The organism is Shinella sp. SUS2, assembly GCF_001262505.1.
GTDB lineage: Bacteria > Pseudomonadota > Alphaproteobacteria > Rhizobiales > Rhizobiaceae > Shinella.
On the sequence record NZ_KQ410748.1, the window covers coordinates 1 to 45043 of the forward strand.

The window sequence follows — 45043 nt, forward strand, 5'->3', positions numbered from 1 at the left end:
GGGGTTGTTTTGGGGCTTCAAACGCAAAAAGCCCTCCGCGAAGGGAGGGCTTTTAGATTTGGTTGCGGGGGCAGGATCTAATCTTCACTTGCGCCCCGAGCAAGTAAAGATGGTTGCGGGGACCGGAGTCGATCATAACTTGCGATCGACGCCGGTAAAGATGGTTGCGGGAGCATGCACCCATCTTCACTTGCTGTTCAGGACCGCGGCATAAGTGCCGATCCTTGCCAAGGTTGGGGTCGAGCGTTCGAATCGCTTCACCCGATCCAGTTTTCACCAAGAAACTCAAATACTTAAGAAGTGCCCTACGGGACGCTTCTTGCTGACAGCTTCGATGACGGCGCGTTGTCAGCAGATCGTAAGCGCTGACCCTGCCACTAAGCTGTCATCCAGCGGCGATTAGAGCCTCGGCCGTTTCGCGAGGAAGGAATTTTCGGATATTGTGGCGTAATGCTTCTGCCCCACGATCTGGATGGGGACATAAGCCAGTGTCGCCACGACGCAATTTTTGCTGACATCTATAAAAATTGGCGTTGCAATCTCGGGACAAGCCGAAGGTCAGAATTTGGACCGACTGCAAGGCCAATAGAGCGTACTGGAAAGATGAAATGGAAGCTGACAATGAAGCCCAATTGAATTCTTACCGACAGCCGGGCATCAAACATCGCGCTTCTCTTTCCATCGAGGGACGCACGGATGCCGGGCAAGCAGTGGACTTCCAATATCTCATCATAGGGCCTCTGTCCGCTCAGGGCTCGAGATCAGATCGGAATGCCAAGGTCCTGAACGTTATCGTTCGTTCCCGAACTGCTGCGAACGGACAGCCATACCACCGTCAGGCGATCGCTATTTAGCTGTTTATCAAATTGTGTAATTGTGTAATCGTATTGCATCAACCCGACGGGCGTGTGACAAACTCCGTCATGACGCTTTCGAGACCATGACTTCAATGAACGACGTATCGACCAGTATTTCCTCTCCCGCTTTGCGAATGGGCGACGCCGCCCCGGATTTTGAAGCCCGATCCACCCAGGGCCCGGTTCGGCTTTCCGACTTCAAGGGCCGGTGGCTGGTCTTCTTCTCGCACCCGGCCGATTTCACGCCCGTCTGCACGACGGAGTTCGTTGCACTCGCTAAGGCGCATGACCGGTTCGCGGCTCTCGACTGTGCGCTGTTGGGACTATCGGTCGACAGTCTCTATGCGCATCTCGCCTGGAGCCGCGCCATCCGCGAGCTGTTCTCGGTCGACATTCCCTTCCCAGTCATCGAAGATCCCTCGATGCTCGTAGGCCGAGCCTACGGCATGATCGACGAAGCGTCTGAAGACAGCGCTGGCGTTCGGGCGAGCTATTTCATCAACCCAGAAGGCGTGATCCGGGCGATCACCCATTACCCTCTGACGATCGGGCGTTCGGTCGACGAGATGGTGCGGATGGTGGCGGCCTTGCAAGCCACCTATTCGGGCGAGAAGCTGGCGCCGGCCGACTGGCAGCCGGGCCAGCCACTGCTTCATCCCGCCGACGAAAAGGCTCAGGATGAAGCCGACTGGTTCTGTCGGAGGGATGGATGAAGACGCTCTGGCAATCGCGGGCGCAAGCGGATATCGCGGCCGACAAGCTTCGCAGGTTCGCTCAGCCGCAAAGATTGATGATCTTGTCCCTTCTGCTCGAAGGTGAAAAATCGGTCACCGAAATCGATATGGCGAGCGGGATCGGCCAGCCAGCACTCAGCCAGCAGCTCGCCGAACTCCGCAAGGCAGAACTCGTGACAACGCGCCGGCAGGCGAAGCAGGTTTATTACAGCCTCGCCGATGACACCGTCGTCTTGTGTGTGCGCAGCATCGAGGCGGTGTTCGGCGCCGGCGATCCTGAACAGGCGCTCTTGAGCATGGTCAAACCGGACGTCCGGCCGGAGCGAAGCGGGATCGTGCGGGGCGCGGCCAACTTCGTGCGAATACGTTGACCGGAAGGCATGCCTTAAACCACTCTTAAGTGTGCAGGCGGGGCACTCTCTCCGAGCATTGAATTGCCGCAGGAGCGCGTCACAACGGCAGAAAGGATACGCTACGATATCGCGCTTCTACAGGTCAATGAGATGCACAGCTACCCCGTGAGTTGATCGCAGGCTTCAAGAGCCTGGGCCGCGTACATGACCGACGGCCCCGCGCCCATATAGACGGCCATGGCCAAGGTCTCGCTGATCTGCTCACGGCTCGCGCCGGCTTTGACGGCACCTTCGGCATGATAGGCTATACAAGGCTGACACCGCGTCGCGACGCCAATGGCGAGTGCAATCAACTCCTTCGTCGTCTGGTCGAGCGCTTCGCCGCCATGGGCGGCCCGTGACATGTCGCTGAAGGCTTTCATAACATTGGGCGCATCCTGCCGGAGGGACTTTACGCCGCCATTCATATTCTCGATGAGTTTTTTCCAGTCTTCGATCATGGTCATCTCCTGTGTTCAAACATATTGCTGCGCGGCTCCAAACCGTTGGAAGCCGCGAAAGTACGAAATGGACTCAAGTCGTGAAGGCGCCAGCGCTGCGATAGAGCACGTAGGCCGCGACGACAAAGATCAGGCCCGCAAAGATACGATTCAGCGTGTTCTTGCCCGTCGACAGGCGATTGGCGAGCATCATGCCAGCAACGCCGCCGGCGAGCCCTCCTGCGATGAACTCGAAGGCAACGGGCCAATCGACGAGGCCGGAAGCGGCATAGTTGAGCGCCGTGGCGAGCCCGAAGCTACCGACCGCCAAAAGTGAAGAGCCGATCGCATTGATTATCGGCATGCCGGTTGCCAGAATGAGCGCGGGTACGATCAGGAAGCCGCCGCCGATCCCGAAGAAGCCAGATGCCGATCCGGCGACAAATGCGACGGCGGCCGTGGCGAGGCAGGTGCGCAGATCCGCAGGACGTTCCGGAGCGCTTCCTGGCTCACGCGGACGCAGCATGAGGATGCCGACGAGGACCATCAGCAGGCCAAACAAGAAAAGCAGCCGCTGACCGTCGACGAGTTTGCCGAGGGTCGAGCCGGCGAGCGCGCCGAGCGTACCGATGCCTGCGAAGATGATCGCACAGCGCCAGCGGACATTGCCGCTCTTCGCATGGCCGATGAGATTGGCGAAGGCGTTGACGGATACGGCGAGCGCGCTGGTTCCTATGGCAATATGCGGTTGGGTTACTCCGACCACGTAGAGCAGCAAAGGCGTCGCCAGGATCGAGCCACCACCCCCGACGAGACCGAGGGAGAAGCCGACGAGGCCGCCCGAAGCGAATGCCGGGCCGAGATTGGCAAGCATGGCTCACACCTTCCCGGCCAGAAATCGATCATGGGTGACCATTCCGATGAACATGGCGACGGCGAAGATCACTGCGGGCAGCAGACCAAGCGAGAGGGATGCGATTGCAGGACCGGGGCAGAAGCCGGCCAACCCCCAGCCGACGCCGAAGATCGATGAACCGATGATGAGCGGGCGGTCGATGCGGGTCTTGGTCGGCAGATGAAGCTGATCGTCGAACAGAGGCTTTTTGATCGCGAAGGCCATCCTGTAGCCGATGAAGGCGACGACGACGCCGGCGCCGAGAACGAAGATCAGGCTCGGGTCCCATGCACCGGTGACGTCGAGGAAAGCTTTTACCTTTGCGGGATTGAGGAGGCCGGAGATCGCGAGGCCGAGGCCGAACAGAAGACCGGCGGCAAGGCTCATCAGGATGCGCATGGCCGCTGTCATAGCCAGCCTCCGAGCCGCATGACGAGCACGGTCAGGATCGCGGTCGCAAGGAAGGTCAGCACCGCCGTGAAGGACCGGGGAGACAGTCGTGCCAGTCCCGAGATGCCATGTCCGGAGGTGCAGCCGGAACCCATGCGCGTGCCGACGCCGACAAGCAGGCCGGCGACGATCAGCAACGGCCAGGACGCTGTCACGACCACCTGTGGCGCAGTGCCGAAGATGACGAGATAGGTCAGCGGACCGAGAAGAAGGCCGGCGACGAAGGCGATGTCATGACCCAAGCGCTCGCCACGATGGCCGAACAACCCGGCGACGATGCCGCTGATCCCGGCGATGCGGCCGTTGAGCAGCATGAGAAGACTGGCCGACAAGCCGATCAGCACGCCGCCGGCCAGGGGAGCGAAATAGGCGTCCATCACCAGACTGCCCCCTCGAGCACGTCCAGCGGGATCTTCAGGTAGCGCTTGCCGTTACCCTCTGGCTCGGGAAGCCGGCCGCCGTTGATGTTCACCTGCAGCGCATGCAGGATGAGCTTGGGCATCGGCAGGGTCGCGTCGCGCTCCTCGCGTAATTTGACGAAGCTTTCCTCCGTCTGGCCGGCGATATGCGGATTGGAGCGCTTCTGCTTGCCAATGGTGCTTTGCCACAACGGCTCGCGCCCACCGGGCTGATAGTCGTGGCCGGTGAAGACGCGGGTTTCGTCAGGAAGGGCGAGTATGTCCTGAATCGACTTCCAGAGCACTTTTGCGCTGCCGCCCGGGAAATCGGCGCGTGCAGTTCCGGAGTCCGGCATGAACAGCGTGTCATGGACGAAAGCGGCGTCGCCGATGACATAGGTGACCGAAGCAAGCGTGTGCCCTGGCGAGAACATCACTCTCGCCTCGGTCGTGCCGACCTTGAATGTGTCGCCTTCGGTGAAGAGCCGATCCCATTGGCTGCCGTCAGCCGGGAAGTCAGGCCAGTTGTAGAACGCCTTCCAGAGCTTCTGCACATCGACGACGTGCGCGCCGATCGCTGTCGGAGCTCCGGTCTTGTCCTTGAGGTAGCGGGCCGCGGAAAAGTGGTCGGCGTGCGGATGGGTGTCGAGGACCCACTCGACGGTAAGGCCCTTCTCCGCAATGTAGGCGAGAATCGTATCGGCCTGCTCGGTGCTGGTCGATCCTGACTTCTCGTCATAATCGAGCACCGGATCGATGATGGCGCATTTCTTCGTCGCGGGATCGTTGACGACATATTGAATGCTGCCGGTGCGCTTCTCGTAGAAGCCCTTGATCTCTGGCTTGCCGGTGTGTCGATGCGCGGCCAGCCAGTCGCGGGCATTGTCGGGCGCAATGCCGATCTCGCCGGCGACGGCAATCAATTCGTCGTCGCTGAGGCCCACGACGTCGGCGTCACCGGCCAGAACCCACATGTAGAAGGACCGGGCCCCGGATCGGCAGTGCGCAAGCACCGGACCGGCCGACACAACGATCGCCTCTGCGAAGCGTCGGACGTCTTCGGGCCGCATGTTGCTGCTCGTCACCGGGATGAAGACATAGTCGAGACCTGCCGCTCTCGCGGCGGCTTCCTCTGCCGCTGTCCCCGGCTGCGAAGCCTCTTCACCATCCGGCCGGTTGTTGATGATCGTCTTGAAACCGCGCCGGGCGAGCTCAACGAACTCTTCGGGTTGAAGCTGCCCTATGACGGAAACCTTCTCTGTGACCGGTATCGGTTTCATCGGGCGGCTCCTTGACACCTGCAAATACGAATTACACACTTACATAAAACCAGATATGTAATTCTGCAAGTGGGAGGAGCGCCTTGAATGGCCGTTCAGGATGTCCGAGCAGTTCAGGTGTCGGAGTTGAGGCGCGGGATCATTATCGTTGGTGAAGGGGCAGCAGCCGTCACGGCTGGGGCCGCGCTAAAACGACACGATGGAAGTCGATATCGACGCCAACGTAGTTGCCGGCATATCTGTGGCCGAACCTTTTTCGCGAGCTAAGTATCACTCCGCCTCTTCCGGCATCGCCCAGGAGCGGAACACCGATGCGTCCCTCACATCCGCCTTCGCGGCGCTTCTGTCTTGCCGGCGCTGGATGGTTTGCGAGGATGCATCATTTGGACGCACGAGCCTCTTTTTCGGCTTCCTGACTTCAACAATAAATTGGCCGGATTTGTCACTCTTCTTCGAAGATTTGGAACTGAACATCATCACATCTCCTCTTTTTGCGTCACTTGTTCGATATTTGCGTCGTCTTACGTGCGTATCGCGCCCATTGCCGACCCTTCCCTATCGCTGCCAGGCGATCCTTGTATCTTCCAGAGGCAGGAGGGCGAGCGGGTGGTGGGGGACGATGCGCGGCGTGAAGTCGGAGACCGGTCGGTTCGGGGGAATGGGGGCGCGGTATCGATAAGAGCTCTGACCCGAATCCTGTCCCGTCATCACCGCGGCGAACGCCTTTTCTCCCGCCGCCGGTTCGGCGTAGAGTTCCACTCTGACCATCTCCGGCGGCAGTTCGCCGAGATACACTTCAACGGAGAAAAAGCGGCTGTCTTCAGCCTCTTGCGTATTCACGGCACCGAAGCGGACATGCGGCCAGAGCCTGTCGAGGTCCTGTTTCCATCGCGCCAGTTCGCGCGCGACCTTGCCGCCTTCCGCCGTGCGCGCCTCATAGGCCACGGCGGCCGGAAGATAGAATTTCTCCGCATATTCCCGGACCGTGCGATTTGTCGAAAACCGTGGCGCGAGGCGGGCCATGCTTTCACGGATACGCTCGATCCAGCGAGTGGGAATGCCATCCTGATTGCGGTCGTAGAATTCGGGAACGATGACGTCCTCCAGGAGCGAATAGAGTGCATCCGCTTCCGCCTCGTCAACAGCCGGATCGTCTCCGTGCTCTTCGCCGTCGCCTATGGCCCACCCAACCTCGGGTTCATAGGCCTCCGCCCACCAGCCATCGAGTTCCGACAGATTGAGCCCGCCGTTGGCAAGGATTTTCATGCCGCTGGTGCCGCTGGCTTCCCAGGGCCGGCGCGGTGTGTTGATCCACACATCGACCCCTTGAACGAGCCATTCGGCCTGGCGCATGTTGTAGTCGCGCAGGAAGATGAGCCGGGATGCCAGCTCCGGCCGCTTGGCGAATTCGTTCCAGGCCTTGATCAACGCCTGGCCTTCGGCATCCTGGGGATGCGCCTTGCCGGCCAGCACGAGCTGGACCGGGTGCCGGGCATCGGTCAGGATGCGGGCCAGCCTGTCGGGATCGCGCAGCAGAAGAGCAGGACGTTTGTAGGTTGCGAAGCGGCGCGCAAATCCGAGGGTAAGAGCATGCGGATCGAAGATCCCACGGGCGGCGTCGAGCCCACCGCCGATCTCCGCGTCTTCCACGCGCTGGCGCAGATATTGCTTGCGAACCTGATCGCAAAGGTTTTGCCTCGATTCATTGCGCATTCGCCAGATTTGCTGGACGTCGAGCTTGAGGATGCCGGTTTCCAGCCCGGTCAGATCGCCACGCCAGCGATCCTTGCCGGCGGCTTCGGTCCACAGGGCGTCGGACTGAACCGAGTCCCATGTCGGAACATGTATGCCGTTCGTTACATGCCCGATGGGCACGTCGTCGGTCGGCCAACCAGGGAAGAGAGGTTGAAACAGCGACCGGCTGACCTTTCCGTGGAGCGCACTGACGGCGTTCACTGCGCCGCTCGCACGGATCGCGAGGTAAGCCATGTTGAACGGCTCAAGATCATCGTTGCGATCCCTCCTGCCGAGGGCCAGAAAGTCGGCGATGGCGATGCCGAGATGATTTTCGGCATAGGACCGGAAGTATTTTGTGATCAGTTCAGGAGCGAAGCGGTCGAAACCGGCTGCAACGGCGGTATGAGTGGTGAAAATATTGCCGACCCGTGTTGCTGCCAGAGCCTCGGCAAAAGATACGTCATGGTCGACCCGGAAGCAGCGGATGCGCTCCAGAGCAGCGAAGGCCGCATGCCCTTCATTCAAATGGCAGACCTGCGGTTCGAGCCCGAGTGTGCGGAGAAGCTGCCAACCGGCCATTCCCAATATCATTTCCTGCATCAGGCGTGTCTCGGTGCCGCCGCCATAAAGCTCGCTGGTGATGCATCGATACGTCGCGGGATTTGCGGGATCGTTCATGTCCAGCAGGTAAAGCTTCAGCCGTCCGATCTGGACTTCCCAGGTTCTGATCCAGAGCTTGCATCCGGGAAGGTCGATTTGCAGTCGCAACCATTCGCCATCGGCGGAACGCAACGGCTGGATTGGGAGCTGATCCGGCTCGTTGACCGGGTAGAGGGCTTCCTGGCTACCGTCCCGCCCTATCGATTGGCGGAAGTAGCCTTGTGAATAAAGCAAGCCCACCCCGACGACCGGCACGCCGAGATCGCTGGCGGTTTTCAGCTGATCTCCCGCCACGTTGCCCAGCCCGCCCGAATAGATCGGCAGGGCTTCGGTCAGCATGAACTCCAGGCTGAAATAGGCTGCGGTTTTCAGCGGCGAGGCTGGGTGTGCTTGTTGGAACCATCTCGATTCGTTTGCAGCCTCCCGCTTCTCCTTCAGCAATGCTTCGATAGTTTGCCTGAAATCGGACTGAGCAAGCAGAGCCCTTGTTTTGGAGCGCGAGACGGTGTGGAGAACACCCCATGGATTGCCCGTGGTTTCCCACGTTTCGGCATCGAGCTCCCTCCACAGCCGGTCGGAGGCGCGGTTCCAGGACCAATGCAGGTCGAGCGCCAGCTCCGGAAGGGCGAGCAACCCGCTTGTCTCTTCCGGCTGCCCGTCCATGCACTCCTCCGAAACTAGAAAAACTGAAAGCGAACTCTTGTGCGAATCTCAATATCCGTCCGTCTTAAAGCACCTTGAACTCTATAGATGGCTTTGTCATCAGTCGTTGACTAAAATCAATCAGAAAGCGCGGAGGGGATCGCGAGGGTAGCCACATGACGGCAGTCGCGTCCGTGGAAGGCCGAAATGTTCGGCGATCGCCGCTCATCTACGCGCTCATGGGCGAAGACATCCTCGAACAGTGATTCTTCCTATCACTGGGCACGAAATACTTGTTCCGCTCCCACTGGTCGCCGCCAAGCGCATCACCACTGACAAAGATTCATATCGTTGGGCGCTTGGGGCCAGGGCTCCGCGACAGAAGTTATCATCGGCCGATGATTCCTGTTGTCATCGATTGATGATTAATCTAAATTGCCGTCAAATAAGGATGTTGGCAATTTCCTGTGAAGACCTTTCCAACACCAGCTTGGCCGGGTTCCGATTTAGATTCTGTCACATCGATGACTTGCTCGAAGGGGCAGGCTAGCTCCCTTTTCCAATCGACCGGTGGGCGGTGGCGCAGATATTCCGAGAAAGTGGAGGCGCATGACCGGATATTGGCCTGCCTGATCCGTTACAACCGCAGTAACAATCCAAACACTTGAGGAAGAAGATCAGATGTCGGACATTGATGAGAACTGGATTCGCAATCGCGCACATGAGCTATGGGAAGCGGAAGGGTGCCCGAACGGAAAAGAACTCGACCACTGGTTTCAAGCCATGGATGAATATCTGTCTTTGGTCAAAACAGATGGAGAGAGCTCGCCCAGTGCCCCTGTCCCGGTTCAGGATACCGGTAGTGGGGAGGCGGCCGTCAAGAGACAGTCCAGATCGCCAGGAAAAACGCCGGAATAGGAAAACGGCTTCTTGAGGCGTGCACGCAGGCAGTCGGCGAACGGAGCCGCCCTTTCATCCAGACAGGTGATCGTGAGGTCTGCGCCGACAGCACGGACTGCCGTCGCGCAGCCGACAGCAATGGCATCTCATTTGCTGGCAGACGACGAGCCCACGTTTCCCGCACAAATCGAAGACCGCCTCCATATCTCACCTACTCAGGAAGCGCATAGCATCGGTGGCTCTGCTCCTCGTTCGTCGCAATGATGATCACCGGGATCTGGCTCGCGGCGCTTGTTACAATCGACTATTGATGGCGTTCGCGGCGGGATCGGCACCCGAACCTGGCAAGCTTTCCGACAGCGCGATTTTCAGTTTCTCCTCCTGTTCTGGCGAAAGGGAGGTCTTGAGCACCCGGCCCCGCAAACCTTCAAACTCGGCCAGGACCTTCTCAGGCTGAACCTTCCGTACAAGAACGAACAGCGCAGAGGAATTGTTTGGAATGGTCTCACCCAGCGACCTGATGAAGGCATCATCGATCCCGTAGTCGGCAAGCGACCCGGACAGGGCGCCGAGACCGGCCCCGGTCAGGCCGCCGATTGCGATGCCGGCAAGAGGATTGAGGAACAGCAGGCCGACCAGGCCGCCCCACAGCGTACCCGACAGGAGACCTGATGTAGCGCCGAGAGCTGTCAGGTTGATGCTCTGCTTGAGATGGACCTTCCCGTCGCCGTCACGAACGACGATCACGGCGTCTTCCAGATCGACCAGATATTCCTTCTTCAGCGCAACGAGTTTGAGAAGCACCTTGTCGGCTTCATCAACCGTGTCAAAACCGATGACAACGAGATCGGACATTATTTTCTACTCCTCTGGTATAGCCTCTTGTTTGAATGTCGCCTTGAGCTCGAGTATCGGGCGAACTCGATCATGCCTGGTGGCAAGACTTATCGTGAAAGGAAGATCGGAACCTTCGGACTGGCTAACAGCGTGCGTGTAGCACTGCCGAAGACGAACTCGGTGATCCGCGATTGCCCATAGGCGCCCATCACAACCATCTCCGCCCTGAGGTCTTCCGCGTGGGCCAGAATAAGCTCGCCGGCATTGCCGCCTTCCAGGTGGTCGAGCGTCACTTTTATGCCGTGGCGCGCAAGATGAAGAGAGATATCGCTGCCGGGGTCTTCTCCCAAAAGCCGCGCGACCTTGGGCTCGGGAACAACGACGACGTGCACGGCTCGAGCGGCAGCAAGGAAAGGCATGGAATCGGCGACGGCGCGGGCCGCTTCCCGGCTGGCATTCCAGCCAATGACGATGGTTTCGGGCAAACCGGTCTTTTGCCACGAAGGAGGCAGAAGGATCGACGGACGCCCGGATGCGAAGATGATATCTTCCGAAACCGTGAGAGCCGTTTCCGCGCGAGCGGGTTCCCGTCCGGTTCCGACTATCGCCAGAGAGGCATGACGAGCATGCAGCATCAGCGCCTCACCCGTTTCGCCGGAACATATCCTCAGTTCACACTGGACACCGGTTGCAGCCGTCACCTCCGCCAGGAGTGCGCGCAGCCGCTCGTTGGCCTCGTGCCTGCGTGCTTCGTAGGCGGCGAGCATGCTTTCAATCGCAGCCCCTCGGGCAAAGCCATGCGAGGGATTGGAGATTAAATCTTCTGGTACGAAAGCAACGATCACGTGCGCGTCCCATGAGCGCGCGAGATCTACAGCATAGTCGATATGGATCCGGCAGATCGAAACATCCGCCGTATCGATATAAACCACAATATCTTTTGGCCTATTCATTCCATCCTCATGCCGCCGGAAACAGAGCTAAACTAACGATCATCCCCCATGAGTCAACAACTGATGATCAATGGCGCTGTGAAAGCCGCCTGCATGGCGCTCAGATGCTGCTGAAGGCGGTCCATCGCAGACCCTTTGCCGATATCAGTCTCGAACCATCGTCAACCCGCCGTGCGTTTATAAGGCCACTTCCAGTCACGGATTTCCGGCATGTCCTCGCCGTGTTCATGCACATAGGCTTTATGTGCGGCGAGCCGCTCCCTCAGGCTTGCCACGAGGTCCGCAGCCTTGTCTTTCAGCGCCGGCAGGCGTTCGATTGCCTCTATCGCCAGATGGAAGCGATCGAGTTCGTTCATGACAGCCATATCGAAGGGCGTCGTCGTCGTGCCTTCCTCGATGAATCCCCGCACATGGACGTTGGGGTGATTGGTGCGTTTGTAGACCAGCCTGTGAATGAGATACGGGTAGCCGTGATAGGCGAACACCACCGGCCGGTCGCGTGTGAATATGCTATCGAACGCGTCGTCCGAAATGCCGTGCGGGTGGTGCCGGGGCGATTGCAGCGCCATCAGATCGACGACGTTGACCACGCGGATGCGCAGGTGCGGCAGGAGCTGGCGCAATATGTCGACGGCGGCGAGCGTCTCCATCGTCGGAACGTCACCGGCGCAGGCCATCACGATATCCGGGTCGAGCCCCTCTTCCGTGCCGGCCCAGTCCCATATGCCGAGCCCTGCCTCGCAATGTTGCTCTGCCTCCTCCATGGTCAGCCATTGCGGCGCAGGCTGCTTGCCCGCCACGATGACGTTCACGCGATCCCAGGTCTTCAGGCAATGGTCACCGACCCACAGGAGCGTATTGGCGTCGGGCGGTAGATAGATGCGGACGATCTCAGCGCTCTTGTTGGCGACCAGATCGACAAAACCGGGATCCTGGTGGGAAAAGCCGTTGTGATCCTGACGCCAGACGTGAGAGGTAAGCAGGTAGGTGAGAGACGAGATCGGCTTGCGCCATTCGAGATCGCGCGAAACCTTCAGCCATTTGGCGTGCTGGCTGAACATTGAATCGACGATGTGAATGAAGGCTTCGTAGCAGGAAAAGAAGCCGTGCCTGCCGGTGAGCAGGTAGCCTTCGAGCCATCCCTGGCAGAGATGCTCGCTCAGTACCTCCATCACCCGACCGTCGGGTGACAGATGATCGTCGCTCTCCAATGTTTCGGCCATCCACACCCTGTCGGTGGCTTCGAACACGCTCTGGAGCCTGTTGGAAGCGGTCTCGTCCGGCCCGAAGACGCGAAAATTCCGCTCACTTTCGTTGAGACGCAGAACGTCCCTCAAATAGTCGCCGAGAACCTTGGTCGCCTGTGCTTCAGCAGCACCCGGGCTCGATACCGGCACCGCATATTGCCGAAAGTCTGGTGTATGCAGTTCCTTACGCAGCAAGCCGCCATTGGCATTCGGATTGGCGCCCATGCGGCGCACACCCTGTGGCGCGAGGGCTTTCAGGTCCGGCTTGAGCGCTCCGTTCTCGTCGAAGAGATCAGCCGGATCGTAGCTTCTGAGCCAGTCTTCGAGAATTGTGCGGTGGCCCTCGTCCTCCCGGCAGTTTGCGACCGGGACCTGGTGGGACCGCCAGTGATTTTCGACCATCTTGCCGTCGACGACTTTCGGCCCGGTCCAGCCCTTCGGGCTGCGCAGGATGATCATCGGCCAGCGCGGCCGCTCTGCTGACACCAGGGCCTGCTTGCGGATTTCAGTCAGCCGGTCGAAGACGGTGTCGAGTGCTTCCGCCATCTGGCGGTGCATATCGGCAGGCTCGCTGCCCTCGACGAAAAGCGGCTCATAACCGTAACCGATGAAGAGGTGCTCGAGTTCGGCATCGGACAGCCGGGCAAGCACGGTTGGATTGGCGATCTTGTAGCCGTTGAGGTGCAGGATCGGCAGCACCGCGCCATCGCGCGCCGGATTGATGAACTTGTTCGAATGCCACGCCGCCGCGATCGGACCGGTTTCGGCCTCGCCATCGCCCACCACGCAAGCCACGACCAGATCGGGGTTGTCCAGCGCCGCGCCATAGGCATGCGCGACGGCGTATCCGAGTTCGCCACCTTCATGGATGGAACCCGGCGTTTCAGGCGCGACATGGCTTGGAATGCCGCCCGGAAACGAGAACTGCCGGAACAACCGTTTCATGCCCGTCCCGTCCTGGCCGACGTCAGGATAAATCTCGGAATAGGTGCCTTCCAGCCATGTATTGGCCACCATGCCCGGGCCGCCATGGCCAGGCCCGCAGATGTAGAGGATATTCTCGTCGCGCTCGGTGATGATCCTGTTGAGATGCGCGTAGATGAAGTTCAGGCCCGGTGTCGTGCCCCAGTGACCGAGAAGCCTGGGTTTGACGTGTTCAGGCTTTAGAGGCTCTTTCAGCAACGGATTGTCGAGGAGATAAATCTGGCCGACGGACAGGTAGTTGGCCGCTCGCCAATACCGGTCGATCAGTGAAAGATGTCCGGTATCAAGCGCCATATTTGCCTCCTGGTGTGAACTTTTTCTCCGTGCATTCTTCCTTTAACGGCGGCAAAGTTGCGGGTCAACACTTGATGACTAAAGCCATATGGCCGCTGGTCCAGTTTCTAGTTTGAAGATTGCAAACGGGTTCGGCGATTCATGTCAAAACCTCAGTAGGCGATCTGGCCGTCAATAAGTGCAGCCGGTTTTCCAGAAAATTCCTGCCGCAACATCTTGCGTGCCTCGGGGCTGACCACCGACATTGGCGCCGCGACGACGGTCCTGGCTGCGGATCCGGCCAGATTGACCGTGCCGATTGCGGCAAGACCGACATGATCGGCCAGCGTCACCTGACCACCCTCCAGGGACTGGCCGGCGAGACGTTTGCCGAGGAGCGATATGATCTCAGGACTGTCGGCAAAGGCGTTGTGACCGAGCGCGTCGTTGGACGCTGCGGTGCTGGTGTCGATCACCGTGATCCCAAGCTGCTTGAGCATGCCGGCATAAGGGGTGGTGTCGACGCTGCCGACCCGGCTGACACCCCCTGAGATCCGCTGCGACACCTGCAAGGCCCGGTCGCGGGTTGAGGCGAAGATCGTGAACTGCGGGCGCTTAGGTCCCATCTCGATCAACTGGCGCCGGAAGACATCGACATCGATATCCGGCGACGCCAGCACCACGTTGCGGACTTTCTCCGGGATCGTTTTCTCTCGCATGGCAACTCCGCGCAGAGCCTCCGTCGTCAACCAGCTTCCCATGGAATGGGCAAGGATGGTGATGTCGCCGACGTCAGGGCTGGAAGACGCCTGAATAATGAGATCCTCAAGCGCCTTGCGCGAATAATTGGTGCTTTCCTTGTCGTAGATATAGCCGAAGACGCTGGCGCGGGAGGGCCAGGTGAACAGGATGGGGGCAGCGTCAGTTCCCGCATCATGGGCGATTTGCGCGAACCGGAAGACGGCATCGGCATAGGTGTTGTTGAAGCCGTGCACGAAGATGATCACCTGCCGCTTCGCGTTCCGGTTCTTGCGAAACCAGCCGAGCGCCTGCTGTTCGGAGGCAACTTTCTCGACTTTCAGCACGGCAAACTCTTTCCCGGGATCCGCAGGCACGCGCTTTGGCCATTGGACCTCTCCGACCCTCCTCCTTGCGTCCGGCGGTATGGAGACGGTTAGGTTGTTGAGCGAGATCGCCGTGCCGCGCTCGCCGGAATAGAGCTGGCCGGGATCGTCGGCGGGCTTTCGGGTGGTCGCGACCAGCATGTCGACACGGCTTGTATCGTTGCTCGCCAAAGCAATGGGCTGAAGGACATTTTCAGGGCGTCCCGCGCAGCCCGCGAGCAATGACAGCACAAGCGGGAGCGCCAGGACGCGTCGCCAGGCAAAAGCGTTGAGGGGGCGGGCTTGGCGCACATCGAGGGCATCCAACTGCAAAGGTCGCCGCGGCGGCGCGAATTCACTTGCTTTCAACATCACGCGGTATCCTGAACCAGGTCACATAGAGGGCGGGAAGGAAGAGCAAGGTCAGGACAGTTCCGACGACGATGCCGCCCATCATGGCGTAGGCCATCGGTCCCCAGAACACCTCATGCGAGATCGGGATCAACGCCAGGGTGGCCGCGGCGGCCGTCAGCATGATCGGTCGCATGCGGTGTTCGGTCGCCTCGACGACGGCTTTCCAGGGCGGCGTTCCGGCTTTGCGCAAGTCTTCGATCTGGACGATCAGGATCACCGAGTTGCGGATCAGAATGCCGATCAAGGCGAGAACGCCGAGGATCGCGACGAAGCCAAGCGGCGCACGACTCAGCACCAGGGCACCGACCACCCCGATCAAGGCAAGTGGTGCGACCGAGAACACCAGGAACAGCCGATGGAAGCTTTGAAGCTGGGTCATCAGCAGCGTGGTCATGACGAAGATCATGATCGGGATCACCTTGATGATCGGCGCCTGGGATTTGGCGCTTTCCTCCACCGTCCCGCCAACCGCGACATCATATCCCGGCGGCAAAGAGGCCTTGAGCTCGTCGATCTTCGACTCGAGTTGATTGACGACCGTCGCAGGCTGGCTGCTGTCGTTGATGCCGGCCTTGATGGTGATCGTGGGGATGCGGTTACGCCGCCAGATCGTCGGTTGTTCGAGATCGTAGTCGAAGCGGGCGACTGACGAGAGCGGGATGGCCTTGCCGCTGCTTGTGGGAAGCTGCAGGTCGACGAGGCCGTCGATCGAGGCGCGCTCGGCCGCCTGGGCTCGGCCGACGACATTGATCAGGTAGATCGCGTCGCGCACCTGGGTCACGGTCGCGCCCTGGACGACGCCGTTGAGAGCGGTTGCGATGTCCTCGGACGAGACGCCGAGCTGCCGCGTCTTGTCCTGGAGAACATCGACCTTGACGACGCGCGCGGGCTCGTTCCAGTCGAAGACGAGCCCGGTCAATGATGGATGCGACATGACGATGCCCGCCGTCTTCTGGGCGAGGTCGCGGACTTTCTGGATGTCCGGACCGGAGATGCGGTACTGGACGGGTCGTCCAACCGGCGGTCCGATGTCCAGGACCTTCACGAAAGCGTCAGTCCCCGGGAAAGTCTTCTGAAGATAGGCCTGTAGGTCGACTTTCAGACGATCGCGAGCTTCAAGCCCTTTCGTGACGATGACCATCTGGCCGAAGGTCGGATCGTCAGGCTGGACGTCAAAGGTCAGGACAAAGCGCGGCGCTCCACGACCGACAAAGCTCGACCAGTGGTCTATGTCAGTGTTCCCGACAAGCTTTTCGCGCTCGAAGAGGGCCATCTGCCGATTTGTTTCAGCAATGGAACTGTTCTGCGGCAGGTTCCAGTCGACAATCAGCTCCGGACGATCCGACGTCGGAAAGAATTGCTGCTGGACAAGCGACATGCCGGCGACGGACAGGCCGAATGCGGCGATCGTCACGATGATGGTGGTCCAGCGGAACCGAAGGCAGAGCTGAAGCAGCCAGGAGAAGACGGCGCCGAAGCGGCTCTTGTGCTCGGCGTGTTTCTTCATCGTCTTCGGCAGGATCGTCACGCCGAGTAGCGGCGTGAACAGAACGGCGACGATCCAGGACACGGTCAGCGAAACCGCAAGTACGACGAAGAGCGTGAACGTGAACTCGCCGGCATTGCTGTTGTTGAAGCCGATCGGCAGAAAGCCCGCGACGGTGACGAGCGTGCCGGTGAGCATCGGGAAGGCGGTCGAGGTGTAGACGTAGGTTGCGGCTTTTCGCAATGTGTCGCCGGCCTCGAGGCGGGCAACCATCATCTCGACGGCGATCATCGCGTCGTCGACCAGAAGACCGAGAGCGATAATGAGGGCGCCGAGCGAAATGCGTTGCAGCGAAATGCCGGAATACTGCATCACCATGAAGGTGATGGCGAGCACGAGCGGAATGGAGATCGCAACCACCAGCCCGGCGCGCAGGCCAAGACTGATGAAGCTGATGGCGAGCACGATCGCCACAGCCTCGAACAGCGCCTTGGTGAAGCCGGAAACCGCCTGGTCGACCACCGCGGGCTGATCGGACACATGGTCGACGGACACTCCAAGAGGCAGGTCCCCAACGATATGGTTCATCATCGTGTCGAGTGCCGCTCCGAATTCCAGCAGGTTGCCGCCGGCTTTCATGCCGATCGCCAGCCCGATCGCCGGCTTGCCGTTGAAGCGGAACAATGAGGATGGAGGATCGATATAGCCGCGCGTGACGGTTGCGACATCGGTCAGCGGAAAGAAGCGGTCGTTGATGCGCAGATTGATAGCGCGCAGGCTCTCCTCGGAGATGAAACGTCCGCCGACGCGCAATGCAACCCGTTCCGGCCCCGCCTGGACGATACCGGACTGTGTGACGGCGTTTTGTTCCCTGAGTGTCTCGACGATGTCTGATTGATTGATGCCGAGGGCTGCGATCTTGCGCGGGGAGAATTCGAGATAGATCACTTCATCCTGCGCACCGATGATGTCGACCTTGCCGACATTGGGCACGGCGAGTACGCTGGTGCGGGCGTCCTCGACCAGATCGCGCAATTGCCTCTGGTTCAGGTTTTCGGCGGTAAAGGCGAAGATGTTTCCGTAGACGTCGCCGAACTGGTCGTTAAAAAACGGTCCGACGACACCGGCGGGAAATTGCTGCTGGATATCGCCGATCATGTTGCGAACGCGCTGCCAGGTGGGCTGAACGTCCCTCGCTTTTGTGGTCGGAAGCAAGTCGACGAAGATCGTCGTCCTGCCAGCGGTCGTGAGACTGCGCGTCCTGTCGAGGCTGTCGAGTTCCTGGAGTTTCTTTTCGATGCGGTCGCTGACCTGCTCTGCAACCTCTTCGGCCGACGCGCCGGGCCATTGCGCCTGGATCACCATCGTCTTGATGGTGAAGGAGGGGTCCTCTTCCCGTCCCAGGCTGAGATAGGCGTACATGCCGGCGATCGAAAAGGCGATCATGAAGTACCAGACGAAGGAGCGGTGTTCGAGCGCCCAGTCGGAGAGATTGAAGTTCTTCAAGGGCGCATCTCCTGTCCAAGTCTGGTTTTCTGTCCCTCCTGAAGTTGGTCGCCACCGGCGACAACGACCTTTTCCCCGGTATCGAGTCCCCTATTGACCCTGACCTGGGAGCTGCCCGCTTCGCTTGCCTCGATCCCGACCGGTCGACGTGAGACGGTGAGCGTAGCGTCATCAATGACCCACACGTCCGCGGCGCCATCCCTGAAGGTGATCGCCGAGCGGGGAAGGACGATTGCGCTGTCGCTGGCCCCGTTGGAGAAGGCGGCGGTGACCACCGAGCCGAAGCGGAAAACGGCGGGAGCCTCATCCACGGCAATCTTCACCCTGTGGGTGCGGGTTTCGGCATCGGCTTGCGGGGCGATCTCGCGGATAGATCCGGAGGTACGCAGCCGCCCGTCGAGCTGGAGCGCCACATCGACGCGGTTTGCCGAGCGGATCTGCGCGAGCTGCCCCTCGGACACGTCGATCACGACATCGCGCTGATCGAGACGCGCAAGCTTCAGGACTGCCTGCCCGGCCGTCGTCGTCTGTCCGACTTCCACGGAGGTCGAGGTGATGACGCCGTCGAACTCGGCCTTCAGCTCCGCGTAGCCAAGCTGTTCCCTCGCCTTGGCGAGGTTCGCTTCGGCTTTCGTCATGTTTGCCTGCGCCGATTTCAAGCCCTGCTCGGCAAGTTCGAGATCGGCGGAGCTTGCACTGTTGGTGGAGACGAGCACGCGCTTGCGCCGCTCGGTGATCGTCGCGTTCTCGAGTTGCGCGCTGGCGTTGCGCAGTTCGGCCTGGGCACCGGTGACGGCAAGCTGCAGCGCAAGCGGATCGATCAGTGCGAGCACGTCTCCCTTTTTGACGACGTCGCCTGCCTCGACCTTTCTCGCAATGACGCGGCCCAGTGTGCGGAAAGCGAGTTCGGTCTCGACGCGCGGCTGCGTGACGCCGGCGAAGCTCAAGGTGCCGGCCCGTTCCGGCGTGGCCGTCATCCAGATCACCGGTCTTGGCACAACATACTGTGGGGCATCGGAACGGGATATTGCAGGCGACAGGATCGCCACTGCGCCAAGAAGGACAATTGTTGCAAGAGGCCGCTTCATCGATTGGCCTCCCAGGCGACTGTCTGACCCGGCCGCAGGAACTTTCCGCCTTCGGCGACGACGAGTTCGCTCGCAGAAACACCTTCGGCGATCGAGAATTCACGGGTCCGGTAGTCCGCAACGGTGACCCGCCGCAACTCGACCGCGCGGGTCTGAGCATTGACGATCCAGACGGCGGGCTTGCCATCGGTGGACGTCATCGCGCTCCAGGGCAAGGTGATGGCTGCGACAGACGGCGTTCGGAAGCGGCCGACGACGGGCGTTCCCAGCGACCAGGCAACATCGGGCGCAAGCGCCATCTTGACCCGGATCGTTCCGGTGGTGGTGTCGATGACAGGGGCGATCTCGCGAAGTGCTGCGGTGACGCCGCCGTCGGGATCGGAAACAGGCGCGATCGTCGCCTTGTCGGCTGGTTGGCCGGACAGGAAAAAGGCCTCGAAGACATCGAACCACGCATCGCGCGGCCCGTCATGGGCGAGCGTGAAGGCAGGCTGTGCGGCGGACACAACCTGGCCGACTTCGATGTTACGGGCGATGATGATCCCGTCCGCGTCGGCTTTGAGCTCGGTGTGGGAGAGTGCGTCCTGCACGATTGCCAGCGATGCTTGGGCAGATTCCAATGTGCCCTGAGCCGTCGCCAGTTCTTCCTTCGCCTGATCGTAGGTCGCCTGGGCGATGGCGCGCGATTCCACGAGCGCTGCATAACGCTGGTAGGCGAGCGTCTTTTGATTGAGTGTCGCCTGTGCCGCCACGAGGCCGGCTTGCGCCGACGTGACGTCGGCCCTTTGCTCCGTGTCGTCGATGCGCGCCAGCACATCTCCGGCACGGACACGGGAGCCGACATCTGCCCGCCTCTCCACCACCTTCCCGGCTGCCCTGAAGGCAAGATCCGTCTGGATGCGGGCGCGCACCTCGCCGGTGACGTCAGCGCCGCGCTGCTGCTCAAGCACGGCGGCTTTAATCACCCGGATAGATTGGGGGGAAGGCTCTGCCGTCCTGGCACCATCGTCGCAGGCGACGAGCAACATGCCGGTCAGGCAGATACCGAACAGTCTGGTCAGGCCGATCAATCGGCGCCGGGTTTCAGGGCAGATCGTAACTGTGCGTTCCTGCGTCTTCAAATAAGCTCCGGTCAGAACGTGGTCTCCTGTCAAAGTCTGGGATGCTCCGGACCGGCCTGGAACGGCAGAAGCCGATCCGCCAGGCAGGTCGTGGCGCGTTCTGCGCGTGCCCGCGGTCATCCGGGGAAGCGGATCGAGCTTCCATTGTCGCTATCGCGTTGCGCCGGCGAGCTCCTTGTCCAGCTTGTCGGCTGCCGAGCGCACGCCCGCCTTTGCCGCGTCGAGCGGCCCGAAATTGGCGGTGATGTCGAGCGCGTTGGCGCTCCTGTTGGCGACATGGGCATAGAGCAAAGTGCCGGTCTGGGCGTCCTCGATCTCGACGGCGTAGGAGACCCAGCCTGAGAATGTGCCGCGCCCGCCGGTCGCCTGCGCGCCCGCATTGACGACAAGGCCGACTGGCAGAACATGCGAGACCGTGGACAGAACCGGTGTGCTTGCTTCCGCTCCTGTCAAGGTCAGCCTGGCGCGCAGCGTACCCGGGCCCGGCTGCGTGGCGATTTGAAGCCGGCGACCGAGCACCCTGGAAAACTCCTGATGCATGTAGACGGCGAGCGCTTGACGATCGGCAGCCGACATCTTGCCGAACTGCGCATCCGGACCGGCGTAGATTTCCGTGGGTGGAACGATGACGCGACCATAGGCTGCGAAGTTCACATCCGGCCGGCGATAGGCATAGGGTTTGCTCTTGTCCGAGGTCGGACGCAAAAGTGCTGAGGAGGACAACGCAACCGAGGGCGGCGGCGTGGTTGCGCAGCCCGAGATGACGGCGATGGCCGCGAAAGCCACCAGACCGCGCATCCGGAAAGTCGGACCCGTTGGCCGGCCGCCGCAGCCGCGTCCGATAGAATGGTCGTTCCCTGTCATCGGTAACCTCTTCTTTCGGTTCAGTTGTTGCCCGACGGCACGACGTGCCGTTTCAATGGTTGGCCCTGGCCGAGCGCAAAGGTTTCCTCCTACGGCCTGGCTTGATGGCTGGGTTGCACGCGAGCTGACGCCTGACGCTGACAGGCGCAGCCTTGGCGAGCCCTCCGGCCTCGCCTCAGCCATTCAACGGTCGATGATGCCGCGCCGGACTTCGAGGCCGCCGCCCGGATAGCGGCCGATGGCGCCACCGGCGCAACGGTCCGGACCGCAGATTCCACGTGCGGCCGCGCCGCCGCCGTAAGGGCCGCGAACGACGGCCGAACCGCCGCATGCGGCTCCAACGCAGCCACCTCGGCCAGCACCACCATAACCTGGGCCACCATAAGCAGCGCCGCGTCGATAATAGGTGTTCCAGTTTCCATGCCACGGCTGGTTGGCGTAGTGGTTGTTCCAGTAGGCCTGGTTGAACGCAACAACGGTCAGGCCGATCATCGGAATGATCGCCGGCGACAGTGTCACGCTCTGACCTTGGTAACGGATGCTGATATAATTTGAGGAAACCCATCCTCGTGCGCCCGCCCAGGAGACATCGCACCAGGGTCCTGAATCAAGGCATCCGTAGATGGCCAGAGCGGCGTTAGGCGGCATGGTGATGACCACGGGATACCACGTTCCCGGGCCTGCTCGCAGATTGACGTTTGCGACTGTCGCGCCGATTGTTGCTGCATGAGCGGTAACAGGAGCCACGGCGAGCGGAACCGCCGGAAGCAACATCAGAAGAAGGGTGCGGACAGACAAGGCCCGGCGCAAGGCAGTAAAAGCATTGGAATTGAACATCGATAGACCTCCCGATGTACGGCCTGAAGCCGGACGTCAGATCCTAGAATTGTCATCAGTTGATGACTACTCTAGCGGAAGATCATCGCAATGATTGTACCGATCGGGACAATCTCGCCGAGATTTATGCGCCAGTCGCGATGATCTCCCCGCGCCTGCCGCGACCGGACAGCTGCGGCGTTGCCTCCGCAGAACATATCAGGGCCGCGAGCGCCTGCGGTCGAAGGATCCGGATCTCGCGGTAACCTCGCTGGATGACGCCGTCTGCCTCGAGCCTTGCCAGATGGGCGTTGACGATTTTCCGGGCAAGACCGCAAAGCTCGGCAAGATCGGACTGGCTCACCGATGCGACGCCGTTCGCGGCGACCTGATCGAGACGATAGGCAATGCGGCCGATCGGTGGAGAGACCAGAAGATGTGCCGCCAGTCGCACGAGCATGCCCAGCTGCTGCCGGTGCAGGTCATTGAGCGCCTGCGTGGTTTGAGGAAACCGTGCCGCCAATTGCTCAAGCGCGCTGTTGGAAAACAGGAGGAGCGTGGTCTGTCGGGCGGCGCGCGCCGTTGCCAGGCGCGAGGTTAATCCGCTGTTTGTCGTGAGACCGAATATCGCCGGCGGCGGAACGATCGCCAGAAGAGCATCATGCCCGCCCGCCAGGGGTGCCTCGAGCCTCAAGGCCCCCTCGAGCACGGCGCAAAGTCCGTTGATTTCGTCACCCTGCCCATAGATCCATTGACCGGGCGCCAGTGCGATCCGCCGTCCGGCGCGGCAGAACTCGCGCTGCCATTCGAGAGGCTTCGATGCGAACCAGCCATTTGCGGAGAGAATGCTGGCTGCATGTTGAGTTCGATGGCAGTGCGACAGGGGCTGCTCACCGCCATCGTCTGGTTTTTGCGTCGAAGGGTGCATCGCCACGAGCCTCAATCCCTAGCGCAGGAACTGTCTGAACCGACGCAGCGAGAAGGCGAACAGCACGACCCCGATGATCAGCAACGCCACGAACTGCGGCCAGACGACATCGAGGCCGGCTCCGCGAAACAGGATCGCTTGCGCAAGGATGACAAAGTGGGTGTCGGGTGCGGCGAGCATGATGTCCTGGATGATCTGCGGCATGCTCTCCCGCGGCGTGACACCACCCGACAGGACACGCAAAGGCAGAAGGGTGAGCATCAGCAGAAGACCGAACTGCGGCATCGATCCGGCAATGGTGGCCAGGAAGATCCCCAATGACGTTGTTGCGAAAAGCTGCAGCACGGTGCCCGCGAAAAACAGGATAAGCGACCCTTGAATGGGCACCTTGAGCAGGCCCTGCACGATGAAGACGAGCGAAACTGTCGAGGCGACCAGCACCACCAGTCCCATCGACCAGATCTTGCTGATCATGATCTCTGTCGGGGTGATCGGCATGACGAGCAGGTGCTCGATCGTGCCGTGCTCGCGCTCGCGGATCAGCGCCGCACCCGTCAGTACGATCGACAGCATGGTGATCGACGAGATCACGTTGTTGATCGCCCCGAACCAGCCCTTGTCGAGCGAGGGATTGAAGCGGGAGCGCAGCGCCAGATCGACCGGAACGGCCGTGTTTCCCCGGTAGCGGTTCAGGTACTCGCTCACTTCGCCAGAAACGATCGACTGGACGTAACCGCCGCCGCTGAACGCCTGGGTCATGCGAGTGGCATCGACGTTGAGCTGGATCGTCGGCGCCTTGCCGGCGAGCAGGTCGCGCTGGAAGTTCGGCGGAATGTCGAGGGCGAAGGTGTCGAGGCCGCTGTCCATACGGCGGTCCATCTCATGCTGCGAGATGATCTTCGGGATCGAGAAGTAAGGCGGATAGAATGCCGTCAGGATGCGCGAGGAGACCGGCGACTGATCCTCGTCGACCACGGCGATGGCCGCGTTGTTGAGCGTCTCCGGCATCGCTGTCGATGCCGTGTAGATCGACAGCGTGAAGGCGTAGATGATCAGGACGGCAAGCATCGGATCGCGGGCAAGTCCGCGCAGTTCCTTGACGCCGAGTTGGATGATGTTGGCAAGACGCATCGATCAGGCCGCCTGTTTCTTGAGGAAGGCCACGGTCATCCCGGTCAGGACCGGAATGGCGATCAGGAGAGGAATGAAGGAGGCGGCAAGATCGTTGAAGCCGAGCGCCTTGGAAAACGTACCGCGCGCGATCGTCACGAAATAGGTCGCGGGATAGATCTGGCCGATATAGGCGCCCATGCCCTGGAGCGAGGAAACCGGATCGATGATGCCCGAATACTGAACCGCCGGGATGAGCGTGATGAGGGCCGTCCCGAAGATGGCGGCGATCTGGCTGCTGATGAAGCTCGATATCAGGAGCCCTATGCCCGTGGCGGTGACGACGTAAAGCAGGGCAGCCGCCGCGAGCGTCAGGAAGCTTCCCGTCAGCGGCACCCCGAACACGAACACCGCGAATGCTGTCAGCATGGCGAAGTTCAGCATTGCAAGGGCGACGTAAGGGAGTTGCTTGCCGATAATGAACTCGAAGCGCGTTACCGGCGTCACGTAGAAATTGACGATGGATCCGAGCTCCTTCTCGCGCACGACGCTCAAAACGGCGAGCATGGACGGGATCAGCATCAGGAGAAGCGGGATGACGGCCGGCACCATGGCGATCAGGCTGTCGACGCCGGGATTGTAGCGATATCGGAGCGCGATCTGGAACTGTCCGATCGTCGCCGCGTCGCCATAGAGTTCGCGCGCCTTCTGGGCAAGCCAGGTCTGGTGCATGCCCTGCACGTAGCCGCGGACGGTCTCGGCGCGCGACGGCGAGGCGCCGTTGATCCAGGCGCCGATCTCCACCCTGGTGCCGCGCGAGACGTCGCGTCCAAAGCCGGGTGGAATTTCCAGCGCCAGGCTGAGCTCGCCATTGCTCATGCGCCGGTCGAGGTCATTGTAGTCGGTGATCGGCGCCTTTTCGGTGAAGTAGCGGGAACCGGCGATCTGCAGCGTGTAGTCACGGCTGATCGTCGTATCGTCGCGGTCGAGCACGGCAAAGGACAGGTTCTCGACATCCATGTTGATGCCATAGCCGATGACGAACATCAGGATGACGCTGCCGAGAATGGCAAGCGTCGCGCGGATCGGATCGCGGCGCAGTTCCAGCGATTCGCGCTGGGTGTAGGCGAGCATTCGGCGTGGATCGAAAGCGCGACGGGCGGCGGATGGAGTTGAGGGGGGCGCCTTTGCTCCATCCGCCTCTTCACGCTGCGTGGGTCGGGGGGACGCAGGTGGAGACTGTTTTCCGATCGCTTCTTCCAGATAGGTGATGAAGGCTTCCTCGAGACTGGCTGCCGATTTCTGCTCGACGATCCTTCTCGGCGTATCGCTGACCAGCACCTTGCCGGCATGCATCAGCGAAATGCGGTCGCAAAGCTCGGCTTCGTTCATGAAATGGGTGGAGACGAAGATGGTGACGCCGTCATTGCGCGACAGGTCGGAGAGAATCTGCCAGAAGCCGTCGCGCGCGACCGGATCGACACCGGAGGTCGGCTCGTCGAGGATCAGGATGTCGGGGGCGTGGATCATCGCCACGGCGAGCGACAATCTCTGCCGGATACCCAGTGGCAGCGCGTCAGGCAATGCGTCCATGATCGCGTTGAGATCGAACCGCGCCGCCATGTCGGCGATGCGCGCCGGGATCGTGTCCGGCGGCAGGTTGAACAGGCGGGCATGCAGGTCGAGGTTCTGGCGAACCGTAAGCTCGGAGTAGAGCGAGAAGGCCTGGCTCATATAGCCGACCTTTCGCCGCACCTCGATATCGTTCGGATCGACCTCATGCCCGAACAGCTTCGCCGTTCCTTCACTTGCCGCCAGGAGGCCGGTCAGCATTTTCATGGTGGTGGTCTTGCCGCAGCCATTCGAGCCGAGGAACCCAAAAATCTCGCCACGCGGAATCTGGAAGCTGACACTGTCGACGGCCGTGAAGTCGCCGAAGCGCATGGTCAGATGCTGGGCCTCGATCGCAAACTCCGTTTCTCCCTTATCGGGCCTCGGCGGTATGACGACCTCATGGTGACCCTGCCGCTTTTCTTGCGGCAGAAGAGCGACGAAGGCGGCGTCGAGATTGGCGGCTCCGGTGCGCGACAGCAGTTCGGCGGGCGTTCCTGTCGCAAGCACCTGCCCGGCATCCATCGCAACGAGCCAGTCGAAGCGCTCGGCTTCTTCCATCTAGGCGGTCGCGACGATCACGCTCATTCCCGGGCGTTCGCCCCTTATATCGTCGATCAGTTCCCAGAACTGCCGGCGCGACAGAGGATCGACGCCCGTCGTTGGTTCGTCGAGGATGAGAAGATCGGGATCGTGGATCAGCGCGCAGCACAGACCGACCTTCTGCTTCATGCCGCCCGAAAGTTTCCCCGCGGGGCGGTCTGGAAAGGGAGCAAGGCCCGTGCGCTCGAGCAGATCGTTGATGCGGCGCTGGCGCTCCTGCCTGTCCTGGCCGAACAGGCGGCCGAAAAAATCGATGTTTTCGAATACCGAAAGCGTTGGATAGAGGTTCTTGCCAAGCCCCTGCGGCATGTAGGCGATCCGCGGGCAGGTCTGATTGCGATGCTTCGTGTCGGCAATGTCGCCGCCCAGAACCTCGACCCGCCCCTGCTGGACCGCGCGGGCACCGGCGATCAGGCTGAGGAGGCTCGACTTGCCAACGCCATCGGGACCGATCAGGCCGACCATGATGCCGGGCGGAATATCGAGGCTCACATCGTCAAGCGCTCTCGTCTTGCCATAGGACAATCCGACACGCGCCAGGCTCGCGACCGGTGCGGCCCGTGTGTTGTCGTTCGAGCCATCGGGCGCTTTCGTCATTGCACAAGCGCCCTCGTCAGGTGTTCCGGCCACTCGGCATCAGGATCGACACGAACATAAGCCATGCCCGGAAGTCCGGTCTTGACCTGCTGGATGTATTTGCGAAGCAGGTCCGGCGAGACTTTCGCCTTGACCCTGAACATCAGCTTCTGCCGCTCTTCCTCCGTCTCCACGGTCTTAGGGGTAAACTGGGCGACATCGGCAACGAAGCTGACACTGGCTGGAATAACGACCTGCGGCGCCGCGTCGAGGACGAGCCGCACTTCGGAACCGATCGCAATGCGCCCGGCCTGGGCGGTCGGGAGAAAGAAGGTCATGTAGACGTCGCTGAGGTCGACGATGTTCAGGACGCGCCCACCCGGAGACAGGACCTCTCCGGGCTGCGCGACCCGGTACTGCACGCGCCCCTCGCGCGGTGACCGCAGCGTGGTGTCGTTGATATCGGCAGTTATGCTTTCGATTGCCGCCTTGGCAGCGACAACGGCGGCCTCGGCATCGATGATTTGCGCCTTTGCCGCGCCGATGGCCGCGTCCGAAGCGGAATGCGACGCCCTCGCAGCGGCAACGGCCGCACGCGTCCGTTGAGCGGTCGCCCGGTCATCATCGAGGACCTGCTGCGAGGTGGTGTTGGTCCTGATCAACTGTTCCGTGCGGGCAAGTTTTCGGTCCGCGGCGTCCAGCTCGGCCTCGCGCTGACCGATCACGGCGGCGGCGGCTTCTTTTTCTGCCTCGCGCTGGGCAAGCAGGCTCCTGGCCGTATCGATGCTGATGACCGCGCGCTGCAGCGACGCTTCGGCCTGCCGGCGTTGCGCCACAAGCTGGTCGGTGTCCATCTGCGCCAGAACCTGTCCTGCCGTGACGAGTACGCCTTCGTCGGCGAAGATGTCCTTGATCCGACCGGCCGTCCTTGCGGAAATGTCGATTTCCGTCGCCTCGATCCGGCCGTTGCCGGCGACGATCCCGGCCGGCAGCCCCGAACCGTCATACATCCGCCAACCATAATAGCCGCCGGCGATCACGCCGGCTGCCAAAACCGCCAGGATCCATTTTCTCGCTGACTTCACCATTGCGTCCACCCCGCGGTTTTTCGGTTGCAAAAAAGTATCTGAAGTTGGGTGGGCGCCGATTTGCGACGTCGCGAGACGTTGTCCGCCATGAAGTCCTGCCGTGTGTATAAAGAGGGGCGTGGCCGATCACGACTGCCCCGTCGTTGAAAGAATTTATGCTGCGGGCGATCTGCAATCAGGGCCTATATCCCCTCCTGCCCCTTCATCCCCCGCGCGAGTGTCCGGCCCCCTCGCACCACGCGCTCTGCGCAGCGATCGCGCGCTCCGGATCATGCCTCGGGTTTGAGATCAGCCATGCCCCGTTCGAAGATGCGCCTGCCCTCATCCGCCCATCCGGCCAGGACCTTGCGGACGTGATCGCCGTGAGCGGCCATCATCTCGGCGGGCTGGTCGATGGTCGATAACTGGTGCAGATAATCTGCCTGCTGCTGGAGCAGCCGCGCCGTAGCATCGAGGCCTGCGCGATACAGCCCGGAATAGAATTTGACGGGCACCGACGAGGCCGCCTTCACGAAATCGAATGAATTCATTCCCAAACCAGACCCGGTTGAATTGGAAGAAGACGTCTCCTTGCCAGCATCCATAGCCACGTGCTCCGATGATTTCTTTGCCAGATGCAACAACAGGGCTGCATGTCGAAGCACAAGCGTTGCGGCCGCATATCATCAAACGATGACCTTTTTGTCAACAAGTGATGACGCAATTGGCAGTATCCACCAGCAGCCCGCTTCGACATAGCCAAGCAGGTCTGGATCGAAGATTGCAACGACAAGCGATCGAAGGCCGCCGCATGCCCCGTGCTGGCGCGGCGTCCCAACAAAGAGTCAGCCGACAAAAGCCGAGATGATCAGCGCGTTGACGATGTCGATGAAGAAGCCGCAAACGAGCGGAACGATGATGAACGCCCGGTGGGCGGCCCCGTGCTGCTGCGTGACAGCCGTCATGTTTGCGATCGCGGTGGCCGTCGATCCAAGCGTGATGCCGCCGAAACCGGCCGATATGACGGCCGCTTCGTAGTCGCGGCCCATGAGGCGAAACACGACGGTGATGGTGAACAGCACGGTCAGGGCGATCTGGATCGCAAGCGCTGCGGTGATGAAGACAAGGACGCCGTCGAGCTGCCACAGTTGCAGTCCCATCAGCGCCATCGTCAGGAACAGGCCGAGCGCCAGATCGGACACCAGCGCCAGCCCATCCTCGACGCCTGGCCAGATCCGCCGCACCGTTGCACCGACGGCGAGCGGCATAAGATTGCGGATCAGGATGCCTGCGGCCAGGCAACTGACGAAGGTCGGGACGGTCAAGCCGCTCAGTGCGACCAGCTTCTCGATACCGAACCCGAGCATGAGCGCGACGTTCAGCGCCAGGATGGCCCAGAGGACGCAGAAATAATCCAGCCTGGTCTGCGCCTGCTCGAACGGCGCGCCGATGTCGGAGTCGCCATCCTGGTTGCCGGCGATCCGGTGGCGCTTCATCAGGTAGGCGGCGATCGGCCCGCCGATAATGCAGGCGGCGATGAGCCCGACGGTGTTGGCGGCAATCCCGAGCTCCAGCGCGTTCTCGATCCCGAGCCGCTGCGTGAAAATCGGCGCCCAGGCGAGCGTGGTTCCGATGCCTCCCGTCAGCGAGATCGATCCGACCATCAGACCGGCTTTCGGCTCGAGCCCGAACAGGGACGCAAGCGACAGGCCCGCGAAATTCTGCAACAGCATGAAGACGATGGCGAGCGCAAGCAGGACCGCCAGCGGCTTGCCTCCGGCCAGAAGGCTCCGCACATCAGCCTTGAGGCCAATGCCGGCAAAGAACAGCAGCAGCAGAAAGTCGCGCATGCCCAGTTCGAAGACGATCTTCTCGCCGGTAAAGGCAAAAACAAGTGCGACGGCTGCCGTGCAAAGCAGGCCGCCGACAACCGGCTCCGGGATCGCATAGCGGCGCAGGACCACGGCGTTCATGGTGACGATTTTGCCGGCGAGAAGCAGGATCACTGCGATCGTGAAGGACAAAAAGGCGTCGACCTGCATCGATCACCATCCGGCTCGCCACGAAAGATCGAGGCCCGCGCCGCCCCTGTCGGTCATGCCGCGCAAATGGCTAGCCCTCGAAATCGAGCACGACACGGCCCTGGATGTCACCCTTGTGCATTCGGGCGAACACGTCATTGATATTGTCGAGGGTTTCTGTCTCGACCGTCGCCTTGACCTTGCCTTGGCCGGCAAAATCGAGCGCCTCCTGCAGGTCGAGCCGGGTGCCGACGATGGAGCCGCGGATCGTGACGCCGTTGAGCACCGTGTCGAAGATCGACAGCGGAAAATCGCCGGGCGGAAGGCCGTTGAGCGACAAGGTGCCGCCGCGCCCGACCATGCCAAGCGCCTGCTCGAATGCCTTGGGCGACACGGCGGTGACGAGGACGCCCTGGGCCCCGCCGATTTCCTTGCGAACGAAAGCGACAGCGTCTTCGCTGCGTGCATTGACGGCAAGCGATGCCCCCAGGCGCTTGGCCAGATCGAGCTTGGCGTCATCGACATCGACGGCCAGCACATTGAGACCCATGGCCCTTGCATACTGGACGGCGAGGTGTCCAAGCCCGCCAATACCGGAGATGACGACCCAGTCACCCGGTTTCGTGTCGGTGACTTTCAGACCCTTGTAGACAGTGACGCCGGCGCAAAGGATCGGCGCGATATCGACGAAGGAGACATTGTCCGGCAGGTGACCGACATAGTCGGGGTCGGCGATGACATATTCCGCGAAGCTTCCATTCACCGAATAGCCGGTGTTCTGTTGTTCCTCGCAGAGCGTCTCCCACCCGCCCAGGCAATGCCGGCAATGGCCGCAGGCGCTGTAAAGCCATGGCACGCCGACCCGGTCACCTTCCCTGACATGCTTTACGCCTGACCCGACCGCAACGACATGGCCCACGCCTTCGTGTCCTGGGATGAAAGGTGGCTTCGGCTTGACCGGCCAATCCCCTTCGGCCGCATGCAGGTCGGTGTGGCAGACGCCGGCGGCGGCGACCTTGACGAGAATCTGACCGACGCCAGGCGTCGGCACCGCCGTTTCCTCGATGACGAGCGGTTTTCCAAACTCCCGGACCACCGCAGCCTTCATTGTCCTGTTCATGCTGTTCTCCTTCACCATGGATACGCCGGGCGCCGTCAATCGAGTGCCGCGCTGTCGAAATTCGTATGGCGCCGGGCACTCGACCTGCGATCGTGACGGAAAGACGATCGAACCGCACGGCATCCTTGTTTTGTCGTTACCGCCCCTATACAGCCGGGCCGCTTGGCCTGAGTGGCGATACCCTCAACAATTCTTCGCCGGAGAGTTGGCGGGGCAGCATTCGCCAGACAATCCAAAGGAGCAACCTTAGTCATCAATCGTTGACTGATGTATTCTATGAAGCTAAACCTGACAACCAGTCAAGAGGCCGCTAGGAGAAACAATGCCCAATCGAGTGATCAGCCCGGACGCCAGCGACACGACGCGCGACCGCATCCTGAAGGCCGCCATCCTTCGCTTTTTGACCCATTCCTATGACGATACCGGCCTTCGCGACATCGCCGCCGATGTCGGGGTGGACATGGCCTATGTCCATCGCTCCTTCGGATCCAAGGAGAAGCTGTTCTACGAAGCGGTAAAAGAGAGCGGCAAGCCCGAGCAACTCTTCGCCGAGGACGACGGCTGCCTGCCCTCCATTCTGGCGAAGCAGATCCTGTCACGGAAGGGCCCCAACGAGATTGGCGCACTCGATATCGTGGTCCAGTCGTTCGGCAGCCAGGCAGCCTCGCGCGTGCTCAACGAATTCCTGGAGGAGGATTTCGTTGCACCCCTGATCGGCAAGCTCCCGTCGGTACCGAGAAGGCGTGCCGCGCTGGTCGCAGCATTTCTGGCGGGTGTCGGTATTCTCAAGGACGTGATCAAAGCCGAGCCCCTGCTGGAAGGCGAGCGCAATGCTCTGGAAGAGGATGTCAAGCAGGTGATCGCCACGCTGCTCGAGGTCGAGGTACGGGACTGCGACTCTCCTCGCGAACATGTCCCGCACGAGACGCGCCGCTGATGGCGGGAACGGTGCAGAGCGGGCTTAGCGCGGCCACTTCCCCAGCTGGCGGCCATGATCTCGATGCCCGCATGGAAGCATATCGTGCCCTGGACCGGTTGCGCGAGGCCTGTACCGCCCGATTGACGGCCGGACTGTCGCCAGCGGCGCTCACGCTCGCCTTGTTCGACTGGTCGCTGCATATGTGGTCCGCCCCCGGAAAACGCCTGGAGCTGGCCGAGACGGCCATTCGGCAGGGAGCGCGCCTTTCGGCCTATCTCGGCGCCGTCGGTCTTCACGGCCAAGCACCGGCGTGCATCGAGCCGCTCGCCTCGGACTATCGCTTCAAGGCCGAGGGCTGGGACAGTCAGCCGTTTGCTACCTATGTCCAGGCCTTCCTTCTCGCGCAGCAATGGTGGTCCGACGCGACGCACGACGTGCCGGGGGTAACACCCCATCACGAGGAGGTCGTTTCGTTTGCGGCCCGCCAATTGCTGGACATGGCCTCGCCATCGAACAGCCCGTTCACCAATCCCGAGGTGATCGAGCGGACGATCCAGAGCGCAGGCTCGAATTTCGTCTCGGGCTTCCAGAACTGGATGGAGGATGCCACCCGGCTCGCCAACGCTCAGCCCCCGATTGGCGCCGACGCCTTTCTTCCCGGCCGCGACGTCGCCCTCACACCTGGAAAGGTGGTCTATCGCAATCACCTGATCGAGCTGCTTCAATATTCTCCTGCGACCGGGACGGTGTTCGCCGAGCCGGTGCTGATCGTGCCTGCCTGGATCATGAAATTCTACATTCTCGATCTTTCGGCCCACAACTCGCTCGTCCGCTATCTCGTAGAGCGGGGACACACGGTCTTCTGTGTCTCCTGGCGCAATCCGACGGAGGCCGACCGCGACCTTTCGCTCGACGACTACCGGCGACTGGGCGTGATGGCGGCACTGGATGCGATCGCAGCGATCGTGCCCGGCCGCAAGGTGAATGCAGCCGGCTATTGTCTGGGAGGCACGCTGCTTTCCATCGCCGCCGCCGCAATGGCCCGTGTGGGCGACGACCGGCTTTCGACCGTCACCCTCCTGGCAGCCCAAACGGATTTCACCGAGCCCGGAGAACTGGCGCTCTTCATCGATCCCAGCCAGATGCACTTCCTCGAGAGCATGATGTGGAACCGGGGCTATCTGTCGTCAGACCAGATGTCCGGAGCCTTCCAGATCCTGCGCAGCAACGATCTCGTCTGGTCGCGTCTCGTGCGCGACTATCTCATGGGCGAGCGCACTCCGATGACCGATCTCATGGCGTGGAACGCGGATTCAACCTGCATGCCGTACCGCATGCATACGCAATACCTTCAACGGCTCTATCTCGATAACGAACTCGCCACCGGCCGCTTCATGGTCGATGGCCGCCCGGCAGCACTCCAGAACATCCGCGTGCCCCTGTTCGTTGTCGGCACCGAGCGCGATCATGTCGCTCCGTGGCGATCGGTCCACAAGATCCACCAGATCACCGATACCGACGTCACATTCGTATTGACCAGCGGCGGACACAATGCCGGCATCGTCAGCGAACCCGGTCATCGCGGCCGGCGCTACAGCGTCGCCTTGAAGCGGACAGCCGATCTCTGCCTCGGCGCGGACGAATGGGTTGCCGCCGCGACCAGAAAAGACGGATCCTGGTGGGAGGAATGGCAAGGTTGGCTCGAGGCGCACTCCCTGTCTGAACGCATTCCCGCGCCTGAGATGGGCGCGCCCGACGCGGGATTTCCGCCGATCTGTGATGCCCCCGGCACCTATGTTTTGCAGAAGTGAGGTCACCGTGGTTCCCAGCATGCTCCGGAATCGAACATTTGACGAATTGCAGCTCGGCGACACGGCCTCTCTGGTCAGGGTCGCAAGCGGCGACAAAAGCGAGAGTGACACGCCGGTGGCAACGGGCGATGTCGATCTGTCGCCCGACAACGCTGCCGAGGCGGCGAGCATGTTCAATCGCGCCGTCACGAATGGTGCATGGGCCGGCACCCTGGTTTCCGAAGTACTGGGTTCGCACCTACCCGGGCCTGGGACAACCTATCTCGGACAGGAGTTCCGGTTCCTGAAGCCGGTCCTGTCTGGCGACACGATCACCGCGACGGTTCGCGTCACCAGGAAACTGCCGGCGAACCGCGGCGTCGTTCTCGACACGACATGCTCGAACCAAAAAGGCGAGCAAATCCTTACCGGCACCGCGACCGTGATCGCGCCGGCACGATCCATTGAATGGCCGGCCACCCACCCGTGCGCGTCTCCAACGGCACGCAGCGACCGATACGACGCCTTCGTCCGGCAGGCCCGTGAACTGCCGATGGTACGCGCGGCGATCGTGCATCCTTGCTCACCGGAGGCAATCCTTGCCGCCGTCGAAGTCCGCGAAAAAGGATTGTTCGAACCGCTCCTTGTCGGGCCAGAGGCGAAGATCCGGGCCGCGGCGGCCGCGGCCGCGATCGACCTCGACCTCGACGGGATAGCAATCGAACAGGCGCCCCATAGCCATGCAGCCGCGGCGCGTGCGGTGGAACTGGCGGTTTCCGGCGAGGTGGCCGTCCTTGTCAAAGGCAGCCTTCACACCGACGAGTTGCTGGGCGCGATCGTCGCGCCTGGATCCCTGCTCAAGACGGAGCGCCGCATCAGCCATGTCTTTGCACTGGACGTGCCTGCCTACGGAAAACCGTTGATCGTTACCGACGCGGCGATCAACATCCAGCCGACGCTCGACCACAAGCGTGATATCTGCCAGAACGCGGTCGATCTGTTGCGAACACTCGGCGTCGACAAACCACGCGTCGCAGTGCTCGCCGCCGTCGAAACTGTCAACGCCAAGATGCCGGCAACCCTCGATGCGGCCGCCCTGACCGTGATGGCGGCGCGCGGCCAGATTGCCGGCGCGCTCGTCGACGGGCCGCTCGCATTCGACAACGCGATCAGCATCGCTGCCGCGCGCATCAAAGGCATCGTCTCCGACGTTGCCGGCGAGGCCGACATCCTGCTTGTCCCGGACCTTGAGGCAGGAAACATGCTTGCCAAGCAGCTTATCTATTTTGCCGGAGCAACGGCGGCCGGGATCGTGCTGGGCGCGCGCGTACCGATCGTGCTCACCAGTCGCTCCGACCCGTTATCCGCGCGGATCGCTTCGGCAGCTCTGGCAAAGCTTCTCGTGTGCCGCGGCAAACAATCCATGCCGGGGACGGCGGCATGAGCGGTCGACTTCTGATCACCTTCAACGCCGGTTCGTCGACCGTCAAGATCGGCCTGTTCGCCGTGGAAGGCCGGCCTCCCAAGCCAATCGGAAAGGGCGTCATCGACTTTCGCACCACGCCGCTGCGTTTCCAGCTTCTGGAAGGTGAGCAGCATGTCGACGTCGAGCTCAAGGCACAGGTGGGCGAGGAACTGGATGAGGTGCTCGGCGACGCGTTCACGCATCTGGCAGAGCGCTACAGGCTCGACGACCTAATCGGGATCGGCCACCGCGTGGTGCATGGCGGCGACGTGTTCTCGGGCCCGGTGCTCATCGATGACCGTTCGCTACATCAGATGGAGGCGCTCGTTGCGTTGGCCCCGCTGCATCAGCCGCAGGCTCTTCGTTTGATCCGCGCCGTCGCAAGGCTGCGGCCGGACCTTCGCCAGACAGCATCCTTCGACACGAGCTTTCATCGCACCAATGACGATCTGGTGCGCCGCTTCGCACTGCCCCGCGGACTCCACGAGCGCGGGATCAAACGCTACGGGTTTCACGGGCTGTCTTACGCATACATCGCCAGCGAACTCGCCCGCAACTGGCCGCAACTGGCCGGCGGCAAGATCGTCGCTGCCCATCTCGGCTCGGGCGCCAGTCTTTGCGCCATGCAAGGCGGCCAAAGCGTCGATACCAGCATGGGGTTTTCGACGCTGGACGGCGTGCCGATGGCGACACGGTGCGGCGCGCTGGATGCGGGCGTGCTTCTGCATTTGCTATCGCAGGAAAGGATGCCGGTCGCCGATCTGGAGGACATGCTCTACCACCGCTCCGGACTGCTCGGCGTTTCGGGCATCAGCCCCGACAGCCGCGACCTTCTCGCCAGCGAGGCGCCAGAGGCAAAGGAGGCGCTGGAGCTCTTCACACTGCGCATAGCCGGAGAAGCTGCGCGTCTGGCCGCGACGATGGGAGGTCTCGACGCGATGGTGTTCACGGCCGGCGTCGGCGAACATCAGCCAGCGATCAGGGCCGACATCTGCAGCCGGCTGATGTGGCTGGGCATCGATCTCGATCCCGCCGCGAACGCCACCAATCATGCGATCATAACAAGCGCCGCGAGCCGGATCCCTGTGATCATCATTCCGACGGACGAGGAGCAGGTGATTGCTTCCGAGGCTTTGCCCGGCTTGATGCCGTAGACAGGCGGAAGTCTGCGATTTCTGGACTGGGTTGTCGTCGGCGATGCACGTGACGCGCCCACGACAGCCGTTGCGCGATGACGTCCGTGCTGCCGGCGAGAGCCTCGTGATCATCCATCTGGATGACTGGGTCGCGCCGCTCGTCCGGCCGACTGCCCCGGGGCGTCACAGCCCACAGCGGACCAGATGAAGGCGTCGCGTTGGTTTCCCGCTGAACAACACTTGATCAAGTAATGGCCTTGGTTTCGTAGGGTGTCGATATCTCAAGCTTGCCCACCGAGGATCTCCAGGCCACCACGCCTGACGCTTGGGAAGCCCCTGACGTGCCGCTTATGAAGCGTGCTGGCTTGGCGCCGCCGTAAAGACGTTAGTTGCTATTGACAAACTCCTGCATGCCCACTTAATTTCAGAATCAGTCATCATATGATGACATAGATGTCACCAAAGATGACAAAGAGTATAATGGACCGTAGCTAAACACGATTTCAAATTATATTGAAATCAACGGATGTAAGCGCTTTGTAAAATGAAATTAAGCCGGATGTGATCTGTCACTTCGATCTAATAATACTGAATATCACCAAATTTTGAGGGCATCTAGGGCGCTCGTGAAGGCGCGGCTAGCTTGCTCGACCACTCACCGCAGCAACTTTCGCTCGGCTTTTGCAGCGGCCCAGTTACGCCCGTAGGGGCCATCCACGAAGTAAAGGAAAGTGAAAATGACTACCGATGCCGTGCCCCTGAAACTCTATAAGGCCAACGCAGAACTACAAATCCAGATCGGCCGCCTCCTGCAGGAGGGTGGCCATCGCTGGCTCGATGTCGCGTCCCAAGCGAGTGACGAAGCCATCGCCGAATCCAAGTCGGAGATCGAAAACCTGCGTAACGCCGAGAACTGGCAAAACCTTGCCACCCTTCCGGGTGAAACTTTCTGGCGCGTGCTCCAGCAACGGGCCGGCGACACGCAAGAGTTGACGAAGATCGCCATCAAAAACCAGACGGAGTTCACGAACGGTCTGCGTGAAGCCATTGAGGGCTGGCAGAGGGCGGTCAGCGAAGCCGTCGGCGGCGCCACGTCAGGGCAGCCGATCCAGGACATCTTCAAGCAATGGGGTGCCTTGTTCCCGATCCCCGGCGGGAAAAATGCGCCGAAAGGCGGAAAGGCGGCTTGATCCATGACGCCTATACAGAAGACGGCCCTGGTTACGGGCGGGATGGGAGGTTTGGGCGAGGCAATCGCCCGGGCTCTCCATGATGCCGGAATCAGGGTGCTGGTGACACACGCGCGCGACGAGGGTTCGGCCAAGGAGTGGCTCGCTGCGGAGCGGGACAAGGGCTACAGTTTCACGTCCTATGACGTTAATGTGGCCGACTTCAAATCATGCCAGCGCATGGCGGAGCGAATAAACGCCGAGGGTCACCAGATCGATATCCTCGTCAACAATGCCGGCATCACCCGTGACGCCACTCTGCGCAAGCTCGACAGGGAAAACTGGGACGCTGTCCTACGCGTCAATCTCGATTCCGTTTTCAATGTGACCAAACACTTGATCGATGGCATGACGGATCGCGGCTGGGGCCGGATCATCAACATCTCGTCGATCAACGGCATAAAAGGGCAGTTCGGGCAAACCAACTACTCTGCGGCCAAGGCTGGCATGCATGGGTTCAGTAAGGCCCTGGCTCAGGAAGTTGCGAGGAAGGGCGTGACCGTGAATACGGTGTCGCCCGGCTATCTCGCGACCGCCATGGTGACTGCGGTTCCCGAAGATACCCTTGCCAGGATCGTCGCCGGCATTCCTGTTGGGCGCCTCGGGCAGCCTGACGAGATCGCCGCTCTCGTCGCCTTCATCGCCAGTGACGCCGCGGCGTTCATGACCGGCAGCAACATATCGATGAACGGCGGTCAACATATGCACTGACCGCTCGGCGCGCGCGGGACACAGGTCCGGCGTCGTCTCTCGCGTGCCTTTTTCAAGGGAGATTTGATGACAAGAGAAATAGCCATACTGGCCGCGACCCGAACCGCGATCGGAAGTTTCCAGGGTGGGCTGTCAGGCCTTCCAGCCTCCGCTCTCGGTGCAATCCTGATCAGGAAGGTCCTCGAAACCACTGCCATCTCGCCCGAAGAGATCGATGAGGTTGTTCTTGGCCAGGTCGTCACCGCCGGCAGCGGACAGAACCCGGCACGCCAGGCGGCGATCGGGGGTGGGCTCCCCCATGCTGTGCCAGCTCTCACTGTCAACAAGGTATGCGGTTCAGGTCTCAAGGCAGTGCATCTTGCTGCACAGGCTATTACCTGCGGCGATGCCGATCTGGTGCTGGCCGGAGGACAGGAGAACATGTCCCTCGCCCCTTACATTCTTGCGAAGGCGCGCACGGGCCTGCGTCTCGGCCACGCCCAGCTCGAGGACAGCCTGATCCGCGATGGTCTCTGGGACGCGTTCAACGACTATCACATGGGCATCACGGCGGAGAACCTGGCGGAACGCTATGGGCTGACACGCGAGGAACAGGACGCTTTCGCCGCCACCTCACAGAAGAAGGCCGCCGATGCTGTCGCCTTCGGCCGCTTTCGTGACGAGATAACACCCGTCGATGTTCCGCAGCGCAAAGGCGGCTCCGTCAGTTTCGACACCGACGAGCAGCCGCGCGCCGACACGACCTGCGAGGCCCTCGCGAAGCTGAAGCCGGCCTTCAAGAAGGACGGGACCGTCACGGCCGGCAACGCGTCGACGATCAACGACGGAGCCGCCCTGCTTCTGCTTGCAAGCGCGGACAAGGCAAAGAGCCTGGGTTTGCCCGTGCTCGCATGGATCAAGGCCTATGCCAGCGCCGGCGTCGATCCGGCCTTCATGGGCATCGGCCCGGTCGGCGCGACCCAGCGTACCCTTCGACGGGCCGGCTGGAACCTCACCGATCTCGATCTCATCGAGGCCAACGAAGCGTTCGCGGCCCAGGCACTCGCGGTCAACCGCGAGCTCGGATGGGATACGTCGAAAGTCAACGTCAACGGCGGCGCCATCGCACTTGGTCATCCGATCGGATCGTCAGGCGCGCGGATCCTCGTCACCCTCATCCACGAAATGCGACGCCGTCATGCCAGCAAAGGTTTGGCGACACTGTGCATCGGAGGCGGTCAGGGCGTCGCGCTGGCGCTTGAAGCAGACTGAGGGCTAACAGCAACTCTCATACATGACGGGTAACTGCGTCAGGAGGACACCATGACCCAAACCACGATCAAAAAACGGCAATGGTCCGAACTCCTCGCGGACCCGTGGGCGCTGGCCGAAGCCGGGATGGCCTACGGTGCCGACGCCTGGCAGCGTACGATCCTTTTTGCCGACATCGAGCGTGAAGTCGGTGATCAATATCGCCAGAAGCTACGCGAGGGCAGCCCTGGTGTCCTCAACTTCACCAGTGAGCCGATTCTGTCAGGCCTCGATCTGCCGCGGCCGACCAACTACCGGCTGGTTCGCATCACACCACCGGACGGAAACGTGGTCGACGAAACCAGGCGCCCGTTCGTCGTGATCGATCCCAGAGCCGGCCATGGGCCGGGCATCGGCGGCTTCAAGCCGGACAGCGAGATCGGTGCCGCGCTGAAGGCGGGACACCCTTGCTATTTTGTGGGCTTCCTCCCGGATCCGGTCCCTGGACAAACCGTCGAAGACGTCATGCGGTGTTTCGCGGCCTTCGTCGAGCATGTCGCGCAGCTCCATCCTGGCAGTGAGGGCAAGCCTGCGGTGATCGGGAACTGCCAGGCAGGTTGGCAATTGCTGATGGCCGCCTCCGTCTGGCCGGAGCTGTTCGGTCCACTCATCGTCGCGGGCACACCGCTGTCCTACTGGGCCGGTGACAACCCGATGCGATACGCCGGAGGGCTACTCGGTGGCAGCTGGCTGACGGCCCTGACCAGTGACATGGGAGCAGGCCGCTTCGACGGCGCGTGGCTCGTTCAGAACTTCGAAAATCTCGATCCGGCTAATACGTTATGGGTAAAGCAGTACAACGTTTATGCGAAGGTGGACACTGAGCGGGAACGCTATGTCGGCTTCGAGAAATACTGGGGCGGGTACGTTTTCCTGAACGATGTCGAGATGCAATACATCGTCGACAATCTGTTTATCGGAAACAAGCTCTCCACCGCGCAGTTGCTGACATCCGATGGGCTTCGAGTGGACTTGCGTAACATCCGCTCGCCGATCATCGTGTTCTGCTCCTATGGCGACAACATCTCACCGCCACCGCAGGCGCTCGGATGGATCACGGACCTCTACGACAGTGACGAGGATGTTCTCAGCAACGATCAGACGATCGTGTACACCACACACGACAGTATTGGCCATCTCGGCATCTTCGTCTCCAGCAGCGTCGGCCAGAAGGAGCACCGCAAGTTTGCCAGCTTGATCGATCAGATCGATCTCTTTCCGGCAGGCATCTATCGTGCGACCGTCAGCGCTACGCCCGAGAACGCCCCCGACGTCACGGATCCTTATCTGATGTCGGTCAGGCGCAGCAGTGTCGGGGAGGTTCGTGAGATCGTTCGCCCGGATCCTGAATCGGATCGCCGCTTCGCTGCCGCCGCTCGCGTTTCGGAAATCAATCTCGCTCTCTATCGCAATACCCTCCAGCCTTGGGTACGCGCGTTTGCGACATCGTATTCCGCACGGTGGCTGCAGGCGTTGCATCCCTTGCGAATGTCGTTCGAATCCTGGTCCAGCGATCACCCCCTCGGCGCGGAAGTGCGTGAGCTTGCCGCCGAAATCGGAGACAAGAGACAGCCAGTTCCGTCCGACAATCCCTTCTTGCAGATGCAGAAGGACTTCTCCGATGCACTTGTGCATTTTCTGGATCGCTATCGCGACCACAGGGACGAAATTTACGCGCTTTCATTCGGCCTCATGTTCGGCTCTCCCTGGCTAAAAGCGCTCGCAGGACAATCACTTGCAGATGATCGCCCCGCGAGGTCGCACCCCGGGGGAACACCCGAACACCGCAGGACGGTCCAGGCGTCGATGGCTGGGCTGGAGGCGAAGGTCGAGCAGGGAGGGTTGCTGGAGGCATCGCTCCGCGCGCTTTTCCATGTGCTGAAACATCGTGGTGGCGTCGATGAACGTCTCTACCATCGTGCCGCCCGCCTTTGGGACGATCCGGAGATGCCAGGACCCAGGCAAGCTGACTTTCGCGTTCTTGTCCGCGAACAGGCGCTTTTGCTCTCCCATATGGGAGATGAAGCGATCAAGGCGATCCCAGCTTTGCTTGAAGGATCTGATGCCGAGCATATCGAAAAGGCGGCCCTCGCCATAGGCGAACTTGTCCGCCTGGATGATGAAGCCTTGCCTGAAGCCGCCGCAAACGCGCTGGCCTATGTCACAGGCTTCTTCGAGCAGGCCGCTTTGCACGCGAGAACGACGGCGCAACGCGAGGCGTCACCGGATTCCACCTCGACCGAAGAACCGAGCGCGCCGCCCGAAAATCAAACAGACGGTTCTGAGCCTGCTTCTGACAATTCGGCAGCACGCAGGACGCCAAATCCTCGGGGTCGTGCACGCAAGCGCCAAAACTGAAGCCGGTTGCCGCCTCATTCGAGATAACGCCGTTTACCCTATGCGCCACCCGGACACCGTGGCGTCGATGAAGTGATCGTCATGAAAGAACAAGAAGAATCGCAGAGCCGCAACATAGATGAGGACGTTCATGCGGCATGGTCGCAGATATGGTCGTCGATCTCGCCCGAATCTCCCTTGCTGGCGTGGATGGACTGGGCAAGCCATCTCGCGACAAGTCCTGGCAAGCGGGCCGATCTGTCTCGCCTGGCTTTCGAGCAAATGGAGCAGATCCATGCGCTGCTGAACGCGGGACTGTCGTCGGAACACGACGATGGCCTTGCCTCGAAGTTTCCGCCGCTTACCGATCGCCGCTTCAGCGATCCAGCCTGGGCGCAGTGGCCGTTTAACGTCCTCGGGCAATCGTTTCAGATGCAGACGAGATGGTGGGAGGAAGCTACCCGCGACGTATGGGGTGTCGATTCCCATCATCAACGCCTCGTCGCTTTCGGCGCCAAACAGTGGATCGAAATGCTGTCGCCGACCAATCTCGCGACGCTCAATCCAGAGGTGATCAAAAAAAGCATCGACGAGGAGGGAGCGAACCTTGCTCGCGGGCTGTCGCATTTTTTTGACGACGTTGCCCGGCGCATGTCCAACCTGCCCCCGGCCGGTGCTGAGAATTTCGTCGTCGGAGAACAGGTCGCCACCACTCCTGGCAAAGTCGTGTTCAGGAACCGGCTGATCGAACTGATCCAGTATGCGCCGACCACTGACCAGGTCCACCCTGAACCGATCCTGATCGTTCCGGCCTGGATCATGAAATACTACATCCTCGATCTATCGCCCCACAATTCCCTGATCCGTTATCTCGTCGATCAAGGGTTCACCGTGTTCTGTATTTCCTGGAAGAACCCGGACGCCGATGATCGCGACATGGGGATGGCGGAGTATATCGAGCTCGGGTTTCAGGCCGCGTTTAATACCGTCACGGCGATCACGGCGGCGAGCAAGGTTCACGCCGCAGGCTATTGCCTCGGTGGCACTCTGCTTTCGATCGTCGCTGCGGCCATGGCGCGAGACAACGACGATCGTCTTGCCTCCGTCACGCTGCTTGCCGCCCAGACGGATTTTACCGAACCTGGCGAGCTGGGCTTGTTCATCAACGAAAGTCAGATCGCTCTGCTGGAAGCGCAGATGGCCGAAGTCGGCTACCTGCATGCCGAGCAGATGAACGCGGCTTTCCAGATGCTGCGCTCATACGACCTGTTCTGGTCACGCATCATAAACGAGTATTTCCTCGGCGAACGACGGCCGATGAACGACCTGATGGCCTGGAATGCGGATGGAACACGGCTCCCGGCAAAGATGCATTCGGAATATCTGCGACGGCTCTATCTTCAGAATGATCTCTCTTCCGGTCGCTATCAGGTTGGAGAGCACCCGGTTTCGCTCGGCGATGTGCGTGTCCCGATCTTCTGCGTGGGAACGACGACGGACCATGTCGCTCCCTGGCGTTCAGTCTACAAACTGCATCTCCTCATCCCCACCGAGATCACCTTTGCACTGACAAACGGCGGCCACAATGCCGGTATCGTCAGCGAGCCTGGGCGTCCGCGCCGCCACTATCAGATCATGAAACGCGTGCCGGGCGACGCCTATGTCTCGCCGGACGAATGGGTCCGGCTTGCACCAACCCGCCAAGGCTCCTGGTGGCCGGAATGGACGGCATGGCTTGCGAGCTATTCGGGCGACCGGGTGATGCCCCCTCGGCTCGGCGGGACAAGCAACATCGAGACGCCGGCCGCTGACGCTCCTGGAGAGTATGTGAAAGCATCCTGATCGTTTCCTTCGATCAGAGAAGCGAAGAACAGATGAGGCGTTCGGTAGCTCGGAAGCCTGGAACTAGCACTACTTTGGAAGATTTTTAGGCGATGCGGGTTTTGGGATTCCCGCGATGCGATCTGCGTGATTCATGGGTTTAACAGGAGTTATGTTTGCAAAGTATGCAGGCTGCCGATTTTGGCGCGCGAAGATCCTTCAAGGATAAACTGGTCGTTTGCCTGCGGCTGGCATATGGCATGCATGTTTTCATCTTAAACTATGCACTCATCTCGAAGGAGGTAGGAAAGCCTTCTGCCCGACCGCTAGAACGCTGGGAGTCGCGGTGAGTGCTCGGTCTTGATCGCCATTCCGAAATCCAGCTTCGTCAGCTTCATTATGTGATCGCGGCAGCCGAACACGGCAGCTTCCGGCAGGCGGCGATAGCGGTTGGTGTGCAGGAATCGGCAATCAGCCGACGCATCCGCGATCTGGAAGACGAGGCTGGCGCGGCGCTGTTCATCCGCTATCAGCGTGGTGTCTTGTTAACCGAAGCCGGTAGAAATTTCGTGAAACGAGCGCGACGGGTCATCAATGAACTCGATCTAGCCGTAAAAGAGGTTCGGGCAGCAGGCAGGGTTGAGGTGGGCGTGCTGCGGATTGGGATATTCACGTCGCTCGCGTCAGGATTCATCGCCGAACTTCTCGAGCGATATCGCGCACAGCATGCTGGCGTCCGCACAAAGTTTGTCGAGGGCGCACCCGCTGTTCACATCGCCGCCGTCCGGCTGCACGAGATCGATATCGCCTTCCTTACCGGCTATCCAAGAGCGATGGGATGTGAAGTGACGAGGCTCTGGTACGAGCATGTCTTTGTAGTCTTGCCGGAGACACACGAGCTGGCCGCGAAGCAGCGGATCGAATGGGCCGACTTGCGCGGCCAACACTTCATCGTGAGCGAGGCGGATCCAGGCCCAGAAATTTATGACTATCTCTTTAAGCACCTATCGGAGCTAGGTCATGCTCCAAGCGTCGAGCGCTGCCCCGTCTACAACAGGGATACACTGATCCGAATGGTGGCTTTGGGCGCGGGCATCACGCTGACCAGCGAGGCGACGACGGGGGCGAAGTTTCCCGGCGTAACCTATCGGCTGCTTGTCAACGGCGGAGTAAAAACCGGCCACGGGGCGGAGCAACAGTCGGCCACGGTGGCGCCGGCCTGAGACCGCCGG

At 61.1% G+C, this 45043-nt stretch carries 36 protein-coding genes and 1 pseudogene; 13 read left to right on the forward strand and 24 right to left on the reverse strand.

Going from position 1 to position 45043, the window contains the following annotated elements; translation table 11 throughout:
• Nucleotides 1–949: 949 nt before the first annotated feature.
• Nucleotides 950–1570 (forward strand): peroxiredoxin, encoded by a 621-nt coding sequence (locus AKG11_RS28575; RefSeq protein ID WP_050746377.1) that lies wholly within the window; start codon nt 950–952, stop codon nt 1568–1570.
• On the forward strand, nt 1567–1962 hold the full coding sequence (locus tag AKG11_RS28580; RefSeq protein ID WP_050746378.1) for an ArsR/SmtB family transcription factor: 396 nt from the start codon (nt 1567–1569) through the stop codon (nt 1960–1962). Before AKG11_RS28575 ends, AKG11_RS28580 begins: the two co-directional genes overlap by 4 nt.
• Nucleotides 1963–2102: 140 nt before the next feature.
• Here the strand turns inward: AKG11_RS28580 and AKG11_RS28585 are convergent, their stop codons facing one another.
• The 7 genes from AKG11_RS28585 to glgP form a co-directional block, all read right to left on the reverse strand.
• Nucleotides 2103–2444, reverse strand: coding sequence for a carboxymuconolactone decarboxylase family protein (locus AKG11_RS28585; protein WP_050746407.1), 342 nt, complete (start codon nt 2442–2444; stop codon nt 2103–2105).
• 73 nt (nt 2445–2517) lie between these two features.
• On the reverse strand, nt 2518–3297 hold the full coding sequence (locus tag AKG11_RS28590; protein WP_050746379.1) for a sulfite exporter TauE/SafE family protein: 780 nt from the start codon (nt 3295–3297) through the stop codon (nt 2518–2520).
• A 3-nt stretch (nt 3298–3300) separates the two neighbouring features.
• A complete protein-coding gene (locus AKG11_RS28595; protein ID WP_050746380.1) occupies nt 3301–3729 on the reverse strand; it encodes a YeeE/YedE family protein in 429 nt (142 codons plus the stop codon).
• Nucleotides 3726–4145, reverse strand: a complete 420-nt coding sequence (locus AKG11_RS28600; protein ID WP_088016569.1) for a YeeE/YedE family protein — start codon at nt 4143–4145, stop codon at nt 3726–3728. The genes AKG11_RS28595 and AKG11_RS28600 overlap by 4 nt, the downstream gene beginning before the upstream one ends.
• Entirely contained in the window at nt 4145–5446 is a 1302-nt protein-coding gene (gene blh, locus AKG11_RS28605) for a bifunctional sulfur transferase/dioxygenase Blh (protein ID WP_050746382.1), read from the reverse strand. The genes AKG11_RS28600 and blh overlap by 1 nt, the downstream gene beginning before the upstream one ends.
• Nucleotides 5447–5716: 270 nt before the next feature.
• Nucleotides 5717–5923, reverse strand: coding sequence for a hypothetical protein (locus AKG11_RS28610; protein WP_050746383.1), 207 nt, complete (start codon nt 5921–5923; stop codon nt 5717–5719).
• A 78-nt stretch (nt 5924–6001) separates the two neighbouring features.
• The gene (gene glgP / locus AKG11_RS28615; RefSeq protein WP_050746384.1) at nt 6002–8506 is read right to left on the reverse strand and encodes an alpha-glucan family phosphorylase; all 2505 of its coding nucleotides are present in this window, start codon (nt 8504–8506) and stop codon (nt 6002–6004) included.
• A gap of 660 nt (nt 8507–9166) precedes the next feature.
• On the opposite strand from glgP, the gene AKG11_RS33870 reads away from it, so the two are divergent.
• Complete coding sequence (locus AKG11_RS33870; RefSeq protein ID WP_082342741.1) at nt 9167–9403, forward strand: DUF2934 domain-containing protein; 237 nt, start codon at nt 9167–9169, stop codon at nt 9401–9403.
• Between the two features lie 276 nt (nt 9404–9679).
• Here AKG11_RS33870 and AKG11_RS28620 read toward each other — a convergent pair whose 3' ends face one another.
• The 17 genes and pseudogenes from AKG11_RS28620 to adhP form a co-directional block, all read right to left on the reverse strand.
• Nucleotides 9680–10240 (reverse strand): DUF1269 domain-containing protein, encoded by a 561-nt coding sequence (locus AKG11_RS28620; protein ID WP_050746385.1) that lies wholly within the window; start codon nt 10238–10240, stop codon nt 9680–9682.
• 89 nt (nt 10241–10329) lie between these two features.
• Nucleotides 10330–11175, reverse strand: a complete 846-nt coding sequence (locus tag AKG11_RS28625) for a universal stress protein (RefSeq protein WP_050746386.1) — start codon at nt 11173–11175, stop codon at nt 10330–10332.
• A 161-nt stretch (nt 11176–11336) separates the two neighbouring features.
• Nucleotides 11337–13739: pseudogene (locus AKG11_RS28630) on the reverse strand (phosphoketolase); the annotation flags it as partial.
• A 113-nt stretch (nt 13740–13852) separates the two neighbouring features.
• Entirely contained in the window at nt 13853–15154 is a 1302-nt protein-coding gene (locus AKG11_RS28635) for an alpha/beta hydrolase (RefSeq protein ID WP_082342743.1), read from the reverse strand.
• A complete protein-coding gene (locus AKG11_RS28640; protein WP_050746388.1) occupies nt 15138–18188 on the reverse strand; it encodes an efflux RND transporter permease subunit in 3051 nt (1016 codons plus the stop codon). The genes AKG11_RS28635 and AKG11_RS28640 overlap by 17 nt, the downstream gene beginning before the upstream one ends.
• On the reverse strand, nt 18185–19165 hold the full coding sequence (locus tag AKG11_RS28645) for an efflux RND transporter periplasmic adaptor subunit (protein WP_245290266.1): 981 nt from the start codon (nt 19163–19165) through the stop codon (nt 18185–18187). The genes AKG11_RS28640 and AKG11_RS28645 overlap by 4 nt, the downstream gene beginning before the upstream one ends.
• A gap of 107 nt (nt 19166–19272) precedes the next feature.
• Complete coding sequence (locus AKG11_RS28650; RefSeq protein ID WP_050746409.1) at nt 19273–20304, reverse strand: efflux RND transporter periplasmic adaptor subunit; 1032 nt, start codon at nt 20302–20304, stop codon at nt 19273–19275.
• A gap of 243 nt (nt 20305–20547) precedes the next feature.
• Nucleotides 20548–21183: a DUF3313 domain-containing protein gene (locus tag AKG11_RS28655; RefSeq protein ID WP_245290267.1), complete on the reverse strand. Its 636-nt coding sequence runs from the start codon at nt 21181–21183 to the stop codon at nt 20548–20550.
• 261 nt (nt 21184–21444) lie between these two features.
• Nucleotides 21445–22098: an SH3 domain-containing protein gene (locus AKG11_RS33875; protein WP_082342745.1), complete on the reverse strand. Its 654-nt coding sequence runs from the start codon at nt 22096–22098 to the stop codon at nt 21445–21447.
• Between the two features lie 124 nt (nt 22099–22222).
• On the reverse strand, nt 22223–23005 hold the full coding sequence (locus AKG11_RS28665; RefSeq protein ID WP_053190904.1) for a Crp/Fnr family transcriptional regulator: 783 nt from the start codon (nt 23003–23005) through the stop codon (nt 22223–22225).
• Nucleotides 23006–23023: 18 nt separating this feature from the next.
• A complete protein-coding gene (locus tag AKG11_RS28670) occupies nt 23024–24136 on the reverse strand; it encodes an ABC transporter permease (RefSeq protein ID WP_050746393.1) in 1113 nt (370 codons plus the stop codon).
• A gap of 3 nt (nt 24137–24139) precedes the next feature.
• Nucleotides 24140–26287, reverse strand: a complete 2148-nt coding sequence (rbbA, locus tag AKG11_RS28675) for a ribosome-associated ATPase/putative transporter RbbA (protein ID WP_371260161.1) — start codon at nt 26285–26287, stop codon at nt 24140–24142.
• Nucleotides 26288–26926 carry an ATP-binding cassette domain-containing protein gene (locus AKG11_RS35875; RefSeq protein WP_371260162.1) on the reverse strand — a complete coding sequence of 213 codons (639 nt, stop codon included), beginning with the start codon at nt 26924–26926 and terminating at the stop codon, nt 26288–26290.
• Nucleotides 26923–27993 (reverse strand): HlyD family secretion protein, encoded by a 1071-nt coding sequence (locus AKG11_RS28680; protein ID WP_050746394.1) that lies wholly within the window; start codon nt 27991–27993, stop codon nt 26923–26925. The genes AKG11_RS35875 and AKG11_RS28680 overlap by 4 nt, the downstream gene beginning before the upstream one ends.
• Before the next feature lie 269 nt (nt 27994–28262).
• Complete coding sequence (locus AKG11_RS28685; RefSeq protein ID WP_156334152.1) at nt 28263–28577, reverse strand: hypothetical protein; 315 nt, start codon at nt 28575–28577, stop codon at nt 28263–28265.
• Between the two features lie 240 nt (nt 28578–28817).
• The gene (gene gltS / locus AKG11_RS28690; RefSeq protein WP_050746396.1) at nt 28818–30014 is read right to left on the reverse strand and encodes a sodium/glutamate symporter; all 1197 of its coding nucleotides are present in this window, start codon (nt 30012–30014) and stop codon (nt 28818–28820) included.
• A gap of 70 nt (nt 30015–30084) precedes the next feature.
• On the reverse strand, nt 30085–31113 hold the full coding sequence (gene adhP / locus AKG11_RS28695) for an alcohol dehydrogenase AdhP (protein WP_050746397.1): 1029 nt from the start codon (nt 31111–31113) through the stop codon (nt 30085–30087).
• A 322-nt stretch (nt 31114–31435) separates the two neighbouring features.
• On the opposite strand from adhP, the gene AKG11_RS28700 reads away from it, so the two are divergent.
• The 10 genes from AKG11_RS28700 to AKG11_RS28745 all read left to right on the forward strand — a co-directional run bounded on the left by AKG11_RS28700 (nt 31436) and on the right by AKG11_RS28745 (nt 45034).
• Nucleotides 31436–32050, forward strand: coding sequence for a TetR/AcrR family transcriptional regulator (locus AKG11_RS28700; protein WP_088016570.1), 615 nt, complete (start codon nt 31436–31438; stop codon nt 32048–32050).
• Between the two features lie 71 nt (nt 32051–32121).
• Nucleotides 32122–33843, forward strand: coding sequence for a PHA/PHB synthase family protein (locus tag AKG11_RS28705; protein WP_245290268.1), 1722 nt, complete (start codon nt 32122–32124; stop codon nt 33841–33843).
• The gene (locus tag AKG11_RS28710) at nt 33827–35266 is read left to right on the forward strand and encodes a bifunctional enoyl-CoA hydratase/phosphate acetyltransferase (RefSeq protein WP_050746400.1); all 1440 of its coding nucleotides are present in this window, start codon (nt 33827–33829) and stop codon (nt 35264–35266) included. Before AKG11_RS28705 ends, AKG11_RS28710 begins: the two co-directional genes overlap by 17 nt.
• Nucleotides 35263–36441, forward strand: coding sequence for an acetate/propionate family kinase (locus tag AKG11_RS28715; protein WP_050746401.1), 1179 nt, complete (start codon nt 35263–35265; stop codon nt 36439–36441). Before AKG11_RS28710 ends, AKG11_RS28715 begins: the two co-directional genes overlap by 4 nt.
• Before the next feature lie 719 nt (nt 36442–37160).
• Nucleotides 37161–37613, forward strand: coding sequence for a phasin family protein (locus AKG11_RS28720; RefSeq protein WP_050746402.1), 453 nt, complete (start codon nt 37161–37163; stop codon nt 37611–37613).
• A gap of 3 nt (nt 37614–37616) precedes the next feature.
• Nucleotides 37617–38363 carry an acetoacetyl-CoA reductase gene (gene phbB, locus AKG11_RS28725; protein ID WP_050746403.1) on the forward strand — a complete coding sequence of 249 codons (747 nt, stop codon included), beginning with the start codon at nt 37617–37619 and terminating at the stop codon, nt 38361–38363.
• A 66-nt stretch (nt 38364–38429) separates the two neighbouring features.
• Nucleotides 38430–39614: an acetyl-CoA C-acetyltransferase gene (locus tag AKG11_RS28730; protein WP_050746404.1), complete on the forward strand. Its 1185-nt coding sequence runs from the start codon at nt 38430–38432 to the stop codon at nt 39612–39614.
• A 51-nt stretch (nt 39615–39665) separates the two neighbouring features.
• Nucleotides 39666–42011 carry a DUF3141 domain-containing protein gene (locus AKG11_RS28735; protein WP_050746405.1) on the forward strand — a complete coding sequence of 782 codons (2346 nt, stop codon included), beginning with the start codon at nt 39666–39668 and terminating at the stop codon, nt 42009–42011.
• An 81-nt stretch (nt 42012–42092) separates the two neighbouring features.
• Nucleotides 42093–43832: a PHA/PHB synthase family protein gene (locus AKG11_RS28740; RefSeq protein ID WP_050746406.1), complete on the forward strand. Its 1740-nt coding sequence runs from the start codon at nt 42093–42095 to the stop codon at nt 43830–43832.
• Between the two features lie 329 nt (nt 43833–44161).
• Complete coding sequence (locus AKG11_RS28745; protein WP_082342748.1) at nt 44162–45034, forward strand: LysR family transcriptional regulator; 873 nt, start codon at nt 44162–44164, stop codon at nt 45032–45034.
• Nucleotides 45035–45043 lie beyond the last annotated feature (9 nt).

Excerpts from the sequence above, each read along its gene's own strand:
- AKG11_RS28575 (WP_050746377.1), top strand. The coding sequence starts at position 950 with ATGAACGACGTATCGACCAGTATTTCCTCTCCCGCTTTGCGAATGGGC.
- AKG11_RS28580 (WP_050746378.1), top strand. The coding sequence starts at position 1,567 with ATGAAGACGCTCTGGCAATCGCGGGCGCAAGCGGATATCGCGGCCGAC.
- AKG11_RS28585 (WP_050746407.1), bottom strand. The coding sequence starts at position 2,444 with ATGATCGAAGACTGGAAAAAACTCATCGAGAATATGAATGGCGGCGTA.
- AKG11_RS28590 (WP_050746379.1), bottom strand. The coding sequence starts at position 3,297 with ATGCTTGCCAATCTCGGCCCGGCATTCGCTTCGGGCGGCCTCGTCGGC.
- AKG11_RS28595 (WP_050746380.1), bottom strand. The coding sequence starts at position 3,729 with ATGACAGCGGCCATGCGCATCCTGATGAGCCTTGCCGCCGGTCTTCTG.
- AKG11_RS28600 (WP_088016569.1), bottom strand. The coding sequence starts at position 4,145 with ATGGACGCCTATTTCGCTCCCCTGGCCGGCGGCGTGCTGATCGGCTTG.
- blh (WP_050746382.1), bottom strand. The coding sequence starts at position 5,446 with ATGAAACCGATACCGGTCACAGAGAAGGTTTCCGTCATAGGGCAGCTT.
- AKG11_RS28610 (WP_050746383.1), bottom strand. The coding sequence starts at position 5,923 with ATGATGTTCAGTTCCAAATCTTCGAAGAAGAGTGACAAATCCGGCCAA.
- glgP (WP_050746384.1), bottom strand. The coding sequence starts at position 8,506 with ATGGACGGGCAGCCGGAAGAGACAAGCGGGTTGCTCGCCCTTCCGGAG.
- AKG11_RS33870 (WP_082342741.1), top strand. The coding sequence starts at position 9,167 with ATGTCGGACATTGATGAGAACTGGATTCGCAATCGCGCACATGAGCTA.
- AKG11_RS28620 (WP_050746385.1), bottom strand. The coding sequence starts at position 10,240 with ATGTCCGATCTCGTTGTCATCGGTTTTGACACGGTTGATGAAGCCGAC.
- AKG11_RS28625 (WP_050746386.1), bottom strand. The coding sequence starts at position 11,175 with ATGAATAGGCCAAAAGATATTGTGGTTTATATCGATACGGCGGATGTT.
- AKG11_RS28635 (WP_082342743.1), bottom strand. The coding sequence starts at position 15,154 with ATGTTGAAAGCAAGTGAATTCGCGCCGCCGCGGCGACCTTTGCAGTTG.
- AKG11_RS28645 (WP_245290266.1), bottom strand. The coding sequence starts at position 19,165 with ATGACGGCCACGCCGGAACGGGCCGGCACCTTGAGCTTCGCCGGCGTC.
- AKG11_RS28650 (WP_050746409.1), bottom strand. The coding sequence starts at position 20,304 with ATGTTGCTCGTCGCCTGCGACGATGGTGCCAGGACGGCAGAGCCTTCC.
- AKG11_RS33875 (WP_082342745.1), bottom strand. The coding sequence starts at position 22,098 with ATGTTCAATTCCAATGCTTTTACTGCCTTGCGCCGGGCCTTGTCTGTC.
- AKG11_RS28665 (WP_053190904.1), bottom strand. The coding sequence starts at position 23,005 with ATGCACCCTTCGACGCAAAAACCAGACGATGGCGGTGAGCAGCCCCTG.
- AKG11_RS28670 (WP_050746393.1), bottom strand. The coding sequence starts at position 24,136 with ATGCGTCTTGCCAACATCATCCAACTCGGCGTCAAGGAACTGCGCGGA.
- rbbA (WP_371260161.1), bottom strand. The coding sequence starts at position 26,287 with ATGGAAGAAGCCGAGCGCTTCGACTGGCTCGTTGCGATGGATGCCGGG.
- AKG11_RS35875 (WP_371260162.1), bottom strand. The coding sequence starts at position 26,926 with ATGACGAAAGCGCCCGATGGCTCGAACGACAACACACGGGCCGCACCG.
- AKG11_RS28680 (WP_050746394.1), bottom strand. The coding sequence starts at position 27,993 with ATGGTGAAGTCAGCGAGAAAATGGATCCTGGCGGTTTTGGCAGCCGGC.
- AKG11_RS28685 (WP_156334152.1), bottom strand. The coding sequence starts at position 28,577 with ATGGATGCTGGCAAGGAGACGTCTTCTTCCAATTCAACCGGGTCTGGT.
- gltS (WP_050746396.1), bottom strand. The coding sequence starts at position 30,014 with ATGCAGGTCGACGCCTTTTTGTCCTTCACGATCGCAGTGATCCTGCTT.
- adhP (WP_050746397.1), bottom strand. The coding sequence starts at position 31,113 with ATGAACAGGACAATGAAGGCTGCGGTGGTCCGGGAGTTTGGAAAACCG.
- AKG11_RS28700 (WP_088016570.1), top strand. The coding sequence starts at position 31,436 with ATGCCCAATCGAGTGATCAGCCCGGACGCCAGCGACACGACGCGCGAC.
- AKG11_RS28705 (WP_245290268.1), top strand. The coding sequence starts at position 32,122 with ATGGAAGCATATCGTGCCCTGGACCGGTTGCGCGAGGCCTGTACCGCC.
- AKG11_RS28710 (WP_050746400.1), top strand. The coding sequence starts at position 33,827 with ATGTTTTGCAGAAGTGAGGTCACCGTGGTTCCCAGCATGCTCCGGAAT.
- AKG11_RS28715 (WP_050746401.1), top strand. The coding sequence starts at position 35,263 with ATGAGCGGTCGACTTCTGATCACCTTCAACGCCGGTTCGTCGACCGTC.
- AKG11_RS28720 (WP_050746402.1), top strand. The coding sequence starts at position 37,161 with ATGACTACCGATGCCGTGCCCCTGAAACTCTATAAGGCCAACGCAGAA.
- phbB (WP_050746403.1), top strand. The coding sequence starts at position 37,617 with ATGACGCCTATACAGAAGACGGCCCTGGTTACGGGCGGGATGGGAGGT.
- AKG11_RS28730 (WP_050746404.1), top strand. The coding sequence starts at position 38,430 with ATGACAAGAGAAATAGCCATACTGGCCGCGACCCGAACCGCGATCGGA.
- AKG11_RS28735 (WP_050746405.1), top strand. The coding sequence starts at position 39,666 with ATGACCCAAACCACGATCAAAAAACGGCAATGGTCCGAACTCCTCGCG.
- AKG11_RS28740 (WP_050746406.1), top strand. The coding sequence starts at position 42,093 with ATGAAAGAACAAGAAGAATCGCAGAGCCGCAACATAGATGAGGACGTT.